This is a genomic window from Chryseobacterium balustinum, from assembly GCF_900168205.1.
GTDB classification, from domain to species: Bacteria; Bacteroidota; Bacteroidia; order Flavobacteriales; family Weeksellaceae; genus Chryseobacterium; species Chryseobacterium balustinum.
The window spans coordinates 56461-102519 of record NZ_FUZE01000016.1; the positions used below are offsets into that span (position 1 = coordinate 56461).

The following is a 46059-nucleotide window of genomic DNA, read 5'->3' on the forward strand; positions in this document are numbered from 1 at the left end:
GTACGGTCCGGCTTTCTTAACGGCCATTTCTTATATGATTGACGCCGCACCGGAAGCTCCAGAATTTGCAAACAGTCTTCAGTCTTCATTCGGAAACCTAGGTGTTTCCACAGGAACAATTGTTGGCGGATGGTTTATTGCAAACGTGGGAATTTCTTCTATTCCGTGGGTTGGAGCCGTATTTGGAATACTGGCAGTTTTAACTATGGTTCTTAGAGAAGTATCAGATAAAAGAGTAAAATCAAAAACGGTATCAATAAACTAAATGTTCATCAGTAATCGCTATGAAAAATTTCAAAAAGGTAATCGCTCCAGCGGTGATTGTTTGCGCGATAATGAGCTGTAATAATAAAGAAGCAATGAAAAATGAAAACCCAACATCTCTATTTCCAAAGGAAAATAGATTACCAAAAGATTGGTTTACAGGCGAGGCTTTTTTGTCTCCTCTGGTTGTCAACGATAAAAACAATGAATTTTCTGCAGGAGCCGTAACGTTTGAGGTCGGAGCAAGAACCAACTGGCACACCCATCCAAAAGGACAGGTTTTGATTGTAACCGAAGGGTTTGGATTTTATCAGGAAAAGGATAAGCCCGCACAAGTGATTAAAAAAGGGGATGTAGTCAACATACCGGAAAACATAGAACATTGGCACGGGGCATCAGCAAGCACATCTATGACACATATTGCAATTACTAATTTTAAAAATGATGTGCAGGTGAATTGGCTTGAACCAGTTACAGACGAAGAATTTAATAACGTTAATACTGAAAAGTAAAATGAAAAAAGTAGCATTAATTATGGCTGTAATTACATTGTCGGCGGGACAATTATCAGCTCAAAATAAAAAATCAAATTCAAAAAAAATGGAAACAACAGAACAAAAAGAGCATTATACATTCAAATTGAATGATAAAGTAACAAGAACCGCTGTAACCTTCAAAAACCGTTACGGAATAACACTTTCTGGTGATTTATACCTTCCAAAAAATGTAGGCAATGAAAAATTATCAGTGTTGGCAATCAGCGGACCTTTCGGTGCAGTGAAAGAACAATCATCAGGGCTGTATGCCGATCAAATGGCACAGAGAGGCTTTGCTGTTATCGCATTTGACCCTTCTTACACAGGTGAAAGTGGTGGTGAGCCGAGAAATTTAGCATCACCGGAAATTAACACCGAAGATTTCAGCGCTGCGATTGACTTTCTGGGATTACAAAAAAATGTGGACAGGAACAAAATCGGAATTATAGGAATCTGTGGCTTCGGAGGTTTTGCCTTGAATGCAGCTGCAATAGATAAACGTATTAAAGCCGTCGCAACCACAAGTCTGTACGATATGACAAGAGTGATATCCAAAGGCTACAACGATTCTGTAACACCTGAACAAAGAACCAAAACATTAGAAGATCTAGGTCAGCAACGCTGGAAAGATGCAGAAGCCGGAGAACCTACGAAAGGACCAAGAAATTTACCGGAAAAATTAACCGGAAATGAACCTCAATTTGTAAAAGAGTATTTTGATTATTACCGAACACCAAGAGGTTTCCACGAACGTTCTTTGAACTCAAATGGTGCGTGGCTGGCAACCAATCCGGTTTCATTTATGAATATGCCAATTTTAACTTATGTTAAAGAAATTTCCCCAAGGCCAATGTTGATGATTGCCGGAGAAAATGCGCATTCAAGATATTTCAGTGAAGATATTTACAAATCAGCTTCTGAACCGAAAGAATTGATGATTATTCCAAATGCTGTTCACGTTGATTTATATGATAAAGTAGATGTGATCCCGTTTGAAAAATTGGACAATTACTTTAAAAGTAATTTAAAGTAATTATCCGTTAACTGTTATAGACAGTGAAAAATGTCGATATCGATTGGTACAGTGCTTACATACTGACGATTAAAATATTTTTTTCAATAAAAGAAGGGTAAAATACATCAGTATTTTACCCTTCTTTTATTGAACCTTTCTTTACATCAAATAATAGCTGCTCTCTGTTACTGGCATTTCAGGCTTGCCATTTTATATGGACTATGTTAGGTAATCCCCTTATAGACACTTACCCGGAAGTTGATCAGTTACTTTCGACCAAAATATTTTCAATGCACGCAGAAGTACCTTCAACAGAAGAATGGAGTTTGTAACTCCTGCTTGATTTGGCTTAATCTAACCAAATCATCTATAAAAGTGTTTGAAGATACGCTCGTTAAGGTCACAAACATCCAAATGGCTCTAATTTAATCTAAATTGAGCCATTTTTTTTGTTTTTGATTCCAGAATAAGCCTAATTAAGATTAACAAATTTTAAAATAACTTTCCCTAGATCTATATTTTAAAATTCATCTATTAATAAGCCGAAGAATCACTTTTACTCTCAAACTTAAGCTGGCGGAACCTTGCATTATCTCGCAATAATTCAACATCATATCCACTTTTCTCATTCAGATAAATTTTGATTTCAGCATTCTTGAGTTGACCTGACATCAGATGTCCCGCAAATGTTCTGTCGTCCGAAATAAAATGAAAATGAAACGGAGAAAGGTCAATATTACTTAACAGAGAAGGTGTAAAATAACCCACCATCGTTCCTTTTATATTTTCTGATTTATATTGAGGTCTTGCTTTCATTAATGTTGCAAGTTCCGTTGTATCCGAAGGAGAAATTGGTTCTGCTCCACCCACTGTAATATCAGACCACTTGGCTTCTATCTTGATGGCGTACGGTAAATTTTGAGTGGAGAACATTGGTAGAATTTTTTCCTGCAATTCCTCAAAAGTTCCTGTAAAGTTGATGGTTTTCACCAAATCTGCTTTGAAAAATGTGAGCGAGGTAAAAGGCGATTTCAAATCTTCCGAAGCAACTTCTACTTTTCCTGATGGCGGAATACGATAGATTATTCCGTCCAGTGCAATGAGTTCTCCATTGAGATGATTAAATGTTCCCAATCCAAAATCTCCGTGGTCTTTTAATTCTTTTACGGTATGCGTTCCTTCGTAAATGCCTCTTCGCATCGCATCAATCGTAGAATAATGCCAGATTCTGTCATTTGGAGCACTTTTTTTGTTAGCGGTTTTGATTTGTTTTGCAGTACACGAAACCAAAGGCACTACTGCGACCAGTAAAGCGAGTTTTAAAAATATTTTTTTCATAATAATTTTGTAATGTTTGTTAGATTAAAATTAGATTCAAAATTATTTTTTCTCGTAATAATTATCTTTCCCTTCAATCCAGTCTGTTCTGGAAGGTGTGAAAAAATCAATATCAATTGTATCGTCTTCCAACGCCGTGAAACTGTGTGGCACATTGGGTGGAATGATGATTCCGTCTCCTGCTTTCACGATATATTCTTTGTCCAGAATTTTTACTTTTACACTTCCTTTTGTGATTAAAGAATATTGCTCATTGATATGTTGATGCGTTGGAACGACCGCTCCCTTTTTGTAGGTAAAATAACCGATGGTTCCCTGTTCTCCGGAAATCATTCCACGGGTTAGAAGTTCATTAACAGGTTTTGACGGTAATTTTTTTAATGTAAATGTCTGTACATTTTGTGCTGATAACATCGTCGCTGTAAGGCTTGCTAAGCTTAAAACTATTTTTTTCATTTTATTAATTTTTTGATTTAAATCTTAATTCTAAAAACTTTAAACGGCTTTTTGAATTCTTCTTTTCCGTTATGAAACCAAGGCATTAGCTGAATCTGCGAATTGGAAATGTATAAATAACCATCATCGGAAATGCTGTAACTGTCGGGCCATATCAGTTTTTCTTTGTCCTGAACAATGGTTTGCATTTTTAAATCCGGTGTGATTTTAACGATTGAACTTTTCTCTAAATCCCCAAAATAAAGGTTTCCATTTTTGTCGAAAATCATTCCGTCTGTCGTGATGAATTTGCCCAAATCTTCCACATTTTTCTCTAAAACATTTTCAGGTGTTTTGAAATCTCTCAGCAACTCAGTTTTAATTCTGTACAAACGGTTATCACTTAAAGGCTTATAATAGATGTATTGATTATCAGGTGTTAACCCAATTCCGTCAGAATTTACTTTTAACGGAGAACCATCACTTTTTTTAAGCTCAGTTCCCAAGGGCGAAAAATGATAATTCGGGTCAGATTTTACCGATGGAGAATTTCCTAAAACCAGTCGCGATTCTCCGCTGTTGATATTCAAAACAACAAGACCGCCCGTATTGGAATTGGTCAAATACGCAAAACCATTCTGATTATCGATACGAATATCATTGATGTAAACATCTTCACACACCACATTTTCCGGAAATCTGTAGATTTTCTCAATTTTATTTGTGGCTAAATTGATTTTTAAAACCTTCGCACTGTGCTGATACACTTTTCCTAGACCAATTCCTGCCGCGTCGACTACCCAAAGAAATCCTTTATCATCGATCACTACAGACTGTACCGTCACAAATTTATTCTGTCCGTCCTCTCCTTTTTTAAAGCTGTTCCATTCTTCATTGGGATACGGAACAGGTTTTCCATCTTTGATTTCAACAACTGAGTAAGAATGATTATCAAGCCAGTAAGGGTAATTCACAAAAACCCGATTGTCTTTTGAAACCGCAACGCCGGTTAACTGATATGTACTGTCTGAGAAAACTTCTTCCAATTTCGCATTTTTATCAGCTGAAATTCCGTTTTCAGATTTACCAGAATTTTGATTGGGCGATTTATTACAGGCAATCAGCGAAAGCATCGTAACACCTATCATTGCTAAATTTTTAAAGCTCATTTCTTTAATTTTTATTATTAATTTTATGACAAGGTCACTACGATTTTACCAACCGTTCTTCCAGTTTCTTGTTCCAGATGAGCTTCTCTCATTTGTTCAAAAGGAAAAGTTTTTGAAACGTGTGGTTTGATGGCTCCAATTTCTAAAAGATGAGCGATTTGTTTCATATCCTCGCCATTCGACTGTACCAAAATAAAATAACCTTTCACGCCTTTTGCTTCTGCTTTTGCGGTCACTTCTTCATTCAATCCGGTCGGAATACTGATGATGGAACCGCCTTCTTTGGTTACTTCCAGAGAATGGTCGATGTTTTCTCCGCCAATTGTATCTAAGACGAAATCGAAAGTTCTTCCGGCTGATTTCCAATCAAAACCTTGGTAATCGATATGCGAATCTGCACCTAAACCCAAGACAAAATCTTTGTTTTTTGCGGAAGAAGTTCCTGTCACATTGGCGCCCAAATGTTTCGCCAATTGTACGGCAATATGTCCAACGCCACCAGAACCAGCGTGTACCAAAACATTTTGACCCTTCTGAATATTGGCGTTATGAACCAAAGCCTGATATGCCGTAAGCGCCACCAAAGTACTTGCTGAAGCTTCTTCAAATGAAATATTTTTTGGTTTTAAAGCCAGTTGATTTGCCGGAGCTGTTACAAATTCAGCATACGCTTTTCCGTGTCCCGGGAAATTGACCATTCCGAAAACTTCATCACCTACTTTAAAGGTTTCACTTTTACTTTCTTCCACGATTCCGGAAATATCCCAACCCAAAATCAATGGATTTTCTTCTTTGATTCTTCCGTAAACTCCTTTTCCCTGACGGCTTTTTACATCCACCGGATTGATGCTGATGGCTTTTACTATTACCAAAACTTCTCCGTCTTTGATGCTTGGTTTTTCCAATTCAACGTATTCTAAATTTTCTACGTTTCCTGCTGTTTTTAAAACAATTGCTTTCATACTATTTTTATTTAATGTTAATTTTTAATTTAATTTCTTGTTGGTTTTGCTCCGATTTTTAGTTTGTAGATTGTGACCGGAAATTGTACTTTATTTACTCCATTTTGAAATGCCGACAAACGATTCAATTGACCAGTCGGAATCCACAAATAGCCGTTATCATCAATCCATAAAGCATCTGCCCAAAGCAATCTTTCATCTTTGATGACCAAACTTTCCTTTCCGTCAGGCGTAATTTTGATGATTTGTTTGAGATTAACATCGCTCACATAGATATTTCCGTCTGCATCGACGGCAGTTCCGCCTGTTGATGGGGTGTTGTAGAATAATGAAACCTTTGATTCAAGTTCTGCTTCACTGATTTTGGGATTATTCAGATATTGTGTTTCCACTTTCCAGAGCGGTCCACTTGCAGGCTGAAAATAAAGCCATTTTCCATCGGGCGAAATTTCCAGTTGGTCAGCGTGAATTCTCACCTCATTTCCATCATTGTCTTTCATTATCTCGCCTTCAGCTTTTATCGGAATATTGTCAACGGTAGAGGGATGATTTTCCAGAACCCTTCTTCCCTTTCCTTTCGTTTTATCCAAAATAATTAACGCCGGTTCGCCTGCATCCGTCAGATAAATTGTATTACCCGAAATTCTCAAATCATCAATAAATGTGGAAGCTTTTGAAACTTGAGCTAAAGGAATAATTTGAACAATTTTATTGGTTTTCAGATTGATTGAAACCAATTTTGAAGCATTTCCAGTCAAAGGATTTTGTCCCATCGCCGGCGTTCCGGTATCTACGACCCAAAGCAATCCGTCTGGCCCGATTCTCAAAGAATTGGTTCTTACAAATTTCTCATTCACGTCGGCTCCCACTTTCCAGTTGTTCCAGTTTTCATTGGGATAAGGAATCACTTTTCCGTTTTTCAGCACTTCTCCGATTCTCATTCCGTTATCTCCTTCGATTCTTGGGAAGTTGACAAAGATTCTTCCGTCTTTGCTGGTGGTAACGCCATTCCAAACGGTATTGGAAACTGCCACTTTTTGTAGTTGCGCATTTACCGGATTGAAGAGTGATAAAAATAGGCTCACTGCAAGTATTTTTGTTTTCATAATAATTTAATTTATCTGTTTCAATGATTTTGATAGGACAAATTTAGAATGATTCGCCACCAATAAATAGCTCATTTCAGCGAAAGAATAGCACAGATTTCCTGAAATGAAAAATCCTCCCGTAAGTCAGGAGGATTAGCTGATATTTAGAAAAATTTAAATTATATTGTGTAGAAAGATTTGGGTAAATAATGGTAACGTTCTTCAGTTTTTTGAATAAAGCCTAAACCCGGAAAAGGGAGATGGTCTCCAAAAAACAACTGTTTTGTTGCAGATAATTTTTCCAATACCTGCTTTCTGGTTTTAATGCCTAATGCAAAGTCTGAATCAATCTGATTACCCCATTCCGGATGCTCTATTAATAAAATGTGCTGAAAAGTATCAGCGATATGAACCAACTCTTCTCCTTCAGATGAAATGGTAATTATGGTATGTCCAGCTGTATGTCCCGGAGCATTTTCAAGTTTTAGAAAACCAAATAACTCATCCTGGTCCTGATAAAAATTAAGCTTAGATTTTAAAGGTTCGAAATGTTGTCTTGCAAACTGAATTTCAAATTCAGAAAATTCATTTTTTGAACCTCTTGAAAAATCCGGTTCGTCAGACATCCAAAAGTTATATTCAGTTTCTGAAATGTAATAGTTGGCATTTTTAAAAACTAACAAGCCGTTTTTGTCGATCACACCTCCAATGTGGTCAGGATGTGCGTGCGTAAACACAATTTCTGAAATTTCTTCAGGACTAATCCCTAAGTTTTTCAGATTTCCAATCAATTTCCCACCCAAAGGAGACAACATTACTCCACTTCCTGTATCGATAAGAATATTTTTTTCATCTTTTTGAATGAGGAGAACATTTCCTGCAAGCTCTATTTTATCTTGCCGAAGCAGGTTATTTGTAAAGAAATTTTGTAGTTCCTGCTTTTGAACATTTGGAGCAAACATTGGCTGAATGTTTTCTATCTCAATGACACCATCCGTTACTACTGCCAAATTGAGTTCTCCCAAGTTGAATTTAAAGAATCCTGAATTTTTAATGTTTTTTGTATTATTCATTTTGATATATTTACAGGAACAAAATTATGTAAAGCAGCTTTCCAAAAGATATAACTATCCTTTTGTAAAGCGCTTTCTTCAAGGTAAGTATTGCATTTATTATGGCTAAAGTAACCGACGGTACAGAACAAAAAACTTGTATGGAAATAATGCTTCCGATACAGGACGCACTGGAAATTCTGAAAGGAAAATGGAAACTTCCCATTATCGTTTCTCTATCCTTTGGTAGCAAAAGGTTTAAAGAAATATCCAGGGAAATACCAAAAATTACTGATAAAGTATTATCAAAAGAACTAAAAGAACTGGAGACCAATTTCCTCATTACAAGAACAGTTCACGACACTTTTCCACCGACTGTAGAATATGAAATTACGGAACACGGTCTTTCTTTGGAAAAGGTAATTATGGAACTCAAAAATTGGGGTGTAGACCATCGAAAAAAGGTCATTGGCAATTAGAAATCAAACATAAAAATCCTCTAATCGATGACTAGAGGATTTGATTACCAATCATATTTATTATTTTAATTCAAATTCATATTTCTGAATTCCAGAGGTTTCATTCCCGTCTGTTTTTTGAATAATCTTGTAAAATACGAAGCATTTTCAAAACCTAATTCATAGGCAATTTCTGTAATGCCTTTTTCCTTCAGTCTTAAAAGATTTTTGGCTTCGGAAATTAGAAAGATATGAATGAGTTCCATTGCAGTTTTTCCGGTTTCCTGTTTCAATAAATCACTCAAATATCGTGGAGAAACAAAGAGCTGGTCAGCCAATTGTGCTACATTCGGAAGTCCGTTTTTTTCCAACTGACCTTCACTGATGAATTTTTTCAAAGCATCATTGAATTTTGAAGCGGTTTTCCCCGTCACCTGTGCCCGGTCGATAAACTGTCTTTTGTAAAAACGTTGCGCATATTTCAATATTGATGAAATGTGACTGAGAATAATTTCACGACTATATTCATCGGGATTATTGAAATATTCGCCTTTGATTTTCTCGTGAAGTTCCAAAATAATCTGCTCTTCTTTTGGCGAAAGATGCAACGCTTCGGTCACTTCATAATCAAAAAAGCTGTACTTTTCTATTTCTTTGAAAAGCTCGTGACCATTCAGATAATCCTCGTGAATCATCAACATATAGCCAGTTTCTTCAAATTCCAAATCTTTCATTTCGATGATTTGGCGTGGTTTTGCGAAAAACATACTGCCGTTGTTGTGGTCGTAGGGCATTCTGCCATACATAAAAACGCCGGATTTTATTCTCTTGAAAGCAATCACGTAACAATCTGTCGTGAATTCCCGATTTCCCAAAGTGCATTCTGATTGACAACCAATCATACTGAAAAGCGGATGTTCAGGAGCGCTCCAGGTATTGCCCAAATGCAGTTCGGTCAAGGTTTTATAATGTTGCATTGGATTTTAATTTTAATCTAATTTAAATAATATCTGAATTTTATCTTCAAAAAATGAAAGTTTTATTTCTAAAGATATTCTCATCTTAATGTCCGTGCGCTGAAATACTCACTTCTTTCCAGTTCTCAATATCTTCCAGACGTTTTTTATACACCTCATTCACAACGTGATAAGCGATTTTCCCGAACAATAATCTTTTTGGAGGATTTTGATTGTCAATTACATCTAAAATCGGTTGAACGGTAGCTTCCGGTTTTCCCCAGGTATCTGGATTGTCGCCCGATTCCGCAAATGCAGAACGCACCGGATTGTAATCTCTAATATCAGAAGAGGTCTGAACAGCCGATGCTCCAGCCCAATCTGTAGCAAAACCATTCGGTTCTATCAAAGTAGTTTTGATTCCCAAATGAGCCGTCTCGCTTCCCAAAGTTTCAATCAAGCCTTCTACTGCAAATTTTGATGCATTGTACAATCCTAAAAGCGGAATGGTCGTCAATCCCAAAAAGCTTGAAACCTGAATGATATGACCGCTTTTTTGCTTTCTCATTATCGGTAAAACCGCCTGTGCCACCCAAAGTGAACCGAAAAAGTTCGTTTCCATCTGGTCTCTCGCTTGTTGTTCAGTCGTCTCTTCCGTCGTTCCGAATAATCCGAATCCGGCATTATTTATCAAAACATCAATTCTCCCGAAATGTTTTTCAATCTTTTCTACCGTTTCAAAAACTTCTGAACGGTTGTTGACATCCAGTTGTAATTGTAAAATCTGGTCGCCATATTCCGCTTTCAAATCATCTAAAGCAGAAATATTTCTTGCGGTTCCTGCTACTTTATAGCCCCTTTTCAACATTGCTTCTGCCCATAGTTTTCCAAATCCTTTTGATGCGCCTGTTATAAAAATTACTTTGCTCATTGTTTTATTTTTTAGTGTTATTTTCTGAGACAAAGTTAGTTTCAACTTAAAAATTTAGGTAGTCCGTTTCAGCGAATTAATAGCACAAAATGACGTTGATAATATTTTTTTAATTTTAACTGAATGAAAAAAAAGCCCTTTGATTTTCATCAAAAGACTTCCTTGTTAAACTAAACACTACTATTTAAACACTATCAAATCGCTTGCGCCAAGGGAAAATCAACAGGAATCTGCGTATTGGCAAAAACATAATTGGTAAAACTTCTTAAAGCAATTAAAGCCGTCAAATCAATCAACGCTTTTTCATCGTAACCAGCTTCGAAGAAATTTTGTAATTCAGAATCCTCGGCTGAACCTTTGTTTTCGGCAATTGACTTTGCTAATTTTATTACTGAATTTAATTTAGAATCTGAATATTCTGCTTTTCTGATGGCAATCGATTCCTCTTCTGTAAATCCTCTCATTTTAGCAATCGTTGTGTGAGCTGCCAGACAGTAATCACAATCGTTGACCTGGGAAACAATCAGATTGATGGCCTCTCTTTCTTTTGCTGTAAACGATGAATCGTGAGAAAGCGTAGCTTCGGTTTCCAGCATTGCTTTTAGTGCTGACGAAGAATAGCCGATTGTGGCATAAAGATTTGGAATTTTTCCCATTTTTTTCTCAACGGATTCAAGAATAGTTTGGGATTCTGCTGAAAGTTGTTCTTTGCCTGGAACTGTAATTGTTTTCATTTTTTGATTTTGATTTTGATTTTGATTTAATGTTAATTATTATTTATTCAATTGATTTTTTTATTCGAAAGTCACATCCAAAATATCGATGGTTACCAAACTGAAATCTGTATTATAAGAGTTGTCAGAATCGTTCAGAACATAGATATTTCTTTTAGTTCCGGTATTCACGCCATTGAAATTTTTATAGTCCTCAATAATTTGTGTAGCAGAAGAACCACCCAAAACTTCAGGCCAGTAATCTTGGCGTTTCAATAATCCATTTTCATTGAAATAGAATATCTGACGTTTGCTGTGTGTGGCAAAACCTTCAGGATAAATCACTTCTAATCTGTCCAAAATTTCGCCGTTTTCATTCCAGGAATCGAGTTGGTTGATTTCAACGCCAGGAATCAGAAAATTGAATGGTGTTGTGGTGTAATTCCACGTTGCATAGCTGGAAAAATAAATCAGTTGAGCTCTCGTCCAAGGTGTTTCTACTGTATGAACTTCGAAAGATTCTCTCGGATTAATTAATTCGTCAATCAAATTTCCGTTTTCATCAAAAAGCTGAACTTTATTGGGTTCAAAAGTAGATTTATAACCTTCTTTAAAAATGTTTTTCCAGCCGCTTTTCTGTTCAGTCAGAGAACCTTCGAAGATGACATCCTCCAATGGATTTTCATAACCTTTCATTCCCCAAACCAAACCACCAATATTGGTATGGATTTTTACATTTTGAAATTTTGAAGCACTTTCTCCACCGTGCGCTTTAATTACTGTGTTTACTAATTCCTGTGTTGAAGTATTCATTGTCTTAATTTTTTATTGTTAATAATGATTGTTAAATGTTTCATTTTGTTGAGACAAAGTTCGGTCAACCATACCTCGACTTTCTTGCCCATTTGAGCGGAAGAATAGCACAGAAATACATTCAGTTTTGAAAATCAGAGAAATGTATAAGTGTTTCCCTATAATCATCAAATCATCTACAGCGGTTTGAAAGAAATTTGTACTCAGAAATATTAAATCATTTATTATGAAATCGCCATTAGCAAACGTTGCACTCAAACACCGATAAAAATTAAGGCGATAACATATGACAACTTAAAACAATAAAATCTACATATGAAAAAGACAGTATTAATAACAGGAGCATCATCAGGATTCGGAAAAGCATCTGCGAAATTGTTTCAAAACCAAGGCTGGAATGTTATTGCCGCAATGCGTTCTCCTGAAAAAGAAGAAGAATTAACAAACGGTGATAATCTACTTTTGGTGAAACTGGATGTTACAGATTTGGAAAATATCAGAAAGTGTGTTGAGCAAGGATTGGAAAAATTCAACTCGATTGATGTTCTCATCAACAGCGCAGGTTACGGCTTGATGGGCGTATTCGAGTCTTCGGACGAAAATCAGATTCAAAAGCAATTCGAAGTCAATGTTTTTGGTTTGATGAATATGACCAAAGTTGTTTTGCCTGCGATGAGAAAACAAAAAAGCGGGGTTGTCATCAATATTTCATCTTTCGGAGGTGTAACAGCAGGACCATTTGCCAGTTTATACAACAGTTCGAAATTTGCAGTCGAAGGTTTTTCGGAAGCCTTACATTTTGAATTGTCATCTTTTGGAATTTCCGTTAAAATTGTGGAACCCGGAAGCGTTGCGACCAATTTCAGAAACGGTATGGAGATGATTCAGAATACGATTGAAGATTACAATCCCGAATTGGCGGCCTTCATTCCAAAGTTTACAAAACGTACGGAACATTTACCAAAAGCGACAACAGAAGAAGTTGCAGAAACAATTTTTGAAGCGGCAACAGATAATCAACACAAATTGAGATATTCTATTGGAGACGATGCAAAGTTCTATATCGATTTGAAAAACAAAAATTCCGAAGAAGATTTTTTAAAACTGATGCAGGAATAATCTCTGAAAAAAGATTTAAATTTATCATTACAAATTCCAAGAAAATGCCGGAATCATTCATCAATATCCACTCGATTGCAGACCTACATCATTATTACAGTCTTGAAAGTCCGAAACATCCGATGGTTACTATAATCGACCTTACAAAAATAAAGAGAAAAGATGTGGATTTTGCCCATCATTTTTATCATCTGAATTTGTATACGGTTGTTTACAAAAAATTCCACGGCAGATTGAAATATGGCCGCTCAGATTATGATTTTCAGGAAGGCGCTTTGATGTTCACTGCACCTGACCAGGTAATGCAGCCAAGTGCTGATACTGAAATTGAGGAAGGTTGGTTTTTGGCGTTTCATCCGGATTTTATTTATGTTTCCGAATTGGGTAAAAAGATTCGGAACTATACTTTTTTCGATTACGGAAGTAATGAAGCACTGCACGTTTCTGATGAGGAAAAGAAAACGCTTGCGACGATAATTTCTACCATTGAAACAGAATATTCTAAAAACATCGACCGGCACACACAAGGTTTAATTTTAAATAATATTCAGCTACTTCTCAACTATTGCGACCGTTTCTACGAAAGGCAGTTTTTTACAAGGTCAAAAGTGAGCAGCGATATTCTTCAGGATTTTGAACATTTGCTCAATCAGTATTTTGATGATGAAAATCTGATTGACAAAGGCATTCCTGAAGTAAAATATTTCGCAGAAAAACTTCATCTTTCATCTAATTATTTATCTGACCTTCTCACGAAATATTCCGGGAAAACAACGATTGAACACATTCATCTCAAGTTGGTTGATAAAGCAAAAAACCTATTGCTTGGAACATCAAAATCCATCAGCGAAATTGCGTATGAACTCGGGTTTGAACATCCTTCTCATTTTACAAAAATTTTTAAAACGAAGACTGGGTTATCGCCACTTCATTTCAGGAAAAATTAGAAGTTTTTAATTTTATCAAATATTCTTAAACCTCAATTTTCGTCGGACTGTGACCAAACTGCTTTTTAAAAACATAAGAAAAATGCGAAAGGTCCTCGAAACCTAAATCAACAAAAATGTCTGATGCAGATTTGCCTTCTTTCATAAGGAAATGTGCTTCATTCAATCGTTTTTGTAAGATCCATTTGTGGGGCGAAGTTTGAAATACTTTTTCAAAATCACGCTTGAAAGTGGCAAGACTTCTTCCCGTCAAATAAGCGAAACGCTCGAGATTAACATTGTAGCGGTAGTTTTGATTCATAAACGCTTCCAAATCAATTTTAAATGGCTCTGAGAAATCGAACAGAATATCTTTCAGTTCAGGTTTCGTTTGCAGTAAAATTAGAAGAAGTTCTTTTATCTTTAAGTCTATTAGAGCTTGGTTTTTCAAATCACTTTCAAGAATAGTTTTTAATGAAGTCATAAAATTCTGAAGAACCGCATTGACCTCAATTGGAATAAGAGGTCTAGTAGCAACAGAATGTTCTGCTTCTAAATGATATTCTTTTGAAAAATTGATTAGATTTTCATCACTCAAATAAATATTCATACTTTCAAATACGCCATTTTCAGGAGGAATCTTGACAAATTTAACCAATTGGTTTTTTCTGATTAAATTGAAATCCCCAGAATTCACTGTATAATTTTCTTTGTCATCCGCCAACATAAAACTACCCGAAATCTGATACGAAAGCGTGTGTTTCGGAACGAAATTTTCGCCCTTTCTGCTCAGTTCGTGGTAGCAGGAGTAAACTATATCTGGTGTTTCCATCTTGTAATGATTATTAAAAGAAAAGCGTTATCTGTGGCGATAACGCTTTATCAAATTTACAAATTATTATCTCAAAATTGCTTTTGGTTCAAGATAAGCTTCCAAACCATAGGCGCCGTATTCTCTTCCAATTCCCGATTGTTTGAAACCGCCGAACGGCACCAAGGGGTCGTGGCTAAAGCCATTGATACAGATTCTTCCAGCATCAACTTGAGAAGCAACACGCATTGCTCTGTCTTCATCAGCTGAACTGACGTAAGCTGCCAATCCATAAGGTGAATCGTTGGCTATTTCTATCGCTTCCTGTTCAGTTTTGTACGGAATGATGGACAAGACGGGACCGAAAATCTCTTCCTGAGCTATTCTCATTTTGTTGTTCACATTGGTGAAGATGGTTGCTTTCACGAAGTTTCCTTCTTCAAGACCTTCGGGTTTTCCTTCGCCGCCTGCAAGTAATGTTGCACCTTCTTCCAATCCTATTTTGATATAATTTTGAACTCTGTCGAACTGTTTTACGCTGACCATCGGACCAATATTGGTGTTTTCGTTTTGAGGCAAGCCCACCACAATATTTTCAGCAACTGTTTTGGCAATTGCATTGACTTCGTCGAGTCTATTTTCCGGAACCAAAAGTCTTGTCGGAGCAATGCACGCCTGGGCACTGTTCATATAAGCGCCGTAAACGGCCATCGGAACTGCTTTGTCCAAATCTGCATCATCAAGAATAATGTTTGGAGATTTTCCGCCCAATTCCAAAGTGACCCGTTTCATTATGTCAACAGCTGTTTTTGCAATCAATTTTCCGACTGCGGTAGAACCTGTGAAAGAAATTTTGGAAACATCTGGATTGCCGGTTAATTCAGCTCCGACCACATTCCCCAAACCTGTTACAAAATTGATGATACCTTTTGGCAAACCTGCATCGTGAAAAGCTTCCATCAAAACTTGTGTCTGCAAAGCGCTCATTTCGCTCGGTTTGATGACAACAGTACATCCTGCGGCAATGGCTGTTGCTACTTTACTGCAAACCGAACTGTTGCTGGCATTCCAGGGAGTTATGATTCCGACTACGCCGACGGGTTGTAGTTTAACCAATGAAGAATTAATAGCTTTCTCGAATTCATAGGTGTTAAGCACTTCAATCATACTGTCGAACCAAGCGCCCGTATATTTAATGCTCATTGTGACGAATTGATGAGTGCCGCCGTATTCTTCAATCATGATGTCGATGAAATCCTGCTGTCTTTTTTCGACTGCTACTTTTAGTTTTGTTAAATAATCGATTCGTTCAGTCACCGTTGATTTAGAAAATGTTTTAAAAGCTTCTTTGGCGGCAGCGATTGCATTTTTCGTGTCGGTTTCGTCAGCCAATATCACTTCGCCAATCTTTTGATTATTGGAAGGATTGATAAGGTCGAAAATTTCTGCTCCGTGAGGCGTTACAAATTCGCCGTTGATGTAGATTTTATTTACTGTTTTCATTTTGATGATTTTAATGAAACAAATTTAGGACGATGATTTATCTTTAACTTTGTAGAAAAGCTCAAAATTGGTTTGTAAAAAAGGTCATTTCGAATATCAATTTTTAACCAAATGTTCTGGAATTTCTTTGCCTCTGGATGTAGCCCTTCTGAACAACAAAATACTGATTAGCAGTAGAGAGACTATTAAGAGATTGACCAAGGATAAAGTCTGAATATTTTTGATGTCAAATATATTAATCAAACCATATCCAACTAATGAACTTACTATATAAACACCTCCACCAGTCAGTCCGCTGGCAATTCCTGCGTTGGTTGTAAATCTCTGTAAACTGTAAGCGTAAGCATTGTTGAAAATAAATCCGGAAAGTAAATGAATCGATAAAGTAAATGCTAAAAGGAAAATTAAACTGTCATACTTTGAGGTAATGATGAGCATCAAAACTGCTATTATGATTTGAATAAAAACAGCCGTACTAATTTTTAGGAATAATCCTTTTTTAATTAATAATTTAGAAATAATCCCTCCACTCATCAACGCAATTCCAGAGGCTAAAGAACTGTAGCCCGTCACTACCGGCGTATAGCCATACACTTTTTCGATAATAAAAGGACTTGCCATTCCATAAATCACTAAAAGTGAATAGCTGAGCCCTATAATCATTAAAGCCAATATAAAATCCGGTGTTCCCAACATCTTTTTATAAACTGCAGAAATTTCTTTTCTCTTGAATTGCTGGAAGTTTTTTAAAGACTCTCCTGTGAATCTCAGCTCAAAAATCAAAACCGTCACCGTGAGAATACCTAAAAGATAAAAATTGGATTGCCACCCCAAATGCACCTGCAGATAACCGCCGATAAACGGAGCGACAATAGGAGCTGTAGCCCAGACGATGGAAAATAGACTGGTGTAATGTTTCAGCTTTTCGCCTTTATACATATCGACAAAGAAGGCTCTTTTCCCGACAATTATCAACGAAACCGTGATTCCCTGGATAATTCTCATCGCATAAATAACGTAGATATCTGGTACCGCAGCAATCGTAAAACTCGCCAATGAAAAAATAATGAGGGCAAAAATATTAATACTGTATCTTCCAAAACTGTCCAGAATACTTCCTATAAAAAGCTGACTGAAACCGGAACTGACCATAAAAAGCAGTAAAGAAAGTTGCACCTGCTGCATCGATACATTCAAATCTTTCGACATTGCCGGCAATGATGGAATGTAAATATCTGTCGTCAAACCTCCTAAAGGAATCAGTATAAATGCCAGCAAAGTGCTGATGTGAAGATATTTTAAGTTTTGTGTTTTCATAATATTTTTCGATTAATGGGTTATAGTTTTCTTTTATAAAAAACATCAATATCCTTTTTGGCTGGATAATTAGGAATGTCCGAAATATGATCGTTTAAAAAATCGTCAATAACTTTTTTAACCCTTTGATTATTATCATCTAATCCGTTCCAAAGCAAATGACCAACGCCTTTCACATACTGTACTCTCGTAATGTTAGGATTAATAGCCAGCAAATCCATAGGAGCATTTCTTTCGATGTAAGAGCTTTCGCCGATTAATAACATAGAAGGAACATTGTACTTCTGATAATTTTCAGCTAACACTTTTTTTGAAGCGTAAAAATTAACTTCTGACTTAATGATTTGGTTAACAGAAAAATTGATGACTCCGATATCTGCTTTGGGCATCCTGGCACTATCAATTTTAGGATAAGCCTCTGCAAATAAGCTCTGAATTAAATCTGGATGATCTTTAAGATAATTCACAATTTCATTTTGAGAGGCAAAATTTCCTTTTGGATTAATTAATAAGGAAATCATTACACGAACGGGTAATGAGACATCACTCACTGCAACAGGTTTTGAATTTGAAAAAATTCTTTGGTCATCAGGAATATCGCTTTGAAGTGTAACTCCAGGTTCGGCATATATTGCCTTAAAAATTCTTTTGCTGATCTTTTTATCAGATACTACATGAGCCAATAAAGAACCTCCATAAGATTGTCCGATGACGATATATTTTTTCGCGTTTATTACTTCTGTAATGGCCTCAAAATCTTTTATATTTCGTTGATGGGAATACTGTTCTTTTGGTAAAAACTCACTTCTACCCGCGCCTGCCTGATCATATAAGTAGACATCATAACCTTCTTTAGTAAACTCGGAAAAGAAATTGATTTCCATTTGCCGTGTGTAAGCACCCGGACCACCGTGTAAAAAGATGATTGGTGTTTCTTTTTTAGGAACGTTTGCAGAAGCTGAAAGTTTATAATAGGCAATCCTACTTCCTGTTTTTAAATTCCAAAATTGTGTAGGAACATTTGCGAAGTCTTTTTCTTTCTGAACAACATCAGAAGATCCTACAGGAATTAATGTATAGATTACAAATATTAAAAAAATCAGAAGTGAGAAAATCCAGCCAAGTTTTTTTACAGTTGACTTTAACCAATTGATTTTCCTTAATGTAACATAAAAAATTATGACCACTGCAATACTTAAAACCGCTGCGAGCTTACCTTGACCAAAGCCATTGGTGAAATAGATGCACACTCCATATAACAATAAAAATACAGTCAATAGAAAGATGGTTTGTAATAAAAATAAGATACTACCGGCAATTATTTTTTTTGGTGATTGATTTATTTTCATTTGGATTTTTTTAAATTTTGGATTGAATATAAAGAGCAAAATTTCATCAAAATCACTTCTTTACATTGAAATTGATTTTGATGAAATTTTCAGTTTCTTATATCATTGTTTGATATGTTTATCCGTGTGCTGCCTCAGAAACCTCTTTCCAGTCTGTCCAGGTCTGGATTTTTTCTGCGTAGACACGTTCCGTTTTTGGCAATCCTAATTTTCCTAAAAATAAACGCAATGGAGGATTATCGCTGTCGATTAATTTAAGAATTGCTGGAACGGTCGCTTCCGGTTTTCCGTAATCTTCAGGTAAAAGACCTTCCATTTCTCCTAAAGTTGATTTTAAAGCATCATAAGCAGGAATTGCATCGCCATAAACTGCAGATGTCCCGCCAAAATCTGTTGTATAACCATTCGGCTCAATCATCGTAACATTTATTCCAAAATCTTTCACTTCACTTGCCAAAGCTTCGCTGAAACCTTCTACAGCAAATTTAGTTGCGTTGTAAATCCCTAACGTCGGTAAACTCCAAACTCCGAGAACACTTGAAAGCTGAATAACGTGCCCACTACCCTGTTCTCTGAAAATTGGCAAAGCTGCTTGAGTTACCCAAAGTGTTCCAAAAACATTGGCTTCGAAAACGTCTTTTGTGACTTTCTCCCCAACTTCTTCAACCGCTCCGAAAACGCCGTAACCTGCATTATTAATGACCACATCTAAACCTCCGAAATGGTCTTTTGCTTTTTGCACGGTTTCATAAACTGATTTTCTGTCTGTAATATCTAAAGAAAGAGGTAAAAATTGGTCGCCATATTGTTCAGCCAGATCTCTAAAAGCATCTGCGTTTCTAGATGTTGCAGCTACTTTGTCTCCCCTTTTAAGAAAAGCTTCTGTCCAAAGTTTTCCGAATCCTCTTGATGCTCCTGTGATAAAAATTGTTTTTTGCATTTTGTTAAAATTTTAATTGTTAATTGTTTAATTTTGATAGGACAAAGTTATCTCAACCTAATGCTGATGGTCTAACCCAAATCAGCGGAAGAATAGCACAGAAATACGAAACCATTTTTTATGCTGCCTGGAATAATTAAGATTTAAAACTATTAACCTTTGATTTAAAACTGACTATGGAAAAAATCAACCATTACAAAAGCATTACCGAGCTCCACAAGAAGAGCGGTTTTGAAACTCCAAAACATCCTTTATTAAGTTTGATGACCTGCAAAGAATTGATGACTTACTCCGTAGGAGAAGACAAGTTTACCGGAGATTTTTATATGGTGGCTTTAAAAAAGATCAGGTCTGGTTATGTTCTCTATGGCAAAACGAAATATGACCACAGCAATGGTTCTACGGTTTTTATGAAGCCAAGACAAATTATTGAAGTGAGCAATGTTCAGTTTGCAGAAAAGGGTTTTGTGATGTTTTTTCACGAAGATTATCTTGCGGGACATCCGCTTTTTGAGCAAATCAAAAAATATGGATATTTCGAATATGAGATTAATGAAGCTTTACATCTTTCACCGGCTGAGGAATTGATAATGTGGGAACTGTACGATAAAATTAGAAAAGAATACGATGAAAATTCGGATGAATTCAGTCGTGAAATTATTCTTTCTCACATTGATTCCATTCTTAAATATTCTGACCGATTCTACAAAAGACAATTTATCGACAGAAGTTTGAATGTTTCCGGAACAATGGTAAAAAAGTTCCAAAAAATAGTGGATGCTTATTTTGAAAAAGATTTGCATTTAAGAGAAGGTTTACCCACTGTAAATTATATGGCCGGAAAACTTTCTGTATCAACCCGATATCTAAGTGATGTTTTAAGACAGGAAACCGGTAAAACGGCTCTTGAACATATTCATATTTATCTCATTAAGGAAGCGAAAAATCTATTATTAAGTTCAGAAAACAATGTTGCTGGAATTGCCTATGATTTGGGATTTGAAAGTCCTTCTTATTTTACGAGACTATTTAAGAAGATTGTGGGGGTAACGCCTATACAGTTTCGAGATAAAGTTAATATCTAATTCTTTTTGGCTGTGATATTACATATATGACAAAATACGATATAACTAAAAGCTGTAGCGAGAGCGCAATGTAAGCTGATCTATTTTATAGTATGTCCATTTATCATTATTTTATTTTTATCATATCTTTAAAAATGAGTTCATTGTAAGTTGTTGATAACCTGTAATATACTATTAATATCCTCTGATAAATAGTTTAAATAGAGTCCTGTCAAGTTCACAAACATCTAAATGGCTCCAATTTAATCTAAATTGGAGCCATTTTTTTTTGTTTTTGATTCCGGAATAAGCCAGATTAGCATTTTTTATTGCTTTAATAAATTTAGGTTCGAAACACAAAAAAATAATTTTTAGTAAATGACACCTATTTCTCACTTAAATCTCTATCAAGCCAGGCTCTCCAAAAAATAAAAATAAGCGCCAGTAGACCAAATCCAACACCCACCCAAGGTGTAGCGGATATTCCATACTGACTAATAAACCAACCTCCGGTAGCAGTACCTAATGAAACTCCTAGATTTCCAAATGATGTCTGCAAACTATTAGCAAATTCCTTTGCATCTGACGCTGCCGATACCATATGCCCGACACCTATCAGGAAACAAGGTCCGTACATAATTCCCCAAAATCCGACCACGACTGCTATGCTGAGCATTGAGCCATCTGTATATTGAAATGCAAATGGAAGAAGAAACGTACCAGCAAGGAAAAACAAAGTGGTCCAGATCATATACTTCCCTAATAAGCGACCTGCCAAAAAGTTTGAGATCACACCCATTACACCAAATAATAAAAGCATATAACTGATTTCCTGTGTACTTAATCCTTTATCTCTCGACAAATAATCTGCAAAATAACTGTATGAGCAGAACCATGCAGTGATTAGCAGTAGATTTACTGCCGTTCCAGCAATGAACTTTGGTCTTGTCAAAATACCCACTTGGCTTTTAAAAGACCTCACTTCTTGGTCAGGCATCGAAGGCAAATATTTATAAATGCTGATCAGTGTTATCAAGATCAATAATCCTTGAATAACGTAACTCCACTGCCAGGAATAAATACTTGCTATAAATGTGGTGAAAGGGATCAAAGTTACCTGAGCAAGTGCAATTCCACCGATAATAATACTGGTCAATCTCATCTGCATTTGAGGAGAAGCATCTTTGGTCGCAGCTGCAATGACCATTGAAAAGAAAGCCGGATGCAGAAGTGTTGGCAATATTCTAAGTATCATCAGCAACCAGAAGGGTGGGCTGAAACTTGAGAAGAAATTTGAGATCAAGAACAATCCAAGAGCATACATCATAATTTTCTTCTTGTCAAATTTTGAAAGATACAAGACCATAAATGGCCCTGTAAGCGCAATCGTTAATGCGAATGCACTTAATAATTAGCCTGCCGTTGCTATATTTATTTTGTAATAGTCAGCAATCTGAGGCAAGATGCCGATGACACCAAATTCTGTACTGATGATTCCGATAACGCCGAGACATCCCATATACGCTATCTTTTTGTTGAGACTTAAATCCATATTAAACTGAACGGTTTAAAAAAGGTTAAAAAAATATTGTTTGTTATCATTTACTTGAAAATACTATTATAATTAGGCTTTGATCATTTGGATCAAGGTTTCAATCATATCGTAGATGGTCTTGCGGTTTTTGTTCAAAGCATAATTTTTGAAAAGTGCGCTGGAAGAACCGGAAAGAAAAGCAGCCGTAAATTTTGGATCGAGATCACCTTTTATACGACTTTGCTCTTGCCCTTTCTCTATAATTTCAAAATAGATCTTTTCAATCTTTTTTTCATTGCCAGCCAACAACATTCTGACATCTTCATCAGTCAAAGCTACTTCAAAGGCTATTTTAACAGCCAGACATGTTCTTTCCTCGCTTATGCTCTGGTCAATTGCTAACCGTAATGTCTTTCTTAATGTTTCAATGGCATCGGATTGCGAATCATTTAAGACACTTTCATATTCTGAAACCTTAGACTTCATATACTTGGTCAGGCATTTAATGAGCAGCGCTTTCTTATCACCATAAGTTGGATAAATACTGCTTCGGTTGATTCCCATACTAGTCTCAAGGTCAGTAATAGAAGTTGAATGAAATCCCTGCTTCCAGAAAAGTTCTAGTGCGATGTCCAATTTCTGCTCGTAATCAAATTCCTTATTTCGTCCCATGATTCAGCAAAGGTAAATAATAAACTGTTCGGTTTAAAATAAATATTTAATTATTTTTAGATTGTATAAGCCTACAAAAGAACAATGTTTAACAATATCTCAAGTTTAAATCATATTAAATAGTATAATTTATATACTACTTAACACCTTCAAAATATTATCTATATCTGCTAATAGATGATTTGAATAGAGTCCTGTCAAGTTCCCAAGACAGGATTACACACTTTTTTGAAATCCAAAATTCTTGATCAATAATTAATTAAATTTTTCGCTATCACTTTGGATATGGTACATAACCGATAAATTTAACTTATTAACCTTTTCTAAAAAGACTAAGCAGCTTTATTATAACCTGCAATTATGTAATTTATCTCTATCAAAAAGACACTCTAAGACAAACAATACTGAGAACTGGTATACTTTCATATTGTATAACGTAGCACTATAATTTAATCTATAGTTTGAGATTATCTCATACATAATAAATTAAATATGATGAGTGCTTATGAAAAAGATTTCTTCACAAAAAAAGATTCAGAAAAAAAGATCGGAGGATAGAAACATAGACTTTTCGCAGAATACCTTAAAAAAAGTTTCTTTCGAAAGATCTAAAAAGATTCTTACGGAATCTGGGTTAAATCCAACAGATGATGAAGTTAAGAGTATAATGGATTTTGCACATCAGTTGGCAAATCTAATAATCAAGAACTATATTTTAAAATAATTTCACTACATTAGCCTGATAGCCATAATGTTAACATAAAACCTACCACTATGCTAATAGCAGATTTATATATTAGAGTTTCTACAGATGAACAAGCTGACAAAGGCTATTCACAAAGAGATCAGCATGAAAGATTAGAACGCTATTGTAATCAAAATCAAATCGCGATCGGTCAGGTGATCTTTGAGGACCACTCCGCAAAAAATTTTAATAGACCAGAGTGGACAAAATATATTAATCACATTAAAAAAAGAAGTCTAAAATCAAATTTAGTTCTATTTACTAAGTGGGATCGCTTTAGCAGAAATGCTGGCGATGCTTATCAGATGATCAAATTGCTACTAGGCAACAACATTTCACCCCAAGCGATTGAGCAGCCTCTTGATATGTCTATTCCGGAAAATAAGATGATGCTGGCAATCTATTTGGCAGCTCCGGAAGTTGAGAATGATCGCAGAGCCTTAAATACTTTTTATGGGATGAGAAGAGCTCAGAAAGAAGGCAGGCTTATGGGAACAGCCTCGTATGGATATGTCAACAAGTGTACAGAGGATGGTAGAAAATATGTCGGTCTAAAAGAGCCAGAAGCTTCAAATATGCTCTGGGCATTTAATGAGATAGCTAAAGGCAAATATGCCATCAATCAAATCAGGCTGAAGATGAATGCTATGGAGGGTGCAAACATCAGTAGTACATCATTTTACAGGGCAATTAAAAATCCTATGTACTGTGGAAAAATTTTTATTAAAGCCTACAAGGATGAAGAAGCCTGTCTTGTTGAGGCTACCCATGAAAGTTTGATCTCGGAATCACTGTTTAATAAAGTACAGAAAGTAATAAGTGGAAAAACTTGGGAAGAAAGACCGCAAGGAAAAATAATTGCCCATAACCATTTTCCATTAAGAGGCTTTTTAAAATGTCCAAAATGCGGAGGCCACGTTACCGGTAGCGGATCGAAAGGTAAAAAGAATGTCTATTATTATTATCACTGCAAATCCAGATGTGGATACAGATATAGCTCTGACATAGTTAATGATGCATTTATAAAAGAGTTAAAAAAATATGAGTGTCATAATGGGTTTGGTGAACTTGTTAAAGAAATACTTTTGATCAATTTTAAAAATATTCATCAAGGTCTCGACGATAAGAGAAAAGAAATTTCTTCAAAAATTATCAACTTGAATAATCGTCTAAATAGTGCTAGAGAAAAATATCTAGAGGACAAATTGGATTTTGAAGATTATCAATTGATTAAAAATGAAAGTAAAAAGAAAATAGATGAATTGGAAATTGAGCTACAGAATCAAAAGCTGACCGGTAAAAATAGTGATATCAGAACAAAACTTGATCAAGTGCTAAAAGTATTACCAAATCTCTCTCAACTCTATGCTACCGGAGATTCGGACACTAAAAAAACGGTAATGTGTTCGATTTTTGCCGAAAAACTCGAATTTCACGAAACAACTTTTCGAACACCCCAGATCAATTCCGCACTATCGCCTATCTTGTTAATTAACAATGAATTAAAAAGTAAAAAAAAAGTAAAAATCACTCCTAAAAGTGATTTTTCCCGCCAAGTGACTTCGAAGGGATTCGAACCCCCAACCCTCGGAGCCGAAATCCGATATTCTATCCAGTTGAACTACGAAGCCGATTTTATATCATTGATAAATGATAATTTATAAGTGATATTGTAATCATTCATCAATTATCATTTACCAATTATTATTTTAGAACGTAATCTTCACCCCTCCTACAACCTGCGCACCAAGAACTTTATAGCCTTTGTACGTTTGGTATTTTGAGCTTAGAAGATTGTTTCCGAGTGCAAAAATACTGAAATTTTTGTGAATTTTGTACTCTGCAGATAAGTTTAAATCTGCATAGCCACCAACTTTGTCATTGGTATCTTCAGTTGACTGGAAAATCATAGACGGACTTCCCACTCCTTCAAGCATATACGAATTTGTCGTTCTGTCTGTCGCGAAAATTCCTTTAAAGCCTAAAGACAATTTTTTCTCGAACATCGTATATTTTGCACCGATGCTTCCTGTAACTAAAGGAACATTATAAATATTTTCGTAATTTTTTAAATCGTACTTTAAAAATCTTACATCAGCATCTACAATCAGGTTTTCCAATGGGAAATATTGCAAGCTACCTTTAATGTCGCTCACATTTCCATCATCATAAATTGTAGAAAAAGTATTCGCAAAATCATAACCAGGTCTATCTAAAGTAAACTCGTTGGTAAAAAGATTATTCGCTCCGAAGAACATAATATTTTTCATTTTTCCGAATCCTGCAGAAACATCATATTTAAAAGTTTCGTCGATATCCCCTCTCAAACCTGCATAAAAATGATACTGTGTTTCAGTTGGTTTCAACATTTGGTCAGAAACCAAGAATGGATTCTCCTGTAACAATTCAGCATACGTATTTAGTTTTAAACCACCGTCAACTCCACCATAGAATTTAAATTCTTTAGAAGCTGCCACCTGAAATTCAGCCTGTGGAAACCAATATGTTTTATTATTTTTAAGTTCTTCTGCTAAAATCAAATTAGAATTTCTTGCATTTAAAAAGTTAAATGAAGAACCTAACATTAAATAAGATTCACCTTTAGCAAAGGTTACTTTTGGAGCAATATCTGCATTGAAAAACGTTGAAGAATTTTTGTTTAATAAAGCAAAATCTGTCTTTACCGTTTCCAAGCCTAATCCTAAGTCAGCATTCATTACAATTCCGTTGTCTGAAAGCTTTACAGCATGCTTTGAAAGATTAGCTAAAATGGAAGCCTGATTTTCTTTTGCATCAAAATGATCGCTCAAAAATGAAGATTTTACTCTTACATCATTCAGAATTTCATTAGAATAAAAATCATAGTAACCATTTACCTTAAACTGATTTACTTTTTGTTGTAAATCTACATCTGCAGAAGGATTTACAGCATAAATTCCATAATAATTATAGTTATTTAAACCATATTCAGCATTTACATTAATCTTCCCTTTTTCACCATAAGAATTTAAGAAAGCTCCCAATGTTGCCGAACTTTGCTTAGAATCCCAAGGATAGACTTTTTTCAGCCCGTTTGTAGATAAGACATGAACATCTGCCCCAACTTCTAACTTATTCTCTAAAGTTGTAGAAATATTAGCATCAGCTAAAATCTTCCCGTAATTCCCCATTCCAATTTGGAAATAGTTATTTTGAGCCGTTCCGTCAAACTTTGGAGTTACATCTTCACCCTGAATGGTAGAAGTTTTAAAATCTGAAACCGCAGGAACATCTGTAATAGTATATTTTACCGGATTCGCAGATTTCTCTTCAGGCGGATAATTTTTCTCTATTGCTACAGAAGTTTTCTTCTTCTCGATTTTCTTTACTTCCGGTTCTCTTTTCTTGTTAAGAATCAGCTTTTCTTCTCTGATCTGAGAAAACGCCACAGACGAGATTCCCAGAAATAATATAGATAGTATTTGAATTTTCTTGTTCATATATATTGTATTAATGTATAAAGTAAAAAGTATTAATGATTAAATCACATGAATACATTTTACATAAATACGACAGTACATTTTATTTTTTAATCTGCTTTTTAACGTCCTTCGCTTCTGCAACAATTTCAGGAAAATCTGCATAGTTTGAGATAATCTGGTCGCAAGTATAACTCGCCTGATAATTATCTTTCAGACCGATGTAATTCTTCGCCATCAAAACCAGTGCTTTTGCTCCCCAATAATCTTCTGATGCGTAATTGTTGGCAATTTTAAAGATCGTTTCATTGGAAGACTTATAAGCTTTCGCTTTATTTTGATAAAATGCTTTTGCATAGAAAGCTTCTGCTGCCACTTCGGTGTTTGAAGATTTTTCAAGAATTGTATAAGCAGTTTGAGCATCTTTATCTTTCCCTGAATTCATTAAGCTTCTTGCCTTAATTACTTTTGCAGTTTCAATAACTGCAGCAGAGTTTTTGTTGTTGGCAATTACAGCGTTGGCTAATTTTTCAGCTTCCGAGAAATTCTTTTCTTCAGCATACATTTTCATCAACTCAACATTAGCATAATTTTTAACGTTGACGTTGGATGAATTTTTAATATTTTCTAAATACTTTTTAGCTTCAGCAGAATTTCCTTGAGCAAGATAAATTTGAGAAACTCGAGTTGCCGCATCATCCTGATAATCGTTCTGAACATTTGCTACTTCCTGAAGAACTAATAATGATTTTGTAGGATTATTGGTCTGATAATAACTTTCTCCCAACTCATATTTAGCCTGATAAAGGCCTTCACCTGTAGGATTTTGAGTTAAATATTTCTCGTAATAAGAGATTGCATTTTTATAATCTTTCTTTGTGAAATACTGTTTTCCGGTTGATAAGTTGATTTCATCAATTTCAGAAGCATCGATATTTACGCCTATATTTCTTGCGAAATCAGCGTAACCTGAAACATCCCCATTTTTAGTGAAAATTGGTTTTGCAGCCTGAACAATTTTTTGAGCGTAAGCTGTGTTTTTATACTGTTCACCAAGAGATTTTAATTCAGATAACGCTTTATCACTTTGATTTTGGTCAATGTAATTCTGTGCTCTGTAAATTGAAGCATTCGCTACCAAATCTTTATCGGAAGAAGATTTAATTACTTTTCCGAAGAAATCATTTGAATTGGTAAAATCATTCTGAGCGGCATAAGCCACTCCAATTTCATATTGTGCATCATCAATATATTCTGAGGCAGGATATTTAGAAATTAATGATTTTAAGTTAGTGATTTTTGCAGCTTGATCATCTTTAAATCCTAAAGCCAAAGCTTTTTGGTATAAAGTATAGTCTGTTGCATCTTCGTTTTTATCGTAAATCGCAATCGCACGATCCAAATCGTTATTAGCGTAATTAATATCTGCTAAACGAAGTTCGGCATCATTTTTAAACTCAGGTTTTGGATTTTTTAAATATTGTGTAAAATATTGTTCTGCCTGATCGAATTTTTTAGATTTAAAATAAGCATATCCCAAATCGTAAGAAAGTTGTTGCTTTTCAGGGAAAGTTGCGTTGGTCAATTTTTCGTAACGTACGATTGCAGAAGGATAATTTCCTTTCTGATAATACACCTGACCCAGCCAATACAAAGCTCTGCTGTGGAATTCTTTATTTAAATCGAATTCTAAACTTCTGAGGAAATATTTTTCAGCTTCGTCGAAATTCCCTTTATTGAATTCTTCCGTTCCCAAAAGATAAGAAACTTCCTGGTCTACTTTATCGGTTTCAGGAGTTGAGTTTGGCAATTTATCAATTGCATTCAGTGTTTCTTTAAAGTTCCCGGAATACAGATAAGATTTCACCAAAAGTGATCTCATTTCTGCCGTTTTCGCATCGCTATTATTAATGGTAATATAATTCTGAATAACCGTTGTTGGGCTTTCAAATGGGTTACCAATATCGTAACTTAGTTTTGCATATTGTTCGTGCGCCAGTTTTTTAACACTCGCATCATAATCCATCTGATAAGACGAACGGAATGCAGAAAGTGCTTCCTGCTTTTTCTCAACCGCCAAATAAGCATTTCCTAATTGATAATAAGCATTCTGAGCCAAAGCCGAATTACTGTTTAATAATTGATTGTAATAAGAAACCGCTTCGTCATATTTTTTAAGCTGCGCTGCAACAAATCCCATTTCATACAGATCATTCTCAGAAGGATTCGATTGTACCGCTAAATAATCCTTCAAATGTGGATACGCCGAATTGTAATCATTTTTCATGAAATAAGATTCACCAATGATTTTGTGTACCTCCGCTTTATAAGAAGCTGAAATATCTTCATTCAACAAAGCATTTCCTTCCGAAATTGCTTTATCATAATCTTTATCATTATAATACATCTGCACATAGTACGGACGCACCAATTTTGAATATTTAGGCTGATCTTTTACCGAATCAAAATACTGAAATGCCTGATCATTCTGTCTTTTAGAATAATATAAATGTCCCAACATATAAGCGATGTCGCCTTTTTGAGATTCATCGGCAGTTTTGTGAGCTTCTTCCAATGCATCAATCGCACCTTTAGAATCGCCCATCATAAATTTAGCGTACCCCAATTTCAGAATATATTGTGTATTTTCTTCTTTGGTTAATTGATATTGATTAACTTTCTTTAAGGTTTTTAAAGCCTCCTTAAAATCTTTTTTAGCTAAATAATAATCCGCCAAAGGTAAGTTTGCCTGTGCAAAATAGGCAGAATTAGGATATTCTTTCATAAAAGCCGTCAATCCGTCTTCTGCATGATTTTTCTGAAGAATAACTCCAATGACGTTATCAAAAAACTGCGCAGCTTCTTTTTTCGACTGCTCCAGATTCTGATTATAGAAATACTGTCGTGCATATTCGTATTGAGAAGCGTTGTATATTTTTGTCTGATAAAGATTCTGAGCTAAGTTAAACCTATAGTTTTCCTTTTGGGTAAAGTATTGAGACTGTTGCGCTTCGGAAACTCCGAAATAGAAAACAGCAGCCGCTAAAAGTATTTTTTTTGATTTCATTAATATCAAATTTAAAAATGGGTAAGCCTTCAAAAATAAGACCAAATGTTTTAATTTTGAGATAAGATTTTATCCACAAAACATCAACGAAAATATCGAAAAGATATTGTATAAACAAGTCTTTTTACATATTGTTAGTATCTCGATTTTTTTTTAGCACTTATTAACTTTTACATAAGAAACATTAAGAAAATCTTAATTATTTCACAGAAATAATTACATTTGTTTTTTTCAACTTTATATAAACATTCAATGAATCAACTTTTCAGAAGGAAAACCTATTCAGAGACAGACACATCTACTAATCTTTTAAGGGTTCTAGGAACTTGGGACATTGTATTTTTTGGTATTGCAGCCATTATTGGAGCAGGAAGTTTCAGTAGTTTGGGCGAAGCCGTTTTCAGAGGCGGTCCTGGTGTTATTCTTCTCTATTTAATCTGTGGTTTTGCCTGTGGTTTTACCGCTTTATGTTATGCTGAATTTGCGAGTAGAATTCCTACAGCTGGTTCTGCTTATACGTATGCTTACGCCAGTTTTGGTGAATTGATTGCGTGGGTAATTGGATGGGCTTTGATTATGGAATATTCTTTCGGAAATATTTATGTTGCCTTTTCATGGTCAGATTATTTCACCAGTTTTATCGAGCGACTCGGAATGCATATTCCTGATTATCTTACTTGTAGCTATACCGAAGCCAAAAAAGCTTTTACAAATGGATCTACAAATAAAGAACTGATCAATGCATGGGTAAATGCGCCTTTATTGGGTAGTTTAAAATTCATCGTCGATGTTCCGGCATTAGTTATTAATGGATTAATTACTTGGTTGTGTTACCGCGGAGTGAAAGAAAGTAAAAACTTCAACAATTCTTTAGTTATATTAAAACTTGCCGTCATTGTTTTGGTTATTTTAGTCGGTTTTTCATACATCAATACCGCAAACTGGACTCCCGTAAGCTTAGAAACCGGAACTCCTTCTTTTATGCCTAATGGTTTTGCCGGAGTGATGAGCGCAGTTTCAGGTGTTTTCTTTGCTTATATTGGATTTGACGCATTGAGCGTACTTTCTGAAGAAACTAAAGATCCACAGAAAACCTTACCAAAAGGGATGATTATTTCTCTGGTTCTTTGTACCGTAATTTATATTGCCTTGACTTTAGTCTTAACCGGAATGGTAGATTACAGAAAATTTGACGGCATCGGAGATCCGCTATCATTTATATTTGAAAAAACGAATGCCAATGTTGCATGGATGGAACTTACCGTTTCTTTCGTAGCCATTGTAGCAATTACTACCGTATTATTGGTTTTCCAAATGGGGCAGCCTAGAATCTGGTATGCGATGAGCCGTGACGGATTGATGCCTAAAAAATTTCAGGATGTGCATCCAAAATATAAAACGCCTTCGTTTGCAACGATCGTTACTGGTATTGTGGTGGGAGTTCCTATTATTTTCACCGATAAAAGTTTCATCTTAGACTTTACAAGTATCGGAACTATTTTCGCCTTTGTATTGGTTTGTGCAGGAGTTTTGATGTTGCCTGCAAAAGAAAAAATTAAAGGACGTTTCCATCTTCCATATATTAACGGAAAAATCATTTTCCCTGTTATTTTTATCGGTTCATTGGTTGGATTCCATTATTTTCAGCCGGACTTTTTTGATCATTTAATGGAATGGTCTGATCCTAAAGAAGGCGAATTCAAAGCTTCGATTTTCTTTTTCATCTTAATTAATCTTGGACTTTGCGTCTTGACATTTATTAAAAATCTATCCCTAATTCCATTGATTGGTTTAAGCTCTTGCTTATATCTTCTTACAGGAATGAGCCATGAAAACTGGTTTTATTTCGGAATTTGGTTCGCTGTAGGTTTGGTTATTTATTTCTTTTACGGATATAAAAACAGTAAGCTTAGAAAAATTTAAATTAAATAATTTAAAAAATAACGAAAGGCAAAATTGTAAAACTACAGTTTTGCCTTTTTTGTTAGTATTTGGCGAAATTATTGCTAAGGTTCTTTAAGAACTTTAAACTATCAAGCCATGTCTGAAAGAATAAAAACATACGATGAATTCTATGAGTTCTACCTCGACGAACACAAAAAACTAGGAACAAGGATTTTTCATTTTCTTGGAATTTTATTTGTATTTCTTGTCATCGGTTTTGTAATATATACTGGTAAAGAAAGGTTCTTATGGTATATTCCGATATTTGGATATGGTTTTGCCTGGCTGAGTCATGCTTTTATTGAAAGAAATAAACCGGCCACTTTCAAATATCCGCTTTGGTCTTTATTGTCTGATTTTAAACTGTTTTTTGAGCTTTTAATCGGAAAACAGAAATTTAATGGAAAACAATCTTGATTTTTCATTGGCACAAAACTTGTAAACCAACCTTCAAATTATATGAAGTTATGAAAAATGCGAAACTATTCCTAAAAGGAACTTTATTAGTGTCGTCTTTATTTGTTTTAACACAATGTAAGCCGATGCCAAACTCAACAGCAGACAATGAAAAAACATTTATTGTAGGTCCCGAAACAGCAGATTGTACAGGAGTAGCTCCTATGAAATGTCTTCAGGTAAAAGAAAAAGCATCTGATAGTTGGCAGAATTTCTACACCAACATTGAAGGTTTCACTTACGAACCGGGATATGAATATGTTCTAAAAGTAAAAACAGAGAAAATTGAAAATCCGCCAATGGATGCATCTTCAATTAAATATACTTTGATAAAGCAGGTTTCTAAAACCAAGAAATAACAAAAAATCCCTTTCAAAATAACTGAAAGGGATTTTTATTTTTAGACTATTTATTCCTGATGTCCTCTATTTTGAGGAGGATTAGGCATTTGAGGTTTAGAATATTCTTCCATTTTTTGGGTTGCCGCCATAGAGACTACCAAATCATTCAACATAGTACTCGCTGCTGTCGGGGAATTAGGCAGTAAAACCAAATTACTTCTGTTATTAGCACCAATAGAATTCAACGTATCATAATGCTGTGTAACCACGATTAACGCAGAAGCTTCCTGCGCATTGATATTGGCTGCGTTCAGCATTTTCACAGATTCTTCAAGGCCTTTTGCAATTTCTCTTCTTTGATCTGCAATCCCTTGCCCCTGAAGTTTTTTAGATTCTGCTTCAGCTTTTGCCACGGCAACAATTCTGATTCTTTGTGCCTCAGATTCGTATTCTGCAGCGGTTTTTTCACGTTCTGCAGCGTTGATCCTGTTCATCGCGTGTTTTACTTGTTCATCTGGATCAATATCAGTTACCAAAGCTTTGATGATATCATAACCATAACTCTGCATCGCTTCCTGTAATTCGCTTTTTACTGCAATTGCAATATCATCTTTTCTTACGAAAACATCGTCTAATTTCGTCTTTGGAACCTCTGCACGCACAACATCAAACACGTATGAAGTAATCTGATTTTCAGGATTTTCTAAACGATAATATGCATCTTTCACATTTTCTCTGATGACCTGATACTGTACAGAAACTTTCATTTTGATAAAAACATTATCTAAAGTTTTAGTATCAATAATAACATCCAGCTGCTGAATTCTAAGATTCAGACGTTTTGAGATCTGATCCAAAAACGGAATTTTCAAATGTAAACCCGCGTGACTTACTTTCAAAAATTTCCCTAGTCTTTCTACCACCGCTGCAGATTCCTGCTTTACCGTAAAGAAAGAAGCGAATAATGTGATAAGTCCAAAAAAGACCAAAATACCTAAATACACCATATAGTTTTTATTTATGAATTAGGTGATAAGATACAATTTTCCAGATTATAAATCAAATTAAAATGAGTAATTCTACATCGTCATTCCAATATCAATACCTTTTATTTTTCGGTAAAGATCAGTTGCATAGTTATCAGTCATACCTGAAACAAAATCAATCACACCAAGAACTTTCTGGTAATCGCTACCCTCTTCGTAAATGAACTGTTTTGGAATTAATTTTAAAGCTTTGGTGTCATAAGATTTAATTTTATCTTCAGACTTCAAAATTGACGGAATAAAATGATCAAGCAATTCGTACATTACGTTGTAGCCAGCATTTTCAATTTCCACCACCGCTTTATGATTGTATATTTTTTCGACTGAAAAGCTTTCGATATCCTGTAAAGCTTTATTTTCGCTTTTATAGATATCAAGCAAGGCTTTATCAAGGTTTCCTTCAAGAATTTTATCAAAGTTTTGCTTGTACATCGAAATCGACTTATTAATCAAAGCATTAATTACCTTTGCTCTTAAATAGGAAATTTTTTCGTTGTCATTTCCTATAGAATCGAGCTTTCTTTTTACTCTGTCAACATCATCAGTTTCTGATTTTACCAGCTCAAAAAACAAGTTTGTACAATCGGCCGTTGAAACGATACCCAATCGGTGTGCATCTTCCATATCGATGATATTGTAGCAGATATCATCGGCAGCTTCTACCAACCAAACGAAAGGATGCCTTTTGAAAATATATGGTTCTTCGCTTTCTGAAATTAAATTTGTTCCTTTTGCAATTTCAAGGAAAATTTTTTTTTCATTCTGAAAAAAACCGAATTTCTTCCTGTGGATAATTCCTTTTTTCTTGGCAATTGCTTCACAAGGGTATTTTGCAATACTCGCTAAAGTTGCAAATGTTAATTGAGTTCCTCCTGCATCTTTTCCGTTTTGTTGTTGTGCTAAAACTCGTATTGCATTGGCATTTCCTTCAAAATTCACCAGATCAGCCCATTCTTTTTCGTTGAATTTAGGTTTAAGATCATTTTCGTTTCGGTCAAAATAACTGGCAATTGCATCTTCTCCGGAATGTCCGAAAGCAGGGTTTCCCACATCATGACAAAGGCATGCTGCGGCAATTACATTTCCTAAATTATGATTGTAAAAATTCTTTGATTCTTCTGTAAGGTCATTTTTATAATGCTCAGCAATAAACTCACCGATCACACTTCCTAAACTTCTTCCGACAGAAGAAACTTCGAGTGAATGCGTCAATCGGTTGTGTACAAAAACACTTCCCGGAAGCGGAAAAACCTGGGTTTTATTTTGTAATCTTCTGAAAGCCGAAGAGAATATAATTCTATCAAAATCTCTCTGAAAATCTGTTCTTGAAGCAGTAGTATTTGGATTGTTACCGGTACGCTGACTGGTAAAAATGTGGTTCAAATTCATCATTTTTCAAAATTAATTCAATTTTTACTTTTAAAGGAATAATATTTGAGTTTTTCTTTAAAAACCAACGTATGCCCGAAGGTCCAACTATTGTTCTCATGAAAGAAGATCTGCAAAAATTTGTAGGTGAAAAGGTAATTGATGTTGACGGAAGTGAAATTCCTGAAACCTCTGAAGTAAAAGGAGAAATATTAAGAGAAATAAAAACTTTCGGAAAGCAGACGTATTTGATTTTCGATACAATCATTTTCAAGATTCATTTACTGATGTTCGGTTCTTATAGTTTATATAAAAGAAAAGATATTGATACCCTTCGATTGGGATTAACTTTTAAAGATGGCGGAATGTATTTTTATACGTGCTCGGTAAAAATTGTGGATGAAAGTTTTCTTAAGAAAATAGATTGGGAAGCTGATGTGATGAGCCACAAATGGAACCCGGAAAAAACTGAAAAAATTTTAAAGGAAAATCCTAAAATGATGATTTGCGATGCATTGATGAATCAGGATATTTTTTCAGGAGTCGGAAACATTATTAAGAATGAAGCTTTATTCAGAGTTGGAATTCATCCGGAAAATCTGATCGGAAATTTACCTCCGAAAAAGTTAAAAGAAATCATTTCAGAAGCCAGAAATTACAGTTTCGATTTTAAAAAATGGAAAAAAGCTAATGTTCTGAGTAAGCATTTTCAGATCTATCATCAGAAAAACTGCCCGAAATGTGGCGCAGAAATCATTAAAAAAGATACAGGAAAAAGTAAACGTACAAGTTTCTTTTGTGAAAATGACCAGAAACTGTATTAAAAATCATGTTTTTAAGAACAAAAAATATTCTAAATTTAGAAAACCTTAATTACATGAAATGACCGACAACAAATGGCTTGACCGATGGAACGAAAGATACAGCAACAATGAATTTGCTTACGGTACGCAACCCAACAATTATTTAAAAGATCAACTGCAAAAACTGGAAACGGGTTCTGTTCTTTTCCCTGCAGAAGGTGAAGGAAGAAATGCCGTTTTTGCCGCTCAACTCGGATGGAATGTTTCTGCATTCGATATCAGTGCTGAAGGAAAAAATAAAGCGCTTCAACTTGCAGAAAACAACAATGTAAAAATTGATTATCAGGTTGGTGAATTGCAGACTTTGAATTTTCAGAAAGAACAATTTGATGTCATTGCTTTAATTTATGCTCATTTTCCGGCCGATATTAAATCTTCAATCCATAAAATGTTAGACACTTATTTATGTAAAGGTGGTTATATTATTTTTGAGGCCTTTAGCAAAAAGCATTTAGATTTTGTTTTGAAAGATGAAAAAGTTGGCGGCCCAAAAGATATAGAATCTCTATTTTCAATCGAAGAAATTAAATCTGATTTTCCTGAATATGATATTATTGAATTAGTAGAAACAGAAATAGAACTTAATGAAGGTGTTTTTCACAATGGTACTGGTTCGGTCATCCGATTTTTAGGAAAGAAAAAATAGAACACTTTAAATCAAAATGTTTTTCATAATATTTGATTTTAACGCAAAGTTCGCAAAGATTTTTAAACTACTAACTGCTTTTAAGGTTCGCAAAGGCGTTTGACTTCGTCGAATCTTCGATTTCACTCAGCAAAGAACACAATGAATAGATTTTAAATTATGACAGATTACGGATATTCTGTAATTTAAACATCCAAATTCAAAGAACCTCCAGAATAAGCCGTAAAAAAAGCAGACCTGTAGACTTCACCCAAAGGAATTTCTGACTCATCTATGTAAATAGTATGGTTGTCGAAAGAATCAATGCTGTTTAAATTAACCACAAAAGATTTACTAACTCTCGAGAAAATTTCTGCCGAAAGTTTTTGATGAATGGTTTTAAGATTCATTGCTGTAATCAGCTTTTGAGTCTTTGTATGAATCACGACATAATCTTTTAAACCTTCGACAAATTTAATCTCATCAAAATTGAGTTTATAAAATCTTCTGTCTGCTTTTATGAACAGAAATTCTTTGGTGTTTGATTCCACCGTATTTTTCACCGTTCCTTGTGAAAGTAATTGATGGTAAAGAATTGCTTTTTCAATCGCTTTTTCCAGACGTGGTTTTTCGATCGGTTTTAATAAATAATCGATCGCATCAAGCTCATAACTTTTTAAAGCATATTGAGAATAAGCAGTTGTGAATATAATTAAACAGTCTTTCGGAAGCATTTTGGCAAATTCTAAACCGTTCACCAAAGGCATTTCTATATCCAGAAAGATAAGATCTACAGCATTTGTTTTTAAAAACTCTAACGCTGCAGGAGCATTAGAAAATGATCCCAAAATATTAATTTTTGAAACTTCAAGAATCAGCGACTGCATTTCTGCTCTTGCCAAAGGCTCATCATCTACAATAATACAGTTCATACAGGAATTATTAGGAGTACAATATATTCGTTATCGGTGGAATTGATTTCCAAACTAAAAGTGTTTTTATAAAGAAGCTCGAGCCTTCTTTTGATATTCGCTAATCCGAGTCCGCTGTAAACAGTTTCAGAAACCGGAAAATCTGAGTTTTGAGAATTTCGGCATTCAAAGTGAAGATTTTTATCTCTTATTTCGATATTCACTTTCACATATGATTCTTTTCCAGTAATATCTACACTGTGTTTCACAGCATTTTCTACAAATGTTGTAAATAAATTGGGCGGAATAAATGTATTGTTTAAAATCCTTTTATCTGTTTTACTATCAATATATACATTAAAATCTTCTCTTCTGATTGTTTCGAGATTCAAAAAATTAGATAAAAAATCTATTTCAGAAGTAAGCATTGTTTTTTCTTCGTTGTTTTCATAAAGCTGATAGCGTAGAAATTCAGATAATTTCATAATAACAACAGTCGCTTTTTCTGGATCTGTTCTTATCAAAGCTTTCACATTATTCATCATATTAAATAAAAAATGTGGGTTTATCTGATTACGCAATTCATTAAGCTCCATTTTTAAAGTCAGATTGCTGAGCTCTATAATTCTACTGTTATCTTTTGTCCATTTCTGAAGAAGTTTCACGGTGGTACTCACCAAAATAATCGGAATACAGATCATAATTCCTTCATACATTCCACCTCTACGAGCATCATTCTTGAGACCTTCTATTTTGTATTCTGAAAAGAAAATTTCAAAACAGTTTCCAATGAAATTAAGACCGGCAATCCCCAAAATAAAAAGCAGGATAAAATAAGTGACATACCGGGTTTTTAAAAAGAAAAGTGGTACTAAAACGTAAATATTAATATACGCCATACCGATTAATGACACAAAAACGAACAGCAAAACCAAATACCGATACCCTTCTTTATACCAATGCCAAAAATCTGCGAAATACATAAATATGAAAAAACAAACCGCAGATATCACATGCCTCAGCAAGCGATAGCGATCTTCCACAAGAAAATCAATGACCAAAGTGTCTTTTAGTTCTTTTGACTTGTAATTCATACAGATATTTATCCTTTGTTAATTGTAAACAAAAATAAGTAATAACGTTATCAAACTGCATATTATTATACCAACCCTGAACTTTATTATACAAAATTTTAAACTGCAGGATTTGGTAGAATTTATAAGGCAGTTGGTATAAAAAACCGATTCCCAAAGCCTTTTCTCTATTCCTTTGTCCTGTAAAATTTATTCAAGACATGGAATTAAACGTTTTTCAGAAACTCACCGAGCAAATTACACAGGAGTGTTATTTTATGACCGATTCTCAACAGGAAGAAAAAGTCATCCAGCTTATCGACCTGCATCATTTTATAGGATCTTACAACCAGAGCCTGAAAGTGATTGATTACATCCACCACCCCATCAATATTATCGAAGAAAACGGAGTAAAAAAAGGGATCTTATTTTACGATATGAAGCATTCTCACGCTTTAGATATTTATGAATCTGAACTTTTTAAAAATCATCATCAGATTCAGGAGCTATGGTTTGTTTTTGTAGAGGAGGAAAATGTTTCAAAAGCTGAAAAATATATAGATTTTATTCAGCTAAATGCTATAGAAACTTTTTACGAAAGAATATTCATGTTCAATTTTTTCCAGTCTACCATCAACGCAATCAAGTAAATTTTTATGATCCTATTTAAAAAAAATTTCATCACTTTTGCACTTATACCTGTTGCAACAATAGTTTCGGCTCAAAAGAAAGACAGTATTCCCCATAAAGTTATTGCTTTTGTTACTGATAAATTTCCTCAGGCGAGAGATTTGAATGTGGAATTTACCCAAGTTACACCTTACAAGTTTTCACCAGAGCTTTACGGAAATGATTTGCCCGAAAATAAAGTAAAATCTTTTCAGCAGGTGAAAGCAAATGCGAATGTTTATTTTGTTAAAAACAGAAAATGGCTATTGAGTGCTTCACTTAATTACCGTTTCACATCCGTTAATTCAGAAAACAACATTAATATTTTTTCCGATGAAAATATCAATAAGGAAAATTTCCATTATCATTCTGAGGCCGTAAATGTCACTTATTTTTCAAAACTTTTCAATAAAATAGCAGTTTATTCTGCCACTGCTTCTGTAGACGGAAGCGATCAGCGTTTTGAAAGAATCCGAGGAATGATAACCGGAAGTTTGGTTTTAAAAGCTAATGCAAAAACTAAAATGACTTTGGGTGTCGCTGTTTTAATAGATCCAAGTACACCAATTCCTGCGCTACCGATTTTCACTTATGAACATAAATTTGATAATGGTTGGGTTGCAGATATTATTTTACCTAAGAAAGTTTTAGTGAGAAAAGATATTTTTTCAAATGGAAGAATTTCTTTTGGAACCGAGATGGACAATACTTCTTTCTATCTTTATCCGTCAGGGAAAACATACGAATTCAGGCAATTGGAGATCAATTCCGGAGCAATTTATGAACATCATTTAGGTGGAAATTTTATCGGAACATTAAAAACCGGACTCAGAGCAACACCAAATTCGAGAATTTTTGAAAAGAAAGAATCTCAGAAAGATTATATTTTTGAATCCAATGCAAAGCCTTCTTTTTATTTCAATGTAGGACTTTCTTACAACCCTTTTGGAAAACCAAGAACAAAATGACATAAAAATAAAATGCCAAAAAGTCAAATTTTGATGTTTCGAACATTTAATATGCTTTACATTCCATTTACTTGATATTGTCAACCTGAAAACAACAAATACAGAAACATTAACATATTCTTAATTTTTTATGAATTAAATAATTAAAAACAAAAGCATTTTACATCTAAAGCAATCAATTTATTAATACTAAATTCATCTAAAAACACACCTACACACTCATAAAACACTGATATACATCATAGCAATTCAATTTGGCACGTCATTTGAAAGTTGTAATATTGCAATTATAAAATTCGCAATAAAAAATAAATAATTTAAAAATTCAAAAATTATGATCGCTTATATTGGTATCGCTACATGTGCAGTTATTGTTACTTCTTATTTTGTAACAGCTAGAAAAGAAAGAAACTAGTTTTTAATAAACACGTTCTTTTATTTAACAAATTTCAATTAATATTTTTTTTTATGTTTGCAGTTCTAAACTGCCGCTCTTTTACTCAACCGGAGTAAAAGAGCCGAAAACATAAAGCAATGACTACCCTACTCGAGAAACTCCAAGAATTACTTTTTTCAAATCTCGGCTTAGTCATTTTCAGTATACACCAAGAGCAAGAATCCAAAGAATATTTTGGATGCAACTTTCAGCTCAACTCCTTTCAAATTAAATTCAGAAAAGCCAAAGTAACACCGACAAAAGTTGGACAGTTCGTCACTTTATGGAAAAGAAATCCTATTTCTAAAGAAACAGAACCTTTTACTTCTGAAGACACTTCCGATTTTTATTTAATTCTAACTGAAGCCTCTGAGAATTTCGGGTTTTTCCTTTTTACGAAAGATGTTTTAATTAAAAATCAAATTCTCAGTACAGATTCCAAAGACGGGAAACGCGGTTTCAGAGTTTACCCAAACTGGGATATTCCACAAAATAAACAGGCAACAAAAACTCAAAACTGGCAAAATCAGTTTTTTATAGATTTTGCTGATGAAAATTATGTTGATAAGTTTGAATCTGTTTTGAAATCTAAAGCTCAATAAAAATTACAATTTTCTCTCGCAGATTTTTCTGATTGAGCAGATTTAAAATGCTTTAAAATAAATCTAGCCTAGTTTGCAAGAATTTGAAAAATAAAAAGAAGAAATTGTTTTTCAGACTCATTTAAATAGTCTTCAAAATTTTAAATCAATTATCTTTGCAGCTTACTATTAATGTTCAAGAAATATGAATCTGTACAATCTCATTATTCAGGATAAAGAAGCTGTAACGCTGGATGAAGTTTATCTTGAACCCCAGAATAAGCAACAATTTGTACAGCTCATCAAAGAACACACTTACAGTAAAGAACTTCAGGAATATGGACTTCCCGTCAATAATAAAATCCTTCTGGAAGGAAGTTCAGGTTGCGGAAAAACGATGACCGCAAAAGCAATGGCCAATGCTTTAGGAAAAAGTATTATTATTTTAAATCTGAGCAACATTGTTTCATCAAGAATCGGCGAAACTTCCCAAAACATCAAAATGATTTTCGACAAGGCTGCAAGAGAAAGATCAGTTCTTTTTCTCGACGAACTCGATCAAATTGGAAAAGCCCGTGGAAGTGATGATAAAGATGTTGGTGAAATGCGAAGACTCGTTAATACTTTGATTCAGCTCATCGATTATTATCCAGAAAACGCGCTTTTATTGTGTGCCACCAATCACGCTGAAATTATTGACACCGCCATTATCAGACGTTTTCAGTTAAAGATAAACTATAAAATGCCTTCAAAAGATTTTCTTGATGAATATTACGATCATCTTTTATCCCAATTTCCTGAAGACTTGAGAAATATTGAAAGGAAGTATGAAATCTCGTTTGCAGAAGCGAAGGATTATACTTTTACAGTGGTAAAAGGGAATTTGATTGAAAAGTTGGAAGCCAAAAATTCAATACTTCTATAAATATTGAGATAAAGATTTTTCTTTTAATGTTGATTTAAAATTGTTTTGAACTAGATAATTATATTACTTTAGCGTAATTAGTTTGGATTGACGCAATGCGTGAAGCCAAATGTTACCTGCAAGTTTAAACGACAATACTAAACAATGAAACGAATTATTTTATTTTTGACAGCCTCAATTTTGCTAGCAAGTTGTGCGACAAAATTGACCAACAATAAAAAAGAACGACTTAAAGAACATTTGGTAAAAATGGTCGAGATTGACCAGATAGCTGCAAATATTCCTCAAGGAAAATACAAGAGCTTCACTCGAGGACAATGGGACAATTTTCAAGACAGTGTTTTTACAAGTAATAAGAAAAGAGTTGAAAGTATGTACAGAAAATATGGATTTCTCGGCTTTGACAAAGTTGGCAAGGACGGTTCAAATCATTTTTGGCTCTTGGTTCAACATTGTGACAAATATCCAAAATTTCAAAAAGAAGTTTTATCTTCTATGGAAAAAGAAGTTAAAAATGCCAATGCTAATCCAAATAATTATGCTCTATTATATGACAGAGTTCAGGTAAATACAGGTCTAAAACAGTTATTTGGCACACAAGTTACTTATGAAGTTGAAACGACAGGACGAGCAATTCCGAAAATTGGGCTTTTAGATTCAGCAAATGTTGACAAACTACGAAAAGAGTACGATTTAGAACCATTAAAAGATTATTTAAACACTATGACTACAATGCATTATGAGATGAACAAAGAACAATACGAAAAAAAAGGAATACTTAAACCAAATTTATATTGACAAACCAGCAGGTAACAGCACATTTGCAATAGGCGGGGTTTCGTGCTTCTATGACACTTTTGTGGTTAATGGAAGTTCAGTTCTTCGAATGAACATTAGTGGTGAAAATCCCGCCCATCGCAAATCTGCAAAACGTTAGTGGCAAGGCTATGACGACAAACACGATGAAAAACATATTGACAATTTTAATCGGACTTTTTTCAGTTTTGACCACATTTGGACAAGACAAAAAATGTTGCGACACATATGTTTACGAAGGCTATATTTTGACAGACCAAAATAAGAAACTCGAAATATACCTCAATTTTTTAGTTCTTCTTGACTCTACAATGGTCGGTTCATATTATTATGATCAAAATTGGGGTTCATTGAAATTGGTAGGAAAACTAAACCCTGACTTTACTTTCTATTTGGTTGAGCGTGACAAAACAGACAGTATTACTGGCTTCTTTGAAGGGAAGCTAAATACAAACTACAAATTAGCAACAGGAAAATGGACAGACGGGAAAAAACAAAAAGTTTTTGATTTTGAAATTAAGCAAGTAATTGGAAAGTCTTATTGGGACTTTATTAAAAAAAATAGAGCCTTATATGAATACAAAGACTTGAAACTTGCGATTAAAGAAAAAGAAAATGTTTTAAGTATAGATATTGGTGACCAAGGAATAAAAAAGCTTCCAAAGAAATTAAAAATATTACCAAACATAGTTTCTTTTAATTTAATGGGTAATGATTTTATATCTTTTCCAAAAGTATTGACTGAATTAAAAACACTTGATGAGATTTCTTTAAGCACAAACAAATTAGAAAATATCACTTCTGAAATTGGCAACTTGAAAAATTTGCGAATATTAATAATGAACAACAATCAATTAAAAGAACTTCCGACGGAAATCGGAGAACTAACAAAGCTCTTGTATTTAGAAATTGGAAACAATAAATTGACGAGTTTACCTGAAGAAATTAAGTATTTAACAAGTCTTCAAGAACTTCACATAGAACGAAATAATTTGAGCGAAACGGAAAAACAGAGAATAAAAAAACTATTACCGAAATGTATAATACACTTTTGACAGAAAGAAGCCCAGCCACTAACAGGCGTTTGGCAAAAAAGCGGGTTCAGTGCTTAAATGAAGTGTTGTGCTTCGTATCAAGTTCAATGCTGGCAGACAGTTTAGTGCTTCGAAATCCGCTTCTTCGCCAAGCGCCCAAACGTTACCCTTAATTTTATGAAAATAAGTGCACAGAATAACGACTTGACTTTTGAAAAAAAAGAATTCAGGAGAATTCTATTCTAAAATTTCCTTTTTAGGATATGAGCTATTCTTTTCGTTTAAAGAATCTATTTTTACATCTCAACAGGAGGAAATTGATTGGAAACTCATTGCCACATTTGTGGAACATGTTTTAAAAAATATAGAATCGATTAATTCTAGAGGCGGAAAAATTATTGAAGAACTAAAAAAAATAGTCCATGTCGATGATTCTTTTTACAAAAAAGAAAAGGGAAACTTTGTTGCAGATGCTATTGAATTGATGGATTTTCAAAAAACAATTGATTATGATAAAAGTAATAATCAGCTCATTCAATATCGTTTTAAATATGATGTAAGTTTCTTTTTTGAAAATGAAGATGACTATTCACTAGCTGAATATAATTACATTGTAAAATTTAGTAATCATCATTCTCTAACAATAATTGGAGTTTGTAATGATATATGGAGCCTGTATAAATAACTTATTTGTTGAGTGATCAAAACTATTGGTAACAATGTTTTGGCGCAATAGCTGGTTTTTCTTTGTTAGATAGAAAGTACTAACTAGAATTTTTGATATCTTTAGAGCTTTAACCTTAAATAGCCGCTACTGCCCCAAGCCGCGCAACATTAACCTAAATTTTAAACATACACTCATCACAAATGAAATACATATTAATCTTTCTTGGAATTTCATCATTTTGTTTTTCTCAAAAATTCAGTTTCATTTATGAAACTAAATATAAATTGAATTCAGAAAACCCATATGATGCTAATTCCGAGAATATGATTTTGGATTTAAAAAATAATAGTTCAATTTTTAGAGATTCACTAGACAAAAAAAACGATTCAATAAAGTTGAATAATGGAAACGGAAGGTTTAAAATGGGTGTTGAAAACCAATTTTATGTCAAAAAGAATTTAACTCAAAAAAGAATTGAAAAAATAATAACTTATTTGGGAACAGATTATCTTCTTCCAGTTGAGGAAATATTAAATTGGAATATTACTTCGGAACAAAAACTCATTGGAAAATATAAATCTCAAAAAGCAGAAACCAATTATGGAGGGAGAACCTGGATTGCTTGGTTTACTACAGAATTACCTTTTGCAGATGGTCCCTATATTTTCAATGGTTTACCAGGGTTGATTGTTTCTATTCAAGATTCAAACAATGAATATTCATTTAATTTGATAGAAGTCAAGAAAGGCGGGAATATTTTTGATGCACGAACAAAAACAGTAAAAATTGATTGGAAAAAATATGAAACACTTGCAAGATCATATTTTAATGACCCATATGATGTAAATTCAAAAATAAGAATGGGAAAAACAGTTACATTTACTGGTCCGAATGGTGTTACAATGGATATTTCAATAAAGAGTAAAGAAATGCAAAATAGTATTTTGCAAGACAATAATCCAATTGAATTAAATCACAAAATAAACTACAAATAAAAATTACTGCTAATAACTAAGCTTTCGTCTTGTCCGCAGGACACGAGATGAAAGCCCGTTGAACGGAAGATCCGGGAGCTTTTTTGGCCGTCTATGGAGTTTTCGA

43 protein-coding genes, 1 tRNA gene and 2 pseudogenes (1 of these 46 only partly in view) are annotated in these 46059 nt (G+C 34.4%); 22 read left to right on the forward strand and 24 right to left on the reverse strand.

Translation table 11 applies throughout. From position 1 onward, the window contains the following. The 3 genes in view from B5X64_RS15975 to B5X64_RS15985 are tightly spaced (at most 19 nt apart) and all read left to right on the forward strand, a layout consistent with a single transcriptional unit that may run on beyond the window. Positions 1-265 carry the 3' end of an MFS transporter gene (locus B5X64_RS15975; RefSeq protein ID WP_228418955.1) on the forward strand. The gene continues 941 nt to the left of window position 1, outside the view, so only the last 265 of its 1206 coding nucleotides appear in the window; the start codon falls outside the window, past its left edge; the stop codon is at positions 263-265. Positions 266-284: 19 nt separating this feature from the next. Continuing rightward, complete coding sequence (locus B5X64_RS15980; RefSeq protein WP_228418957.1) at positions 285-776, forward strand: (R)-mandelonitrile lyase; 492 nt, start codon at positions 285-287, stop codon at positions 774-776. 1 nt (position 777) lies between these two features. Further along, positions 778-1833 carry an alpha/beta hydrolase gene (locus tag B5X64_RS15985; RefSeq protein WP_079466185.1) on the forward strand — a complete coding sequence of 352 codons (1056 nt, stop codon included), beginning with the start codon at positions 778-780 and terminating at the stop codon, positions 1831-1833. Between the two features lie 516 nt (positions 1834-2349). Here the strand turns inward: B5X64_RS15985 and budA are convergent. The 6 genes from budA to B5X64_RS16015 form a co-directional block, all read right to left on the reverse strand. Next, a complete protein-coding gene (gene budA, locus B5X64_RS15990; RefSeq protein WP_079466186.1) occupies positions 2350-3153 on the reverse strand; it encodes an acetolactate decarboxylase in 804 nt (267 codons plus the stop codon). A gap of 42 nt (positions 3154-3195) precedes the next feature. Beyond that, positions 3196-3609, reverse strand: a complete 414-nt coding sequence (locus B5X64_RS15995; protein ID WP_079466188.1) for a cupin domain-containing protein — start codon at positions 3607-3609, stop codon at positions 3196-3198. 17 nt (positions 3610-3626) lie between these two features. Continuing rightward, on the reverse strand, positions 3627-4757 hold the full coding sequence (locus B5X64_RS16000; RefSeq protein WP_079466190.1) for an L-dopachrome tautomerase-related protein: 1131 nt from the start codon (positions 4755-4757) through the stop codon (positions 3627-3629). Positions 4758-4780: 23 nt separating this feature from the next. Then, the gene (locus B5X64_RS16005) at positions 4781-5719 is read right to left on the reverse strand and encodes an NADP-dependent oxidoreductase (protein WP_079466191.1); all 939 of its coding nucleotides are present in this window, start codon (positions 5717-5719) and stop codon (positions 4781-4783) included. 29 nt (positions 5720-5748) lie between these two features. Beyond that, positions 5749-6825, reverse strand: coding sequence for an L-dopachrome tautomerase-related protein (locus B5X64_RS16010; protein WP_079466192.1), 1077 nt, complete (start codon positions 6823-6825; stop codon positions 5749-5751). A gap of 161 nt (positions 6826-6986) precedes the next feature. Beyond that, a complete protein-coding gene (locus B5X64_RS16015; RefSeq protein WP_079466194.1) occupies positions 6987-7880 on the reverse strand; it encodes an MBL fold metallo-hydrolase in 894 nt (297 codons plus the stop codon). Between the two features lie 101 nt (positions 7881-7981). Here B5X64_RS16015 and B5X64_RS16020 point away from each other — a divergent pair, with 101 nt between their 5' ends. Further along, entirely contained in the window at positions 7982-8338 is a 357-nt protein-coding gene (locus B5X64_RS16020; protein ID WP_079466195.1) for a winged helix-turn-helix transcriptional regulator, read from the forward strand. A gap of 65 nt (positions 8339-8403) precedes the next feature. On the opposite strand, the gene B5X64_RS16025 is transcribed toward B5X64_RS16020, so the two are convergent. The 4 genes from B5X64_RS16025 to B5X64_RS16040 form a co-directional block, all read right to left on the reverse strand. After that, on the reverse strand, positions 8404-9294 hold the full coding sequence (locus tag B5X64_RS16025) for a helix-turn-helix domain-containing protein (RefSeq protein WP_079466196.1): 891 nt from the start codon (positions 9292-9294) through the stop codon (positions 8404-8406). An 85-nt stretch (positions 9295-9379) separates the two neighbouring features. After that, positions 9380-10204 (reverse strand): SDR family NAD(P)-dependent oxidoreductase, encoded by an 825-nt coding sequence (locus B5X64_RS16030; RefSeq protein ID WP_079466197.1) that lies wholly within the window; start codon positions 10202-10204, stop codon positions 9380-9382. 194 nt (positions 10205-10398) lie between these two features. Continuing rightward, entirely contained in the window at positions 10399-10938 is a 540-nt protein-coding gene (locus B5X64_RS16035; protein ID WP_079466198.1) for a carboxymuconolactone decarboxylase family protein, read from the reverse strand. A gap of 60 nt (positions 10939-10998) precedes the next feature. Further along, complete coding sequence (locus B5X64_RS16040; protein ID WP_079466199.1) at positions 10999-11730, reverse strand: hypothetical protein; 732 nt, start codon at positions 11728-11730, stop codon at positions 10999-11001. A gap of 315 nt (positions 11731-12045) precedes the next feature. On the opposite strand from B5X64_RS16040, the gene B5X64_RS16045 reads away from it, so the two are divergent. Then, positions 12046-12849: an SDR family oxidoreductase gene (locus B5X64_RS16045; RefSeq protein ID WP_079466200.1), complete on the forward strand. Its 804-nt coding sequence runs from the start codon at positions 12046-12048 to the stop codon at positions 12847-12849. 44 nt (positions 12850-12893) lie between these two features. Further along, on the forward strand, positions 12894-13796 hold the full coding sequence (locus tag B5X64_RS16050) for a helix-turn-helix domain-containing protein (RefSeq protein ID WP_079466201.1): 903 nt from the start codon (positions 12894-12896) through the stop codon (positions 13794-13796). 25 nt (positions 13797-13821) lie between these two features. Here the strand turns inward: B5X64_RS16050 and B5X64_RS16055 are convergent, their stop codons facing one another. The 5 genes from B5X64_RS16055 to B5X64_RS16075 form a co-directional block, all read right to left on the reverse strand. Beyond that, positions 13822-14607, reverse strand: a complete 786-nt coding sequence (locus B5X64_RS16055) for a helix-turn-helix domain-containing protein (RefSeq protein ID WP_079466202.1) — start codon at positions 14605-14607, stop codon at positions 13822-13824. A 66-nt stretch (positions 14608-14673) separates the two neighbouring features. Beyond that, entirely contained in the window at positions 14674-16089 is a 1416-nt protein-coding gene (locus B5X64_RS16060) for an aldehyde dehydrogenase family protein (protein WP_079466203.1), read from the reverse strand. A gap of 96 nt (positions 16090-16185) precedes the next feature. Next, positions 16186-17406: an MFS transporter gene (locus B5X64_RS16065; protein WP_079466204.1), complete on the reverse strand. Its 1221-nt coding sequence runs from the start codon at positions 17404-17406 to the stop codon at positions 16186-16188. A gap of 20 nt (positions 17407-17426) precedes the next feature. Next, complete coding sequence (locus tag B5X64_RS16070; RefSeq protein ID WP_079466205.1) at positions 17427-18755, reverse strand: alpha/beta hydrolase family protein; 1329 nt, start codon at positions 18753-18755, stop codon at positions 17427-17429. 118 nt (positions 18756-18873) lie between these two features. Beyond that, complete coding sequence (locus tag B5X64_RS16075; protein WP_079466206.1) at positions 18874-19695, reverse strand: SDR family NAD(P)-dependent oxidoreductase; 822 nt, start codon at positions 19693-19695, stop codon at positions 18874-18876. 176 nt (positions 19696-19871) lie between these two features. On the opposite strand from B5X64_RS16075, the gene B5X64_RS16080 reads away from it, so the two are divergent. Next, the gene (locus B5X64_RS16080) at positions 19872-20780 is read left to right on the forward strand and encodes a helix-turn-helix domain-containing protein (protein ID WP_079466207.1); all 909 of its coding nucleotides are present in this window, start codon (positions 19872-19874) and stop codon (positions 20778-20780) included. A gap of 364 nt (positions 20781-21144) precedes the next feature. Here B5X64_RS16080 and B5X64_RS23265 read toward each other — a convergent pair. Continuing rightward, positions 21145-22158, reverse strand: a pseudogene (locus tag B5X64_RS23265) (MFS transporter); the annotation flags it as partial. A gap of 225 nt (positions 22159-22383) precedes the next feature. Beyond that, the gene (locus tag B5X64_RS16090; RefSeq protein WP_079466208.1) at positions 22384-22965 is read right to left on the reverse strand and encodes a TetR/AcrR family transcriptional regulator; all 582 of its coding nucleotides are present in this window, start codon (positions 22963-22965) and stop codon (positions 22384-22386) included. Positions 22966-23470: 505 nt separating this feature from the next. On the opposite strand from B5X64_RS16090, the gene B5X64_RS16095 reads away from it, so the two are divergent. Both B5X64_RS16095 and B5X64_RS23370 read left to right on the forward strand, forming a co-directional pair. Further along, the gene (locus tag B5X64_RS16095) at positions 23471-23689 is read left to right on the forward strand and encodes a hypothetical protein (protein WP_123920889.1); all 219 of its coding nucleotides are present in this window, start codon (positions 23471-23473) and stop codon (positions 23687-23689) included. 50 nt (positions 23690-23739) lie between these two features. After that, positions 23740-24732, forward strand: a pseudogene (locus B5X64_RS23370) (recombinase family protein); the annotation flags it as partial. Positions 24733-25267: 535 nt separating this feature from the next. Here B5X64_RS23370 and B5X64_RS16105 read toward each other — a convergent pair. The 3 genes from B5X64_RS16105 to B5X64_RS16115 form a co-directional block, all read right to left on the reverse strand. Further along, positions 25268-25341, reverse strand: a tRNA-Arg gene (locus B5X64_RS16105). Between the two features lie 78 nt (positions 25342-25419). Then, positions 25420-27189, reverse strand: a complete 1770-nt coding sequence (locus B5X64_RS16110; RefSeq protein WP_079466210.1) for a TonB-dependent receptor — start codon at positions 27187-27189, stop codon at positions 25420-25422. An 82-nt stretch (positions 27190-27271) separates the two neighbouring features. Continuing rightward, positions 27272-30235 carry a tetratricopeptide repeat protein gene (locus tag B5X64_RS16115; RefSeq protein WP_079466211.1) on the reverse strand — a complete coding sequence of 988 codons (2964 nt, stop codon included), beginning with the start codon at positions 30233-30235 and terminating at the stop codon, positions 27272-27274. A 252-nt stretch (positions 30236-30487) separates the two neighbouring features. Here B5X64_RS16115 and B5X64_RS16120 point away from each other — a divergent pair, with 252 nt between their 5' ends. The 3 genes from B5X64_RS16120 (at position 30488) to B5X64_RS16130 (ending at position 32994) form a co-directional block, all read left to right on the forward strand. Continuing rightward, a complete protein-coding gene (locus B5X64_RS16120; protein WP_079466212.1) occupies positions 30488-32158 on the forward strand; it encodes an APC family permease in 1671 nt (556 codons plus the stop codon). Positions 32159-32275: 117 nt separating this feature from the next. Beyond that, a complete protein-coding gene (locus tag B5X64_RS16125) occupies positions 32276-32596 on the forward strand; it encodes an Mpo1-like protein (protein ID WP_079466213.1) in 321 nt (106 codons plus the stop codon). Positions 32597-32646: 50 nt separating this feature from the next. Beyond that, on the forward strand, positions 32647-32994 hold the full coding sequence (locus tag B5X64_RS16130; RefSeq protein ID WP_079466232.1) for a DUF4377 domain-containing protein: 348 nt from the start codon (positions 32647-32649) through the stop codon (positions 32992-32994). A 50-nt stretch (positions 32995-33044) separates the two neighbouring features. On the opposite strand, the gene B5X64_RS16135 is transcribed toward B5X64_RS16130, so the two are convergent. Together B5X64_RS16135 and B5X64_RS16140 are read right to left on the reverse strand one after the other, a co-directional pair. Continuing rightward, positions 33045-33983 carry an SPFH domain-containing protein gene (locus B5X64_RS16135; protein ID WP_079466214.1) on the reverse strand — a complete coding sequence of 313 codons (939 nt, stop codon included), beginning with the start codon at positions 33981-33983 and terminating at the stop codon, positions 33045-33047. Positions 33984-34055: 72 nt separating this feature from the next. Next, positions 34056-35411 carry a deoxyguanosinetriphosphate triphosphohydrolase gene (locus B5X64_RS16140; RefSeq protein ID WP_079466233.1) on the reverse strand — a complete coding sequence of 452 codons (1356 nt, stop codon included), beginning with the start codon at positions 35409-35411 and terminating at the stop codon, positions 34056-34058. A gap of 71 nt (positions 35412-35482) precedes the next feature. Here B5X64_RS16140 and B5X64_RS16145 point away from each other — a divergent pair, with 71 nt between their 5' ends. Then, positions 35483-36214: an endonuclease gene (locus B5X64_RS16145; RefSeq protein ID WP_079466215.1), complete on the forward strand. Its 732-nt coding sequence runs from the start codon at positions 35483-35485 to the stop codon at positions 36212-36214. Positions 36215-36272: 58 nt separating this feature from the next. Beyond that, positions 36273-36899: a class I SAM-dependent methyltransferase gene (locus B5X64_RS16150; RefSeq protein WP_079466216.1), complete on the forward strand. Its 627-nt coding sequence runs from the start codon at positions 36273-36275 to the stop codon at positions 36897-36899. A 185-nt stretch (positions 36900-37084) separates the two neighbouring features. Here B5X64_RS16150 and B5X64_RS16155 read toward each other — a convergent pair whose 3' ends face one another. Continuing rightward, a complete protein-coding gene (locus tag B5X64_RS16155) occupies positions 37085-37810 on the reverse strand; it encodes a LytR/AlgR family response regulator transcription factor (RefSeq protein ID WP_079466217.1) in 726 nt (241 codons plus the stop codon). Continuing rightward, entirely contained in the window at positions 37807-38883 is a 1077-nt protein-coding gene (locus tag B5X64_RS16160) for a sensor histidine kinase (RefSeq protein ID WP_079466218.1), read from the reverse strand. The genes B5X64_RS16155 and B5X64_RS16160 overlap by 4 nt, the downstream gene beginning before the upstream one ends. Positions 38884-39083: 200 nt before the next feature. Between B5X64_RS16160 and B5X64_RS16165 the strand changes: the two genes are divergently transcribed. The 8 genes from B5X64_RS16165 (at position 39084) to B5X64_RS16200 (ending at position 45953) form a co-directional block, all read left to right on the forward strand. Continuing rightward, a complete protein-coding gene (locus tag B5X64_RS16165) occupies positions 39084-39512 on the forward strand; it encodes a hypothetical protein (RefSeq protein ID WP_079466219.1) in 429 nt (142 codons plus the stop codon). Between the two features lie 6 nt (positions 39513-39518). Then, a complete protein-coding gene (locus tag B5X64_RS16170; RefSeq protein WP_079466220.1) occupies positions 39519-40499 on the forward strand; it encodes a hypothetical protein in 981 nt (326 codons plus the stop codon). 534 nt (positions 40500-41033) lie between these two features. Further along, positions 41034-41537: a MepB family protein gene (locus B5X64_RS16175; RefSeq protein ID WP_079466221.1), complete on the forward strand. Its 504-nt coding sequence runs from the start codon at positions 41034-41036 to the stop codon at positions 41535-41537. A gap of 184 nt (positions 41538-41721) precedes the next feature. Further along, positions 41722-42441, forward strand: coding sequence for an AAA family ATPase (locus tag B5X64_RS16180; protein WP_079466222.1), 720 nt, complete (start codon positions 41722-41724; stop codon positions 42439-42441). Positions 42442-42585: 144 nt separating this feature from the next. Beyond that, entirely contained in the window at positions 42586-43239 is a 654-nt protein-coding gene (locus tag B5X64_RS16185) for a DUF6624 domain-containing protein (RefSeq protein WP_079466223.1), read from the forward strand. A 164-nt stretch (positions 43240-43403) separates the two neighbouring features. Then, positions 43404-44312 (forward strand): leucine-rich repeat domain-containing protein, encoded by a 909-nt coding sequence (locus B5X64_RS16190; RefSeq protein WP_164463436.1) that lies wholly within the window; start codon positions 43404-43406, stop codon positions 44310-44312. 190 nt (positions 44313-44502) lie between these two features. Continuing rightward, entirely contained in the window at positions 44503-44976 is a 474-nt protein-coding gene (locus B5X64_RS16195) for a hypothetical protein (RefSeq protein ID WP_079466225.1), read from the forward strand. A gap of 182 nt (positions 44977-45158) precedes the next feature. After that, entirely contained in the window at positions 45159-45953 is a 795-nt protein-coding gene (locus B5X64_RS16200; protein ID WP_079466226.1) for a GLPGLI family protein, read from the forward strand. Positions 45954-46059: the final 106 nt, after the last annotated feature.

What these genes read in the sequence shown, in the direction of transcription:
- B5X64_RS15985 (WP_079466185.1), top strand. Translation starts at nt 778, where the DNA reads ATGAAAAAAGTAGCATTAATTATGGCTGTAATTACATTGTCGGCGGGA.
- B5X64_RS16130 (WP_079466232.1), top strand. Translation starts at nt 32,647, where the DNA reads ATGAAAAATGCGAAACTATTCCTAAAAGGAACTTTATTAGTGTCGTCT.
- B5X64_RS16200 (WP_079466226.1), top strand. Translation starts at nt 45,159, where the DNA reads ATGAAATACATATTAATCTTTCTTGGAATTTCATCATTTTGTTTTTCT.
- B5X64_RS16040 (WP_079466199.1), bottom strand. Translation starts at nt 11,730, where the DNA reads ATGAATACTTCAACACAGGAATTAGTAAACACAGTAATTAAAGCGCAC.
- B5X64_RS16160 (WP_079466218.1), bottom strand. Translation starts at nt 38,883, where the DNA reads ATGAATTACAAGTCAAAAGAACTAAAAGACACTTTGGTCATTGATTTT.
- budA (WP_079466186.1), bottom strand. Translation starts at nt 3,153, where the DNA reads ATGAAAAAAATATTTTTAAAACTCGCTTTACTGGTCGCAGTAGTGCCT.
- B5X64_RS16165 (WP_079466219.1), top strand. Translation starts at nt 39,084, where the DNA reads ATGGAATTAAACGTTTTTCAGAAACTCACCGAGCAAATTACACAGGAG.
- B5X64_RS16055 (WP_079466202.1), bottom strand. Translation starts at nt 14,607, where the DNA reads ATGGAAACACCAGATATAGTTTACTCCTGCTACCACGAACTGAGCAGA.
- B5X64_RS16065 (WP_079466204.1), bottom strand. Translation starts at nt 17,406, where the DNA reads ATGAAAACACAAAACTTAAAATATCTTCACATCAGCACTTTGCTGGCA.
- B5X64_RS16115 (WP_079466211.1), bottom strand. Translation starts at nt 30,235, where the DNA reads ATGAAATCAAAAAAAATACTTTTAGCGGCTGCTGTTTTCTATTTCGGA.
- B5X64_RS15980 (WP_228418957.1), top strand. Translation starts at nt 285, where the DNA reads ATGAAAAATTTCAAAAAGGTAATCGCTCCAGCGGTGATTGTTTGCGCG.
- B5X64_RS16035 (WP_079466198.1), bottom strand. Translation starts at nt 10,938, where the DNA reads ATGAAAACAATTACAGTTCCAGGCAAAGAACAACTTTCAGCAGAATCC.
- B5X64_RS16045 (WP_079466200.1), top strand. Translation starts at nt 12,046, where the DNA reads ATGAAAAAGACAGTATTAATAACAGGAGCATCATCAGGATTCGGAAAA.
- B5X64_RS16180 (WP_079466222.1), top strand. Translation starts at nt 41,722, where the DNA reads ATGAATCTGTACAATCTCATTATTCAGGATAAAGAAGCTGTAACGCTG.
- B5X64_RS16080 (WP_079466207.1), top strand. Translation starts at nt 19,872, where the DNA reads ATGGAAAAAATCAACCATTACAAAAGCATTACCGAGCTCCACAAGAAG.
- B5X64_RS15995 (WP_079466188.1), bottom strand. Translation starts at nt 3,609, where the DNA reads ATGAAAAAAATAGTTTTAAGCTTAGCAAGCCTTACAGCGACGATGTTA.
- B5X64_RS16050 (WP_079466201.1), top strand. Translation starts at nt 12,894, where the DNA reads ATGCCGGAATCATTCATCAATATCCACTCGATTGCAGACCTACATCAT.
- B5X64_RS16170 (WP_079466220.1), top strand. Translation starts at nt 39,519, where the DNA reads ATGATCCTATTTAAAAAAAATTTCATCACTTTTGCACTTATACCTGTT.
- B5X64_RS16070 (WP_079466205.1), bottom strand. Translation starts at nt 18,755, where the DNA reads ATGAAAATAAATCAATCACCAAAAAAAATAATTGCCGGTAGTATCTTA.
- B5X64_RS16120 (WP_079466212.1), top strand. Translation starts at nt 30,488, where the DNA reads ATGAATCAACTTTTCAGAAGGAAAACCTATTCAGAGACAGACACATCT.
- B5X64_RS16030 (WP_079466197.1), bottom strand. Translation starts at nt 10,204, where the DNA reads ATGAGCAAAGTAATTTTTATAACAGGCGCATCAAAAGGATTTGGAAAA.
- B5X64_RS16000 (WP_079466190.1), bottom strand. Translation starts at nt 4,757, where the DNA reads ATGAGCTTTAAAAATTTAGCAATGATAGGTGTTACGATGCTTTCGCTG.
- B5X64_RS16005 (WP_079466191.1), bottom strand. Translation starts at nt 5,719, where the DNA reads ATGAAAGCAATTGTTTTAAAAACAGCAGGAAACGTAGAAAATTTAGAA.
- B5X64_RS16150 (WP_079466216.1), top strand. Translation starts at nt 36,273, where the DNA reads ATGACCGACAACAAATGGCTTGACCGATGGAACGAAAGATACAGCAAC.
- B5X64_RS16145 (WP_079466215.1), top strand. Translation starts at nt 35,483, where the DNA reads ATGCCCGAAGGTCCAACTATTGTTCTCATGAAAGAAGATCTGCAAAAA.
- B5X64_RS16060 (WP_079466203.1), bottom strand. Translation starts at nt 16,089, where the DNA reads ATGAAAACAGTAAATAAAATCTACATCAACGGCGAATTTGTAACGCCT.
- B5X64_RS16135 (WP_079466214.1), bottom strand. Translation starts at nt 33,983, where the DNA reads ATGGTGTATTTAGGTATTTTGGTCTTTTTTGGACTTATCACATTATTC.
- B5X64_RS16020 (WP_079466195.1), top strand. Translation starts at nt 7,982, where the DNA reads ATGGCTAAAGTAACCGACGGTACAGAACAAAAAACTTGTATGGAAATA.
- B5X64_RS16110 (WP_079466210.1), bottom strand. Translation starts at nt 27,189, where the DNA reads ATGAACAAGAAAATTCAAATACTATCTATATTATTTCTGGGAATCTCG.
- B5X64_RS16185 (WP_079466223.1), top strand. Translation starts at nt 42,586, where the DNA reads ATGAAACGAATTATTTTATTTTTGACAGCCTCAATTTTGCTAGCAAGT.
- B5X64_RS16190 (WP_164463436.1), top strand. Translation starts at nt 43,404, where the DNA reads ATGAAAAACATATTGACAATTTTAATCGGACTTTTTTCAGTTTTGACC.
- B5X64_RS16125 (WP_079466213.1), top strand. Translation starts at nt 32,276, where the DNA reads ATGTCTGAAAGAATAAAAACATACGATGAATTCTATGAGTTCTACCTC.
- B5X64_RS16010 (WP_079466192.1), bottom strand. Translation starts at nt 6,825, where the DNA reads ATGAAAACAAAAATACTTGCAGTGAGCCTATTTTTATCACTCTTCAAT.
- B5X64_RS16015 (WP_079466194.1), bottom strand. Translation starts at nt 7,880, where the DNA reads ATGAATAATACAAAAAACATTAAAAATTCAGGATTCTTTAAATTCAAC.
- B5X64_RS16095 (WP_123920889.1), top strand. Translation starts at nt 23,471, where the DNA reads ATGAAAAAGATTTCTTCACAAAAAAAGATTCAGAAAAAAAGATCGGAG.
- B5X64_RS16025 (WP_079466196.1), bottom strand. Translation starts at nt 9,294, where the DNA reads ATGCAACATTATAAAACCTTGACCGAACTGCATTTGGGCAATACCTGG.
- B5X64_RS16155 (WP_079466217.1), bottom strand. Translation starts at nt 37,810, where the DNA reads ATGAACTGTATTATTGTAGATGATGAGCCTTTGGCAAGAGCAGAAATG.
- B5X64_RS16075 (WP_079466206.1), bottom strand. Translation starts at nt 19,695, where the DNA reads ATGCAAAAAACAATTTTTATCACAGGAGCATCAAGAGGATTCGGAAAA.
- B5X64_RS16140 (WP_079466233.1), bottom strand. Translation starts at nt 35,411, where the DNA reads ATGAATTTGAACCACATTTTTACCAGTCAGCGTACCGGTAACAATCCA.
- B5X64_RS16175 (WP_079466221.1), top strand. Translation starts at nt 41,034, where the DNA reads ATGACTACCCTACTCGAGAAACTCCAAGAATTACTTTTTTCAAATCTC.
- B5X64_RS16090 (WP_079466208.1), bottom strand. Translation starts at nt 22,965, where the DNA reads ATGGGACGAAATAAGGAATTTGATTACGAGCAGAAATTGGACATCGCA.